Here is a 57,671-nt window from a genome sequence, read left to right as displayed (position 1 = left end):
GACGAATTCGAGCTCACCATGGTGGGTCTGGTTCGCTCCACCGTCGACGGCGCCCTCGAATCGTGGACCACCTACTATCGGAACTCGCTGAACGAACTACTCGACGGCAGTGCCGATTTTGCACCGATCCACGAGAAGGCGCAGGAATTGGTCCGGGGCAGCGTTCTCGATCTCGGATCTTGCTTCGGCTTCTTCCCGTTGCGGCTCGCGAAAGCCGGAATGAACGTGACTGCCACCGACATTCACCCCGGAACCATGGTTCTGCTCGACGCAGTAGCCCCCGAACTCGGCATCGACATCACGACCCTGATCTGCGACGCCGGCGAGGTGCCGGCCCCGGACAAGAGCGTCGATACCGTCACTGCAATCCACCTTCTCGAACATGTGGACAACGAGGTGGGTGAAAAGGTGATCGCACAGGCGTTGCGAATCGCCCGGCAACGCGTCGTGATCGCTGTGCCGTTCGAGGACGAGGCCACTGCCTGCCACGGTCACATTCGAACCTTTGATCTCGAATCACTGAGATCGGTGGGCGAGAAGACCGGCGTTCCGTTCGAGGTATTCGAGCACCACGGCGGCTGGCTGGTACTCGACGCACAGTAGGTGCGAAACTCTTACGCGTCTTCCTTCAAAGTATGCGCAACAAGCGCATTCGCATGACCGTGCCCCATACTGTGTTCCGACTTCAGCCAGTTCACCAACTCCAGGTGCTTGGTCAGTTCGGAACTGCGAATCATGGCCTGCCACTCACTGATCGGCCGACCGTACTTCTTCTCGATCGACGGGAAATACGACGCTGGGCCTTTCACCGATTCAGTCATGTCGAGAATCTACCGCGATCCCACTCTGCGCCGAACAGGAATGCCTCAGGGGTGAGTGAGATGCGTTGTCATCGTGTAATCCTTGCTCGGACCTGACACCGTCCAGACGACGGACCATCCTGAATCCGACGCTGACGCAATGTCGATACGGCCTCGATAAGTATCTGCTCCGCAGAGGTGCTCGACATCCTGTCCGGGATTCCACTCGTGAAACTCTCGGCCGTCCTCGAACGTCACGGCCCAATCACCATCGTGTTGCTCGATGAACAGCGTCCGAAACACCGGCAGTTCGAGATCGCCGTCGAACAACGTGCCGCTTTCGTACCAACGGAATCGGCCGTCGACTGCTTCTTCGATGATGGTCTGCCCGACGACGCGCTTCGTAGCTCCTGCCACTCGATCGTCGATTGTTCGATCGAAGTTCCACTCCCCGACCAGCGCCTTGGGATCGACGCGCTCGCTATTGACCATCCTGCAATTCTAAGTGCGAACAGTCGCCTCGAGTGCCCGGAGTATGTTGCGAGTACACCGCCACACCCCGCAGGAGACTGACAGATCATGAACGATTCGGCCGCGCCTCACCATCGAACCGTCTACGCCGAGGACCTCCGGATCGGTCAAACTATGGCGCTGGGTTCGTACACGGTTTCCGAGGAGGAGATCCTCGACTTTGCAACACAGTGGGATCCACAGTGGTTTCACACCGACAAGGACGCAGCCGAATCCGGCGTCGTCGGTGGGCTCATCGGCAGCGGAGTTCACACCTTGGCGATCTGCCAGAAACTAGTGGTCGCAAGTCTCTACGACCAGTGGAATGTCATCGCCGGCAAGAGCATGCGCGACATACGGTTTCTGCGCCCGCTTCGCCCCGGCGACACGTTGACGGGTGAGCTCACCGTCGACAACGTCGTACTCGACAATCGCTCACGCGGATTGGTCACCACGACAGCCCAATTGGTCGACTCGCACGGCAATCGCATGTTCGAGGTCGTCACCGACGCTTATCTTCACTGCCGACAGACTCCGTGACCCCCAGAATCGGGTGGGCGGTACAGCGCGAAGCTGAGCCCGCCGTCTGGCTCGCTCCCTATCGATATCCCGACGCCAGTCCACAGGCGAACTGGCTCGCAGATCGATACCCACACATAGTTCAGATAACGCACCCACCCGAACCTGACGGATTGCCCGAGATGGGCTCGCTCCCGGAGGGCCTCCTCGACCCGCTGTTCGAGCACCTCCACGACGCGTATGCCGGACTGTTCTGGGCCGGATGGGGCGGATTTCTCGATGCAGATTTACTCGGCGCTGCTGCAGTTCACGACACAAATGACTGGAGATACTGCGTTGTCTCGGCGGTCCGGTCTCCCGGCCCGTCTGCTGTTCGCGAACGGTCTCCCAACTTCTGGTGGCCGCGAGATCATTCGTGGTGCACAGCAACCGGAATTGACGAAAATCGAACCCTTGTCGCGTCGGCCGACCGTGACCGACTCCGAGCCATCCACGAGGACCCTCGCTTCAACTCTGAGGTTTTCAGCCGTTGAGCAATGCCGGACCATCAACCATGAGTCGGATGCAATCGACACCGAATGTGATCGGCATCTCTTCTGCTTCCGACTGTGGACCGGCCGACAGTCTGCGCATAGACTTTGCTGCGATTACCGCCTGGATACCGCGGTCGGACCACCTTTTCGGGCAGGTGGCCACCACTTCGGGCCACCTGGACACCGGTTCTACGTCGGCCAGGTTCCCGCTGATCGGGAACGTATTGCCTGACCGCTAGGATCCCCAGTAGCTTTTCATCACTGCTACCATTGAACTAGAACACGTTCTAGATGTAGCACTTCACTGACCTGCGCTTTACCCAGCTTCACGAGAGGACTTGCTTCGCGATGACGACAGTCGAGGTACCGCACAGCTCGCGATCGGCGGTACTCACCGTGTCCGGAGTCGTCGAAGAGACTTCAGACGCCCGGTCGCTGGTGTTCGAGATTCCCGCAGATCTGAAGGGCAAGTTCGACTACAAGCCCGGACAGTTCCTGACGCTCCGCATCCCGAGCGACCAGACCGGTTCGGTCGCACGGTGCTACTCCCTAGCCAGCTCACCGTTCACAGACGATGCACCCAAGGTGACCGTCAAGCGAACCGTCGACGGCTACGGCTCCAACTGGCTGTGCGACAAGGTCCAGGTCGGCGACACCATCGAGGTCCTGCCTCCGTCCGGTGTCTTCACCCCCAAGTCGCTTGATCACGACTTCCTGCTCTTCGGCGCAGGCAGCGGAATCACGCCCGTGATCTCGATCCTCAAGTCCGCTCTCACCCAGGGCAGCGGCAACGTCGTCCTCGTGTACGCGAACCGCGACGAGAAGTCCGTCATCTTCGGCGCTGAGCTCCGTGAACTCGCAGCGCAGCATGCCGGCCGACTGACCATCGTCCACTGGATCGAATCGGTACAGGGCCTGCCCGCTGTCTCCCAGCTGGCTACCCTCGCGAAGCCGTTTGTCGCCTACGAAGCATTCATGTGCGGCCCCGGCCCCTTCATGGACGCCGTGCACAAGGCACTCGCCGAAGCCGGAATGCCCCGCGGCCAGGTCCACGCCGAGGTCTTCAACTCCCTCGCCGGCGACCCGTTCAAGGACGTCGAGCTTGCCGAGGTCACAGACGAAGAAGCAGCTGATGCTGCCACTGTCGAGGTCGAACTCGACGGCGAAACCCACACCCTCGTGTGGCCCCGCAAGCAGACCCTCGTCGACATCATGCTCGCCAAGGGCCTCGACGTGCCGTACTCCTGCCAGGAAGGCGAATGCGGGTCTTGCGCCTGCACCGTCATCCAAGGCGAAGTGACGATGGACAACTGCGACGTCCTCGACGCCGAAGACATCGCCAACGGCTACATCCTCGGATGCCAGGCCAAGCCTGTCACCGACACCCTCAAGATCGAGTTCTGACCGAAGATTCTTCGGCACAGTTCGGCCCCTGATTCCCCACGGAATCGGGGGCCGAACTGTTTCGGGGCCGCGTTCCGGGTTGCATGCGCAACAGCACGACTATCGCCGCCACGCTGACGACGATGAACCCCTCCCGGAGGATCACGCCGATCGGGAACAGTAGCGGCGAACCTTCCATCAACTGCGCCCCCATACTCGGGCCGCAGTAGATCACCGCAAGCGCCGCAACAAATGCCGCGACGCCCCGACGCGACCGAATCCTGAACAAGATCGTGATCGCCGCCGGAATCAGGTACACCCAGTGGTGAATCCAGCTGATCGGGGACAGTATCGGCGCACTCAACCCGATCACCAAGGCTGCGTCGACGAGCCGGCCCTCGAGATAAATTCGCCGCGCGATCCACAGCGCCAGCACACCCACAATTGCAATGATCGGCATGACCAATGGGTCCGTCCACGAACCCATTGCCGCCAGAGTTCCTTGAAGTGAACCGTTACCCGAACTGGCGATCGCTTCGCCGGTCAGGTCCACCCGATCACTGAGATTCCACACGACGTCAGTCCAAAATGTTCGGCTCAATGTCGGATCAACCAGCGCAGCAGCAAGGGTGACCGCGGCCGCCCCCACCGAACTCCAGATCGCCAGACGCCATTGTTTCGTCACGAGAAAATAGACGATGAACAGTCCGGGCGTCAGCTTGACGGCGGTCGCAATGCCGATCAGAAGGCCACGCGGAAAGTGCCGGCCGAGCCACGAATTTTCGCGTCGGGTGATGTCTACCAACACCAGCGCCATCAACAGCAGATTGACCTGACCGAACGAAATATGTGCGCTGACAGTCGGTGTCACCGATACACCGAGCAGAATCAATGCCATCACCAACGGCCGCAACCTGATCGACTTCGGAGTGAACCGCCACACCGTCCACGCCACCACCAGAATGCACACCAGCGACCACAGTAGGTACGCCGTCCACCAGCCGAAAAGCACTGTGGGCCATAACAACAGCACCGCAAATGGAGTGTAGGTGAAAGGCATCCCCTCCGGTGCGATCATCGGACCGAACAGGTTTCCCGCGTACACATCGCCGCCGCTCGCAAACAAATCTGCGGCGTATCGGTAGACGAGAAAATCAACCGGCTCGACTGCTCGAACGACGTACACCAGATACGCCAAGGCCAGGAAACTTGCCGCAAGCAACGACACGATCGTGGTGACAGTCGTCAATCGAGCAGAAGAAGCGGGCATCGATCGATAGTGTCACAGTCCGTCACGGCAAAAGTTCACTCAGGTCGGAGCGTCCGAAAATGAGCTCGCTCGACTGCGCTCAGATGCTCACACGCATAACTCAAGGCAGTGCGACCCATCTGGGCGGCATTGAGCTCCAGAAACCCGGTCAGCAAATCCCGGTCGACGCGTTTGCCTACCTCACGCAGCATCCAACCCATCGCCTTCTGCGTCAGATCGCGTCGATCGCCGAGAACTGATTCTGCGAGTTCGAGCGTCGTCGTGGCGTCGCCTCTCGTGATGAATCCGTACGTGCTGAGCAGTGCCACGCGGCGACGCCACAGGTCACCTGATGCCGAGAGCTCGAATATCGGACTCCGATCACGATCGAACAACCATCCGCCCAGGATCTGACCGGCCGACGAATCCACCAGGTCCCAATTGTTCACCCGGCCACGTTCCACGGCGTCGAGGTAGAAGTCAGCGATCTTCCGTCGGGTCGCGTCGTCGAAGGTTCGCGGTTTGCTCGCCTTTTCGAACTGCGTCACGAGAATCAACAGGCCGGCCAATCGGTGCTCATGGACCTCACTGCCAAGCAACAGACGAACTTCCGGCAACTCAAGATCGGCAAAATTCTTCACGACAGTCCGCGTCTTGGGCACCCGAACGCCGATAAATACATCGCCCGCGCCGTACTCCCCCGGCCCGGTTTTGAAGAACCGCTGGAGGTGGACTGCGTCATCACTGTTCGCAAGTTCAGCCAACGCGTCACAGACATCGCGCGCACCCGGATCACCCATGCCGACACCATCTCACAATTCACAGCGGCGCCACTGTTGCACGGCTTAATCGACGCTCGCGCACATGGTCACAAATCTTGATACAAAAGCGCCCGGCAGACGGACAACTGCAACCCGAATGCAATTGGCGCAGAGTTGAACTCGGACTCAGACAAGCGTGTACTCGAGAGTGACACAATCTTCGTTCGAGGAGGTTTCGCCATGAAGTCGTGGAATCGAATGCAGGATGCCGTAGCCGTCGCACTCGGTGTCTTTGCCGCACTGTCACCCCTGTGGCTCGTCACCACCGACAAGGCAATGTGGTCACTGGTCGTCCTGGGTGTACTCGTAGCACTCGCCGGCCTGGCACACATGGCACGACCGGACATGGCCGTAGCCGACTACGCGATGGGTGTCTTCGGGCTACTGATGTTCATCTCCCCCTGGGTCATGAACTTCCACGCCCTCGGAGGCGCATCCTGGACTGCCTGGATCGTTGGTGTGCTGACCGTCGTGGTGGCGGCGAGCGCGATGCCAGTAATGAGCGCGAGAATGCACCACGGCGATCACGGAGTGGCCGCCCACTAGAAAACTGGAGAGTCAGGCTCTGATCGCGCCCAGAATCCGTCCAGCGTCGAAAGCTTCGGCGCTGGGCGGAAGGCTGCCCGGCCGGCCGCTCACCAACACCTCGACCTTGCCTGAGCCTGCAGGAATTTCGATCTCGAGAGCATCGATACGACGCAGTGTCTGCCGCGCGACGGCCTCCGCGCTGTCGAACAACTGCACTCCGGCCGGCAGAGCCGCAACGATCTCATCCCTCAGTAACGGATAGTGAGTGCATCCCAGCACAACCCCTTGCACGGCATCCGGCGTACGCGCAGCGGCCGACGCGATTGCCGCCAAGGCAGCCGCCCGGTCACCACGGTCTATGGCGTCGGCCAAGCCGTGACATGCCACCCCGACCACGTCGCTGCCGTCGGCGAATTGGGCGATCAGATCTGCCTGGTACCGACTGGCCGTCGTCGCAGCAGTAGCCCAGATCGCCACCGAATCACACGCAGCCGCGGCAGGCTTGATGGCCGGGACGGTACCGATAACCGGAATGCCCGGCCCGACGAGCTCACGGACATGGTCCAGCGCCGTCACACTTGCCGTATTGCACGGCAGGACGATGACCTGCGCACCTCGATCCAGGCTTCGCTGCGTGGTGCCCAGAACTCGCTCGATCACCCACTCCGCCGGCTTGGGTCCCCACGGCGCACCGTCGGGATCCAAGGAAAGCACGAGATCCAGTTCGGGACGCAGGCGTCGTAGCCAGGCAGAAGTCGGGAGCAGACCAAGTCCCGAGTCGATGAGCGCAACGATCACCGAACAAATCTAGCGTCCCGAACCGGACCGAGCCTCATCAGCTCACGCCGGTGTGGACTCCAACACGTCGGCGATGGGTGTACCCGCGGCGATCTTCATCCGCATCTTCATCACGGCCCCGGCGCTGCCACAACCGACCACGGCTGCCAGCAGTCCGTCGCGCTCGTAGTAGGCGACGAACTTCTTCCCGTCATCCTTGATGATGTGAACCTGATCGGTAGGGGCCACCGTCCCCAGCGCCTGAATCTTCACGTCGTACTGATCGCTCCAGAAGTACGGAACCTGCGCGGCCGCATTCGGGTCACCGGTCCCGGTCAACGCACCGGCGAGGACCTTCGCCTGATCGCCCGCATTGCTCCAGTGCTCAACGCGCTTACGCCGCTCCCCGATGGTCCAAGCCGCCACGTCGCCTACTGCCCACACGTGATCGGCGCTCGTGCGGCCAACCGCGTCACAGAGGACTCCGTTGTCGAGTTCGATACCCGAATCGACAAGCCAATCCGTCACCGGCAGCGAACCCACCCCGATGGCCACCACGTCGACGGCAATCTCGGAACCGTCTGCAAGAACAGCAGTGTCGACGGCTCCGTCACCGGAGAGCGTCTTCAGACCGACGCCGACTCGAACATCAATTCCTTCGGCTCGATGCAGGCGCTCGACGAGAGCGCCCACCGTTGTACCCAGCACCGACGCGAGCGGAGTGGGCTGCGGCTCGAGCAGTGTCACCTCGACGCCGTGCGACTTCATGCTCGACGCCAATTCGCAACCGATGAACCCGGCGCCGACGATCAACGCACGCTTGCCCGGCGCAAGATCAGCGCGCAACGCCAACGCTTCCTCGATCGAGCGGAGTACGTGGACACCCGACAAGTCAGGCAGACCGCTGATCCGACGAGGTGTCAGCCCGGTCGCGATGACCAACTCGTCGTACGGGAGTTCGGACCCGTCGGCAAAGGCAACCGTCTTCGCTGCCGTGTTCACGGACAGAGCCGGCGAACCCAACTTCAAGTCGATCTTGTTCTCCGTGAAGAACTCTGCCGGACGCAATGTGGTCTCGTCCTTGTCCCCACGAATCACTTCCTTGGACAGCGGCGGCCGGTCGTACGGAAGATGAGTCTCACCCCCGGCCAGCACGATCTCGCCGTCAAAACCTGCGCGGCGTAGCTCCTCCGCGGTCCGAAGCCCCGACAAACCCGCGCCCACGATCACAATCCGAGCCACCACACACCAACCTGTCTGTCCTACGTCACTTCCGACGCACACTATGAGCGTCGACACTTGATACTCAAGACTCTGTCATACCAAATACGGACGTAGGCGTGGTGCACCGCGCGTCGATAACAGAAGTCACTACAGTTGACAGGAGACGAGACGCACACACTGAAACTCGAACAGGGAGCCCCGTATGACCAGCGATTCCAGTGAAAAGAACAGCGTCCAATTCGGCGCCCAGGGGCCTGCCGATCTCCACAGCACTCAAGGCAAGACGATCATCGCCGACGCCGTCGTCGCAAAAATTGCCGGCATCGCCACCCGTGAAATCAACGGCGTCTACGACGTCGGTGGCGGTACCGCCCGGGCCGTCGGCGCACTTCGCGACCGAATCCCGGGAGCCCGGGTCAACCACGCCCAGGGTGTAGCCGTCGAGGTCGGCGAGAAGCAGGCCGCCATCGACATCGGGATCGTCGCCGAGTACGGAGTCGCCCTGCACGAGTTGGCGCTCGGTATCCGTCGCAACGTCATCGCAGCAGTAGAACGGATGACCGGTCTCGAAGTCACCGAAGTCAACATCACCGTCTTCGACGTCATGCTCTTCGGTGAATCCGAGAACCCGACCATCGAGCCGGAAGCCAAGCCGAGGGTTCAATGACCGATACCGGCCCTGCCTCCACAGATGGTGCTGCCCAGACTGTCGCCGACACCGCGCTCTCCGTTCCCGGTGTCGCCGAACTGCACGGTGGCCAGTTCGGCGAAGTCGGAACCTACCTACCGGGCAAACGCATCACCGGTGTCGTACTGGACGAAACATCCTGTGCCGTACACATTTCCGTGAAATACCCCGCCAACGTACTGACTGTCGCCGAGCAGGTCAGACAGGCGGTCGGGCAGGTAGTCGACGTACCGATCACCATCACTGTCGGCGACGTCGTCGTCGATGGTGATGGTGATGGTGATGGTGATTCTGCTGAAATTTTCGAAGAAAGGAACTGACGTGAACAGCACTACAGTCGGACTGCTGGTCGGTCTGCTCCTCGCACTCGCCGGCATTCTGGGCGGATTCAGTGGATTCGTCTTCGCTGTACTCCTCGGCGCTGCGGGCATGGCCATCGGCGCACACCGCGACGGACACCTCGACCTGGGTGCCATCCTCCGAAGCCGTGGCCGTGGCTGAGCGCTCGAATTCGAGTACGGCACAACCGGATCCCGGCGAACGCGGCTCGCTTGTCATCAAGGACCGCGCGATGTCCAAGATCGCGACAGCAGCAGCGGTCAACGTTCCCGGCGTAGTTCGCCAAACCGGTGGACTCACCAGGCTGACCGGACGGGACCTCCCCCGAGCCGATATCGCAATGGGCGCCGACGCCATAGCCGTCAACCTCTTCATTGCCGTCACCTGGCCGTGCTCCGTTGTAGATCTGACCGGACGCGTCCGCGACGAAGTCGGCCGCAGCGTCGAATCCCTCACCGGGTACCCACTGACGGACATGAACGTCATGATCGCGGCTACCTGCCCGCCGGAAGAATCAACACCGGTAAGCACCGAAGATGCTGATACCGAACAGGTTTCACAGTGGATTCCGCCTCGTGTGCCATCCGCCGCACCGGCCGCAGCGATATCGGCAGTTGTTGTCGCCTTCGGCCTACTCGCCCTTGCTTTCGTCGTCTCCCGTGAATGGTTCATCAACCGAGGCACTTTCGAATCCGCGCCCTGGATCCAGAATTCTGTCGAATGGGCATCACGACTGCACTGGGAACCGTGGCTGCTGCCCACGGCGATCGCTGCCGTGGTCGCCGGGGTCGTCCTGGTCGTCACCGCCGTCAAACCTCGCGCGAAAACCCATGTAGCACTGGGCAACCCGGCAGCATCGACGGTATGGATGCGTCCCACCGACATCGCCCGCCTCTGTAGCGGGCACGCTGCCTCGGTCCCCGGAGTTCTACGCGCCCGCACCACCGTCGACCGCAAGCACGCAAAGATCCACGTCGATACCGCCGGCGGCGATCACGACGCGCTGATCACCGCCGTCGAAGCCGCTGTTCAACCGCACCTCGACATCCTGCAACGGCCGGTGCAACTGACTGTTCTCGCCCGGGCTGTGCTCACCCGAGAAATGGTCGCTACCCCGAAGGTCGAATCGTGAACCGCTACATAGCAGGACTCGATCGAATAATCGTGCTCGTCATCGGCGTGGCACTCCTCGCAGCAGGCGGCTACATCATTGCCTGGGATGCCGGCGTGAAATTGATCCGTACGTGGGTCTCGCGTCTGGACCGGCCCAGACTCCTCGGAATTCCCGAAGAGGACTGGTGGCATTGGGTCCTCACCGGAACATTTGTCGTCTGCGTTGTTGTCGGACTCGGACTGCTGTCCCTGAATCTTGGGCGACGCCGCACCCGCGCCGTAGAACTCCAGCACGCCGAATCCGGCACCGACGTCAGTGTTGATCTCGGGCCCGTCGCATCCGGAGTTGCCTCCGAACTCGGACAACTACCCGGCGTTCGGAACACCAAGAGTCGAGCCACCGTCGACCGTGGACTCCCGACGCTGTCCATCGTCGTCACCGCGGATCCTGGCATCGACGTCGTGGACTTCACCGCCCGCGCCGAGCACATCGCGGCTTCGGCACGCCGCAATCTCGACGGTTCGGACATTGCCGTGCAGGTTCTTCTCCACCTCGATCGCGTCGACGCTGTGCAGTAGTGACGCTGTGCGGATTGATCTTCCGCTAGGTCTCCGACACACAAGAAAGGCGCTCACTCCCCGAAGGGAATGAGCGCCTTTCTTTGCAGCTATGAATCAACTAGCAAGACAAGAGTCTCACTTGATGATCTTGGCAACCTTGCCGGCGCCGACCGTACGGCCGCCTTCGCGAATTGCGAAGCGCAGGCCCTCGTCCATGGCGACAGGCTGGATGAGCTTGACGGACATCTCGGTGTTGTCACCGGGCATGACCATCTCGGTGCCCTCAGGCAGCGTCACGACGCCCGTAACGTCCGTGGTACGGAAGTAGAACTGCGGGCGGTAGTTGTTGAAGAACGGGGTGTGGCGGCCGCCCTCGTCCTTCGACAGGATGTATGCCTGGCCTTCGAACTCCGTGTGGGGAGTCGTGGTGCCCGGCTTGACAACAACCTGTCCACGCTCGACATCTTCGCGCTTGATGCCACGAACGAGCAGTCCGACGTTGTCGCCGGCCTGGCCCGAGTCGAGCAGCTTGCGGAACATTTCGATGCCCGTGACGGTGGTCTTGGTGGAGGTCTCCTTGATGCCGACGATCTCCACCTCCTCGTTCACGTTGACAACGCCACGCTCGATACGACCGGTGACAACGGTGCCACGGCCGGTGATCGTGAAGACATCCTCGACAGGCATGAGGAAGGGCTTCTCGGTCTCACGAACCGGAGTCGGGATGGACTCGTCGACAGCAGCCATGAGGTCGAGGATGGACTGGGTCCACTTCGGGTCGCCCTCGAGTGCCTTGAGTGCCGAGATCGGGATGACCGGGGCGTCCTCGTCGAATTCCTGAGCGGCCAGCAGTTCGCGGACCTCCATCTCGACGAGCTCGAGGATCTCTTCGTCGTCAACCATGTCGGCCTTGTTCAGGGCGACGAGGATGTACGGAACGCCAACCTGGCGAGCGAGCAGGACATGCTCGCGCGTCTGGGGCATCGGGCCATCGGTAGCTGCGACGACGAGGATAGCGCCGTCCATCTGAGCTGCGCCGGTGATCATGTTCTTGATGTAGTCGGCGTGACCCGGTGCATCGACGTGCGCGTAGTGGCGCTTTTCCGTCTGGTACTCAACATGCGAGATGTTGATCGTGATGCCACGAGCCTTTTCCTCGGGTGCCTTATCGATCTGATCGAAGGCCGAAGCCTCGTTCAGGTCGGGGAAAGCATCCGCAAGCACCTTGGTGATGGCCGCCGTCGTCGTGGTCTTGCCGTGGTCGACGTGACCGATGGTGCCGATGTTCACGTGCGGCTTCGTCCGCTCGAACTTCGCCTTCGCCACTTTGTGTCCTCCTGGACTGATAATTGCTTGCCGTATGCAGCAGTGCGGTTGGTTATTACTTGGTCGTGCTTCGTGCCGGAAGAAACCGAGGTTACTTACCGGCGCGGGCTGGGGAGCTCGCAGTACTTACTACTTACTCGCCCGTCGCCTTGGCGATGATTTCCTTCGAGACGTTCGCGGGAACCTCTGCGTAGGAATCGAACACCATGGAGAAGTTCGCACGGCCCTGAGTCCTGGAACGCAGGTCACCGATGTAGCCGAACATCTCCGAGAGCGGAACCAGCGCCTTCACGACACGGGCACCACTGCGTTCCTCCATGGCCTGAATCTGGCCACGGCGGGAGTTAATATCGCCGATCACGTCGCCCATGTACTCCTCGGGCGTTGTGACCTCGACAGCCATGAGGGGCTCGAGAATGACGGGGCCGGCCTTGCGGGCGGCTTCCTTCAGTGCCTGCGAACCGGCAACCTTGAACGCCATTTCCGAGGAGTCGACGTCGTGGTAAGCACCATCGAGCAGCGACATCTTCAGGTTCACGAGCGGGTAGCCGGCGAGAACACCGTACTGCATCGCGTCCTGTGCGCCTGCATCCACCGAGGGGATGTACTCGCGCGGGATACGTCCGCCGGAGACCTTGTTCTCGAACGCGTAGGTAGCACCGTCTTCGCCCACGAAAGGCTCCAGGGCGATGATGACCTTAGCGAACTGGCCCGACCCACCCGTCTGCTTCTTGTGGGTGTAGTCGTGCTTCTCGACCTTCTTGGTGATGGTCTCACGGTAGGCGACCTGCGGCTTGCCCACGTTGGCCTCGACCTTGAACTCGCGACGCATACGGTCGACGAGGATGTCGAGGTGGAGCTCGCCCATGCCGCCGATGACGGTCTGACCGGTCTCGTCGTCGAGTTCGACCGAGAAGGTCGGATCCTCTTCGGCGAGCTTCTGGATCGCGATGCCCAGCTTTTCCTGGTCGGACTTGGTCTTGGGCTCGATGGAGACCTGGATGACCGGCGCCGGGAACGACATCGACTCGAGGACGATGGGGTTGGCCTGGTCGCACAAGGTGTCACCGGTGGTGGTGTCCTTGAGACCGATCATCGCGTAGATGTGGCCGGCGACGGCCTCGTCTACGGGGTTCTCCTTGTTGGCGTGCATCTGGAAGAGCTTTCCGATGCGCTCCTTCTTACCCTTGGTCGCGTTCAGGACCTGCTGGCCCGGATCGAGACGACCGGAGTAAACGCGAACGAAGGTCAGCTTGCCGAAGAACGGGTGCGACGCAATCTTGAAGGCGAGAGCCGAGAACGGCTCTTCCTTGCTCGGCTTGCGAGTGACCTCGACCTCTTCGTCGCCCAACTTGTGGCCGACAACCTCGCCGATGTCCAGCGGATTCGGGAGGTAATCGATGACAGCGTCGAGCATGGGCTGAACGCCCTTGTTCTTGAACGCGGAGCCACAGATGACCGGGTAGAGCTCGGAAGCGACCGTCATCTTGCGGATGGCGCCCTTGATTTCCTCGACCGTGAGCTCTTCGCCGCCGAAGTACTTCTCCATGAGAGCTTCGTCGGACTCGGCAACGGTTTCGAGCAGCTTCTCGCGGTACTCTGCAGCCTTCTCGACGAGGTCCGCGGGGATCTCTTCGATGGTCGGCAGTGCACCGGTCGGAACTACGCCACGCCAGGTGATGGCACGCATCTCGACGAGGTCGACGACGCCGTCGAAGTCGTCCTCAGCGCCGATGGGCAGCTGGAGAACGAGCGGCTTCGCGCCGAGACGGTCAATGATGGTCTGCACGGTGAAGTAGAAATCCGCGCCCATCTTGTCCATCTTGTTGACGAAGCAGATACGCGGGACGTCGTACTTGGCAGCCTGACGCCAAACCTGCTCGGACTGCGGCTCGACACCTTCTTTACCGTCGAACACAGCAACTGCGCCGTCGAGCACGCGCAGCGACCGCTCCACCTCGACCGTGAAGTCGACGTGGCCGGGGGTATCGATGATGTTGATCTGGTTGTTGTTCCAGAAGCAAGTCACGGCGGCAGACGTGATCGTGATGCCGCGTTCCTTCTCCTGCTCCATCCAGTCCGTCGTCGACGCACCGTCGTGCGTCTCACCGATCTTGTAATTGACACCGGTGTAGAACAGGATGCGCTCGGTGGTGGTGGTTTTGCCGGCATCGATGTGCGCCATGATGCCGATGTTGCGGACCTTGTTCAGGTCAGTCAGCACTTCCTGTGCCACAGGTTTCTTCCCCGCTCGTTGCTTGGTTTTTCGGGTGTCGGCCGTTTCCGGTGTGTTCCACCGTCAGGGCCATGGTCTTTCAATTATGTCTCTGCCGAGGCGAACCTGGCCACCTGTATTCGAGAAAACCCGTAACAGGTGATCAGGTCGCCAACGGCGACAGCGTCGGAGCACCCGCCCGATGGCAGTTGCTCCGACGCTTATATCACCAGCGGTAGTGGGCGAATGCCTTGTTGGCTTCGGCCATCTTGTGAGTGTCTTCGCGACGCTTCACAGCTGCACCGAGACCATTGCTGGCATCGAGGAGCTCGTTGGCGAGACGCTCGACCATGGTCTTCTCACGACGTGCACGCGAGAAGGTGACGAGCCAGCGGAGTGCCAGCGTGGTGGAACGACCGGGGCGAACCTCGACCGGCACCTGGTAGGTAGCGCCACCGACGCGGCGGCTACGAACCTCGAGTGCGGGCTTGACGTTGTCCAGGGCGCGCTTGAGCGTGACGACCGGATCGGTGCCGGTCTTCTCGCGTGCCTGCTCGAGAGCCTGGTACACGATGCGCTCTGCGGTGGACTTCTTGCCGTCCAGCAGGATCTTGTTGACGAGCTGCGTCACCAACGGGGAACCGTAAACCGGGTCGTTGATGAGGGGGCGCTTCGGAGCGGGGCCCTTACGTGGCATTAGCTCTTCTCCTTCTTGGCGCCGTAGCGGCTGCGTGCCTGCTTGCGACCCTTGACACCCTGGGTGTCGAGGGAGCCGCGGATGATCTTGTAACGGACACCCGGGAGGTCCTTCACACGACCGCCACGGACGAGCACCATGGAGTGCTCCTGAAGGTTGTGACCTTCACCGGGGATGTACGCGGTGACCTCGACCGAAGTCGTCAGGCGAACGCGAGCGACCTTACGGAGCGCGGAGTTCGGCTTCTTGGGAGTGGTGGTGTACACACGAGTGCACACGCCACGACGCTGCGGGCTGCCCTTAAGAGCTGCCGTCTTGACCTTGCGGGTCTTGTCGCGGCGACCCTTGCGGACCAGCTGGTTGATGGTTGGCATTTACCGGCTTTCTACGTCGGAACAGACTGCTCGAAGCAACCTTGGCTGTTCTGAAATTAGGGATCTAGCAGTTGGAGCAAGAGAGCTGCTGCTCCTCACCCCACCTCTGATTCTGCTGCGCAGCGCCGAAGCGCTTTGCACCGCACCCGAGGTCGGGCGTGTCGCATACCCCCACACAGGCAGCCGGATGCTCGTTCATAAGCAGAAACTGCTCGAACGTGCGCACGGCAATACCTCGCTAGGCACACAGGTCGGCCCGGGCATGCCGGACACGACCCATAACGATACCTGCCAGCTTGCTATGTGGTCAAAGTGAGACCGAAGTGATAATGCACTCACAGCAAGGCCGGCGACCGCCAGCCGACTCAAATGCTGATGTTGAGGGTCAATTCTCCAAGTTTGGTGGCGGCGGCACAGGCGTCGGTTCCACCCGCCGGCTCACGGACCCACCACCCGAACACCCCACCTGCCGGGGCGCCGGCCGTCAGCCCACAACTCTGCGGGTCGGCCGGCTGTCTGACGAGGTATGCGGCGCTACCCCTGACGCTGATTTTCTCGACCACGTATCCGAGGTGCTCGAAGGCTGCCAGCTCGTGATCGGTGGTTCCGGTCTCGAACCAGTTGAACGTGACCTTGACCGGACCGGCCGGGCTCACTCCGTCCCAACGGCAGATGGCGCCGAAGAAACCACGCTCGACGGCGTCAGCCCCCACTGCAGATGCAATCTGCGGGTCCGTGACGGCTTCGCACTCCTTCAGAATGTCGGCGAACTGCTGGCTCCCACTCCCCCCGTAGGCGCCTTCCGCTTGGGGTTTCCCCGTCACCACGGAACCGCAACCGGTGAGCAGTGCGAGTGAAGCAGCCAACGCCACTGCTACCCGCCCGCGCATCACTGCGCCCTCGAGACGGTGAGTTCCATCAGGTTTCGACCGACAGTGCACGGGTCGGTCGGAGGTGAGCCGAGACCGTAGTTGACCGACCAGTGAACAAAATCGCCGCCGAAGGAAATGCCCAACTCACACAGAACACCTTCTCTCGACGCGATGAAGCCCGGATGACCGTCGATAGCGAGGTCGGCTGCGGGTCGCCCGATCAAATCGGAACCGGCGCGCTCACGTCCGATGGGACTGCCGCGGTACCAGGAGAAGCTGACGCTCGGCCCCAGCGGACCTGCAACCGTCCACTCGCAACCGACACCGTTTCTCGTGACATCGGTAAACGCACCGACGCCGAACGCTGCAACTACCTCTTCATCCGTCACCGATCCGCACTGCGCGAACATCGGGCCGGGATCTGTGGGGCTCAGAACGGCTGAAAAGCCGGCATCAGCCGACTCGTCCGAGTTACCTTCGGTGCCACAGCCACTGACGAGCGCAAGCACTGCAGCTGACATCACCACCGAAGACCTGATCGCGAACACACGTGGCCGGAAGATCGCTCGCGAACTCACTGTGCGTGTAACCATCGCTCGCGGACTCACTTTGCGGGTCACCATGGAGGTGACTGTACGTCGCTATCCGATTCCGGGCGCTACGTCCGTGGTCAGCGGCACCGGGACGAGTGTGGAGTCGAGTTGCGCCGCCCACGCCTTCACCACCTCGGAGCGTCGACGCGAATCGTCGGTCAGCACATCGGCCAATCCCATACCTCGGGCGAGGTCCAGAGTTGCCTGTACGAGCCGGTGCGTCGTCGGATCCGAGTCGTCGACACCGAGACTCGCCACAGCCATGCGATGCGCGATGCGGCCGAACCGTTCCTCGAGCGGCAATACCCGCGCTTTCAACTCCGGGTCCGACGCGGCCGCTGTCCATACCTGCAGCGCGGCTTTGAACAGCGTACCGGTGTAGTACTCGACCAACCTGACGATGACAGCCTCGGTTCGGCCGGCACCGGACGGAAGATCGGTAGATTCCTTGCGCGCCTGGTCCATTCGAGCGTCGAACATCATTTCCAGTGCTGCGGTGATCAGGTCCTCACGCGTGGGAAAGTGGTGTTGCATGGCACCACGGGACACGCCGGCCCGTTGCGCAACGACGCTCATCGTCGTTGCGCCCCAGCCGAGTTCGGCCAGGCAATCGACGGTCACTGCGAGCAGATGGGAGCGCGTGAACCGACTGCGATCCTGCTTGGGTTCTCGGGTCATCACGCCACCGCATCCTTTCTCCGAAGAAGCTACTTCTACTCGTGCGCCCACGCCGGTGGACGTTTCTGTAAGAACGCCATCATGCCCTCACGTGCCTCGTCGGAGGAAAACAGCCGAGCCGACTGAGCCACCATTTCTTCGCCGTCGCGGTCGAATCCGGCCAGCATCGATCGCGTCGTAATCCACTTGGATTCCGCCAATCCTTGCGGTGAGCAGTGACGCAACGACTCGAGCAGTTCTACGACGGTGTCCCCCGGATCCTGCGAGGCAATAGTGACGAGGCCGATAGTTTCAGCTTCGCGGGGTCCGAACTTCTCGCCTGTCAACAGGTATCTACTCGCGCTGCGCTGATCGAGTCGAGGCAAGAGGGTGACGGAGATGATCGACGCCGCCAACCCCAATCGCGATTCCGTCACCGCAAAGGTGCTGTCCGGCCCGGCAACCACGATGTCGCAGGCACCGATCAGGCCCATTCCGCCGGCGCGGACATGGCCGCCGATCAGTCCGATGACCGGCTTGGGAAGTTCGAGGATGCTGCGCATCAGCATCAGCATTCCTCGGCCACGTTCCTTGACCGACTCTTCGGGCGAGGACGCAGATCCCGAGGCCTCACTGAGATCTGCACCAGCGCAGAAGGTTCCACCACTGTGCGTCAACACCACTGCCCGGACGGCGGGGTCTTCCGCGGCAGCATTGAGACCGGCCTGCAGTTCCGTGACCAACCGCGTGGAGATGGCGTTGCGGTTGTGCGGGGAGTCGAGCGTTAACGTAGCTGCTCCGCCTGATACTTCGTATCGAACGTAAGGCTTTGTCATGAAAGCACCATCCCTAGTACGACCGGGGCAGGCCCAGCGAATGCTGAGAGACGAAGTTGAGGACCATCTCCCGGCTCACCGGCGCAACGCGTGCGATCCGAGCCGCGCCGAGCATGGCGGCCAAACCGTATTCCTTGGTCAGGCCCGCACCGCCGTGAGTTTGGATAGCCTGATCGAGCGCCTTGATACTTGCTTCTGCCGCAGCATACTTGGCCATGTTGGCAGCCTCGGCGGCACCGAAGTCGTCACCGCTGTCATACAGGAATGCAGCCTTCTGCATCATCAACTTCGCCAGCTCGAGTTCGATCTTGACCTGCGCGAGTGGATGCGAAATACCCTGGTGTGCACCGATCGGCGTCTTCCACACTTTGCGCTCGTTTGCATACTTGACCGCTGCGTTCAGCGCGTAGCGGCCCATGCCGATGGCCATCGCCGAACCCAGAATGCGCTCGGGATTCAGGCCGGCAAACAGCTGCATCAACGCAGCATCGGCCTCACCGACCAGCGCCTCGGCAGGCAGGCGCACGTCGTCGAGGAACAACATGAACTGGTGATCCGGTTCGATGATGTCCATCTCCATCGCAGTCTTCTCGAATCCCGGAGAATCGGTGGGAACGATGAACAGTGCAGGCTTGAGCTTGCCGGTCTTGGAGTCTTCGGTGCGCGCGACGATCAGCACGGCATCGGCCTGGTCGACACCCGAGATGAAGATCTTGTTGCCACGCAGAATCCAGTCGGCGCCGTCCCGACGCGCAGTGGTCGTGATCTGGTGCGAGTTGGAACCGGCGTCGGCTTCGGTGATGCCGAAAGCCATGATCTTGGAGCCGTCGGCCAAAGCCGGTAGCCACGTCTGCTTCTGCTCCGCGGTGCCGTATTTGCCGATGATGGTTCCGCAAATGGCCGGCGAGACAACAACTAGCAGCAGACCCGCTCCGTGAGCGGCCATTTCTTCCTGAACCAAAGCCAATTCGTAGATTCCGGCACCGCCGCCGCCGTACTCCTCGGGAAGGTTGACGCCGAGAAATCCGAGTTTGCCTGCCTCGTTCCACAATTCGGTGAGCGGCTCGCCTTTACGCGCCTTGGGCAGCACGTAGTCGACGTAGTTGAATCGCTCCCCCAACTTGGCAACAGAAGCCCGCAGTTCCTTCTGCTCGTCGGTTTCGATGAAACTCATGACTCGACCTCTTCCGTAGCTTCGGGTACTTCTACACGTGCGAGTACCGATCCGACCTCGACCTGCTGACCGAGAACAACCGGAAGTTCAACCAGAACACCAGCAGTGGGCGCGGTGACCGTATGTTCCATCTTCATTGCTTCGAGCCACAGAATCGGCTGACCGGCCGTGACCGTATCGCCCTCGGCCGCTCCGATCCGGATTACCGAGCCAGGCATCGGAGCGAGCAGGGATCCTGCCGCAACCTCGGTGGAGGGGTCGACGAACCTCGGCGTCACTGCCAACGACACGGGCCCGAGTGAGGAGTCTACGAAGACCTCACTGCCGTAGGCGGCGACATCGAAAGTACGTCGTATGTCGCCCTGGTCGAAGACCACCCGATCCGAGCTCGCGGATACCAGACTCACTGCACCGAAGCCCTCTGCACTGAGAATGCCACTGCGACTGAGAAAATAGCGGACATCGTACTCGCCCGATGCGGTGGTGTAGCTCTTGCTCTGAGGTTGCGAAGGCAAGTTGCGCCAGCCGCTGGGCAGGCGGCCGATGACCTTCGCCGACGCCCTGTTGTGAGCGGCATCCGCAAGTGCCGCCGCCAGTGCCGAGAGCTTCTCGACATCGGTGTCGGCCAACGGTGTGGACAGCACAGCAAGGTCGTGGGTCTCGAAGAACGCCGTATCGGTCTCTCCGGCAATGAATGCCGGATGTCGCAGGACGTTGACGAGCAAGTCGCGATTGGTCCGGAGACCGTGAATCTTGGTGCGAGCCAAGGTCGATGCCAGCAACCGCGCGGCCGCGGTGCGGGTCGGTGCGTAGGAAATGACCTTGGCCAGCATCGGGTCGTAGTGAACGCCGACAACGCTCCCATCGACTACACCGGAATCGAGGCGCACACCCTGCTCGCGCAGAACACTGAATTCTTCCGTGTCGCCGGGCAGTTCGATGTGATGCACCGTTCCGCTCTGCGGCTGCCAGCCCTTCGCCGGATCCTCGGCGTACAGCCGCACTTCGATGGAGTGTCCACGAATCTCCGGCTGCTGATCGGGCAAGGCCTCACCCGCAGCGACCTGCAACTGCAGTTCCACCAGATCGAGTCCCGTGGTGCACTCGGTGACGGGATGCTCCACCTGCAGACGAGTATTCATCTCGAGGAAGAAAAACTCTCCGTTTTCGTCGGCGAGGAATTCGACCGTGCCGGCTCCCTCGTACCCGATCGCATTCGTCGCGAGACGCGACGCGTCGAAAAGCTTCTCCCGCATGGCCGGTATGCGTTGCACGAGCGGTGACGGCGCTTCTTCCACAACCTTCTGGTGTCGACGCTGGATGGAGCACTCACGCTCCCCCACTGCCCAGACGCCGCCGTCGCGGTCCGCCATGACCTGAACTTCGATGTGGCGGCCCGTCTCGAGATACCGCTCGCAGAACACCATCGGGTCACCGAAAGCTGACAGTGCCTCACGGCGTGCAGCCTCCAGTTCTCCTTCGAGCGCGGACAATTCACGGACAATGCGCATTCCGCGTCCACCGCCGCCGGCTGATGCCTTGATCAGAACCGGGAGGTGCGCTTCGGTGACAGCCGTGGGATCGAGCTCCGCCAACACTGGAACGCCGGCAGCGTCCATGATCTTCTTGGACTCGACCTTGGAACCCATCAGTTCGATGGATTTCACGGGCGGACCGATCCAGGTCAGACCGGCGTCGATGACGGCACGGGCGAATTCCGCGTTCTCGGAGAGGAATCCGTAGCCAGGGTGAATGGCGTCGGCCCCGGCGGCCTTCGCTGCAGCGATGATCAACTCGCCCCGCAAATACGTCTCAGCGGGAGTGTTTCCCGGCAGACGAACAGCCACATCCGCCTCGGCGACGTGCGGGCTGTTGGCATCTGCGTCGGAAAAGACTGCAACGGTTCCGATTCCGTTTCGGCGACAGGTAGCGAAGACACGGCGTGCAATTTCGCCGCGGTTGGCGACTAGGACTGAAGTAATCACGGCGTGCCTCACATACGGAAGACGCCGAAGTTCTCGGTGCCTTCGATCGGGGCGGTGGCAATGGCCGACAGGCACATTCCCACCACGGTGCGGGTGTCTCGGGGGTCGATGACGCCGTCGTCATAGAGGCGCCCGGACAAGAACATCGGGAGCGATTCTGCTTCGATCTGGTTCTCGATCATTGCGCGGATGCCGGCGTCGGCCTCAGCGTCGAAGGCCTGCCCGCGGGCTTCCGCAGACGCGCGACCGACGATCGAAATGACGCCGGCCAGTTGAGCACCGCCCATGACGGCGGACTTGGAACTGGGCCACGCGAACAGAAAGCGTGGATCGAATGCCCGACCGCACATGCCGTAGTGACCGGCGCCGTACGACGCTCCGAGCAGAATCGAAATGTGCGGAACCTTGGAGTTGGCAACCGCATTGATCATCATCGAGCCGTGTTTGATCATGCCGCCCTCCTCGTATTCCTTCCCCACCATGTATCCGGTGGTGTTGTGCAGGAACAGCAACGGCGTGTTGGAACGATTGGCGAGCTGGATGAACTGGGTGGCCTTCTGGGATTCCTCACTGAAGAGAACTCCGCGGGCATTGGCCAGGATGCCGATCGGGTAGCCGTTCAACTCCGCCCACCCGGTCACGAGTGACGAACCGTAGAGCGGCTTGAACTCGTCGAAGTCGGATCCGTCGACGATGCGGGCAATGACCTCGCGAGGATCAAAGGGGATCTTGAGGTCGGCGGGAACGATGCCGAGCAACTCTTCGGGGTCTTCGAGCGGCTCGATAACCTCAGCGCGCGGAGCCGGACCCTTCTTGGTCCAGTTGAGGCGCTTGACGATCGATCGTCCGATACGAATCGCATCCTGCTCGTCGGCAGCGAAGTAGTCGGCCAGACCGGACTTGCGGGCGTGCATCTCGGCACCTCCCAGAGCCTCGTCGTCGGACTCCTCCCCCGTGGCCATCTTGACCAGCGGCGGGCCGGCGAGGAACACCTTGGAGCGTTCCTTGATCATCACGACATGATCGGACATGCCGGGGATGTACGCGCCGCCGGCTGTGGAATTTCCGAATACCAGAGCAATAGTGGGGATTCCGGCTGCGGACAGCTGAGTGAGATCGCGGAACATGCGACCGCCCGGGATGAACACTTCCTTTTGAGTCGGCAGATCGGCACCGCCGGATTCGACCAGGGAAATCACCGGTAGGCGATTCTGCATCGCGATATCGTTGGCGCGGAATCCCTTACGCAGGGTCCACGGATTGCTGGTGCCGCCGCGGACGGTGGGATCGTTGGCGACAATGAGACATTCGACGCCTTCAACAACGCCGATACCGACAACTGTGCTGGCACCTACGGGGAAATCACTCCCCCAGGCGGCAAGAGGGCACAGTTCGAGGAACGGCGAATCCTGATCGAGTAGCAACTCGATCCGCTCACGTGCCAAGAGCTTTCCCCGCTTGTGGTGACGCTCGGTGTACTTTTCACCGCCGCCGGCCAGAGCCTTGGCGTGCTCGACCTCGATCTCCGCAAGCTTGGTGTTCATGGTCTCGACCGCGGTGTTGTAGACCTCGGAGTTTGTGTCCAGCGTGGACCGGATGACACTCATGACTGATACCCCAATCGCTTGGCCGCGAGGCCTGTGAGGATTTCGGTGGTACCGCCACCGATTCCCAGAATTCGCATGTCGCGGTACTGCCTCTCCACTTCGCTTTCCTGCATGTACCCGAGGCCACCGAACAGTTGGACAGCCTGGTTCGCTACCCACTCACCCGTCTCGACGGCGGTGTTCTTGGCAAAGCACACCTCGGCAATCAGATCGCCGTCGCCGGCCATGTGCCGCTCGATCACCGAGTGCGTGTACACCTTGGCCACGTCGATCTTGCGGGCCATCTCGGTCACCGTATTCTGGACTGCCTGCCTACTGATAAGTGGACGACCGAAAGTCTCACGGGCACGGCACCATTCGAGGGTAAGCTCCAAACACCGCTCTGCGCTTGCATAGGCCTGCGCGGCAAGGGCTACACGCTCGGAGACAAATGCCTGTGCAATTTGCGCGAAACCACTGCTCTCTTCACCGACCAGATTTTCGACCGGAACTCGGGCGTCGACAAATGACAGTTCCGCAGTATCCGATGCTCGCCAGCCCATCTTCTCGAGTTTGCGTGACACCGTGAATCCCGGTGTGCCCTTCTCGATCACGAGTAGCGAGACGCCGCCGGCACCCGGCCCGCCGGTACGCACTGCGGTGACTACGTAGTCGGCCCGACAACCCGAGGTGATGAACGTCTTGGAACCGTTGACTATGTACTGGTCACCGTCGAGCTTTGCCGTCGTCTGCAGGTGGCCGACGTCGCTGCCGCCGCCAGGCTCCGTGATGGCCAGTGAACCGATCTTGTCGCCGCGCAATGTCGGCTTGACCCACCGGTCGATCTGCTCTTGGTTTCCGGCCGCAATGAGATGCGGGACTGCAATGCCGCAGGTGAACAGCGAAGCAAACAGCCCACCCGAAGCGCCGGCCTGATGCATCTCCTCACAAATCACGATGGAGTCGATGGCGTCGCCACCCTCACCACCGGCCGATTCAGGCGCGCTGGCACCGAGCAATCCCAGAGCGCCTGCCTTGCGGTGCAGTTCGCGCGGAATTTCCCCGTCACGTTCCCACTGAGTCAGATGCGGCAGGATCTCCTGGTTCACGAATCCGCGAACGGTTTCACGCAGGGCGCGCCGCTCCGGAGTGGTCCACACATTCACCGTGAATCCTCTTTCTGATCAGTTGTGGGGAGGAGCGAAATCGGGATGTCGATGTGACGTGAGCGCAGCCATTCACCAATTCCCTTGGCCTGCGGATCGAATCGTGCCTGCGACGCCACACCCTGGCCGAGGATTCCCTCGATCACGAAGTTCACGGCCCACAGGTGAGGTAGCAGGTGACGGGTCACGGTCAGCCCCGACGCCTCCGGGAGCAGTTCCTTGACCTTCGAGACAGTGAGAGTATTCGCCAGCCACCGCCACTCGTCCTCGCTGCGGACCCAGACGCCGACATTGGCGTTACCGCCCTTGTCGCCGCTACGCGCACCGGCAATGGCACCCAATGCAACTCGAGTGACCGGCCCCGCGGGTAGAGGCGTCGGAAGTTCCGGCTCGTCGACGGGTTCCAACTCCTGCGTCACCGCCGACGGCGCTATGTCGACGCGCGTGCCGTCAGGCAAAACTGCAATGTGAGGCACCGATCCCACGTCGACGTAGCCGGGAGTGAAAACTCCGTACGGCTGACCGTTGCTCGGCGGGGCCGTCAAGGAGAAGCCCGGATAACTGGCCAGCGCCATCTCGACCGCAACAGACGAGAAGGAGCGTCCGATCACCTTGGGGTCCGAATCACGAACCACGCAGCGTAGCAAAGCACTTGCAGTTTCCTCGGTATCGGAATCCGGATGATCCGTCCGCGCCAATGTCCAGACGAGCTCGGCAGGCTTCTTGCTCAACCAGGCCTCGAGCTGGTTCTTCGCCAGCTCGGCCTTGGCCTCGATATCAAGACCGGTGAGTATGAACGTGGCCTCGTTCCGAAAGCCAGCCAGAGTATTGAGCGAAACCTTGTACTGCGGCGGCGGAGCCTCCCCGGTGACGCCGCTGATCAGAACCCGATCGGGGCCCTCCGGCGTCAGCACTGCCGTATCGACCCTCGTCGTCACATCCGGACCCGCATAGCGACCGCCTGTGATCTCGTACAGCAACTGCGCCGTCACAGTTCCGACACTTACCTCACCGTCGGTACCGGCATGCTTCGTGATGACAGACGAACCATCGGCGTTGATCTCGGCGATCGGGAAACCGGGGCGGCCGAGGTTGGGGATCTCCGTAAAGAATGCGTAGTTCCCGCCGGTGGCCTGCGTTCCGCATTCGATGACGTGACCCGCCGCGACGGCACCGGCCAGCTGATCGAAATCGTCTCGCTTCCAACCGAAATGATGAGCCGCCGGGCCCACGATTACCGACGCGTCGGTAACCCTGCCGGTGACCACGACATCGGCGTCGGCAGCCAGGGCTTCGACAATCCCCCAGGCGCCGAGGTAAGCGTTTGCTGTCAACGGCGAGCCTAGACCCAGTTCACCGGCGCGAGAGACCACATCATCACCCTCGACATGTGCGATCTTGGCATTCAAACCCAGCTTGGTATTGACTTCCCGCAGTGCGGCGGCCAGCCCGGCGGGATTGAGACCGCCCGCGTTGGCGACGATCTTCACTCCCTTGTCGAGGGCGAGTCCGAGCGTGTCCTCGACCTGCCTCAGGAATGTCTTTGCATAGCCCAGGGATTGGTCTTTCATCCGATCCCGGCCCAGGATCAGCATCGTCAGTTCCGCGAGATAATCACCCGTCAGGTAGTCCAGTTCACCACCCTCCAGCATCTCCCGCATCGCCGAGACACGGTCACCGTAGAAGCCGGAACAGTTGCCGATCCGTACCGAACTCATTTGTCCGCCTCCGCTTCGCGACCGCTCCCACTGGGTCCGGCAAAGGCCTGTGCAAACCCCAACCACTCCTCGACGTCTGCGCCCACCGCTACGAGGTCGAGATCGGCCCGGTTTGCTCGCTGAGTCACCAGCAGACAGAAATCCAAGGCAAGCCCGGTAACCTTCTGCGCCGCATCTTCGGGACCCCAGATCCAGAGGGACCCGTCGGGCGCGGTCAGTTCCACGCGAAATTCTTCGGCGGGCGGAGTCTTCTCGTTGACCGAGTACGCAAAGTTCCGTGTCCGAACACCCAGATGCGCAATGTTCTTGATGCGCGCGGTAGGTGCCCGCTCGACACCCAGGGCGTCGGCGACGTCCTGCCCATGTGCCCAGGTCTCCATCAACCGAGCGGTTGCCATGGAAACTGCACCCATCGGGGGTCCGTACCACGGGAACTTCGCGCCGGCGGGGGCAGCGGCAAGTGCGTCGACCAATGCGGTTCGGCCGGCGCGCCAATCTGCCAGCAACTCCGCTGGTGGTCGCACAGCCTGCTCCGCCGCGCCGTCGTCGACGAATCCCGCCGGATTCAGGAAAGCCACCTTTAGTTGCTCAGCGAACCCGTCGGGGTCGGTGATTGCCAACAATGCAGCAGCATCGGTCCAATGCAGGTGCCCGATCTGATGCGAGATTGTCCACCCTGCGGCGGGCGTCATTGTCGCCCACTTCTCGGCGGGTAGATCCCTAACCAGTGCCTCGAGGCTGTCGCCCTCGGCCCGCAAGTCATCGATGAACGTCTGAAGTTCGGCCATGCGACCAGCATCACACTCACACATAAAAAAATCAAGCACGAATGATTGTTATTTCCCAAATCGAGTGGTGAGAGACTGAGCGCAACAATCATCGCCCGCAGAGGAGCACCTATGAGCGACGCCGTCCTGATCACCCGCACCGACGACGTGGTCACCTGGACCCTCAACCGGCCGGACACGCGCAACGCCATCTCCGAGATCGACATGATCGAAGCACTCGAAGACGCCGTCACCGCGGTCAATCGCGATCAGAGCGTCCGGGCTGTCATCCTGACCGGAGCCGGATCAGCTTTCTCGTCCGGCGGGAATGTCAAGCACATGCGCGACAAGGAAGGCATGTTCGGCGGCGCACCCGGCGAGATCCGCCAGGGGTACCGACACGGAATCCAGCGCATCCCGCTCGCGCTCTACACGTGTGAAGTTCCGACCATCGCAGCCGTCAACGGTCCCGCTATCGGAGCCGGATGCGATCTCTCACTCATGTGCGATCTGCGCATTGCGTCGAGCGCCGCAATCTTCGCCGAAAGTTTTGTCAAGGTCGGACTCATCCCGGGCGACGGTGGCGCCTGGCTCCTCCCCCGCGCGATCGGCAATGCCCGCGCCGCCGAGATGGCGTTCACCGGAGAACCGATCGATGCTGCCAAGGCCCTCGACTGGGGACTGATCTCCCAGATCACCGAGCCCGACGAATTACTCCCCGCAGCACACGCTTTGGCGGCGCGAGTCGCCGCCAATCCGCCGCAGGTGCTCCGCATGACCAAGAAACTCCTCCGCGAGGGTCAGCACCAAAGCCTCGAGAGCCTGCTCGAACTTTCAGCAGCGATGCAGGCCCTGGCCCACCACACCCGCGATCATCACGAGGCCGTCGCCGCGATGCTGGAGCGTCGAAACCCGGATTTCACCGGCGAGTGAACACGTCAGCACACGCGCCCGGTCGGCAGTTTCTGCCGGTCGGCGCGGTTCTCACTTCGATATTTTCACTGCAATTCGGCGCAGCCTTCGCGACAACACTGTTTTCGCAGATCGGGCCGGCCGGCGCCACGACGCTCCGTCTGACCATCGCCGCGGTAATCCTGGGCGTCATCGTCCGCCCACGGTGGAGTAGATGGTCGAACCGGCAACGCAAAGGCATTCTCGCGCTCGGCGTTTCCCTTGCCGTGATGAACGGCGCGTTCTACGAAGCCCTCGATACCATTCCGATCGGCACTGCCGTCACCATCGAGTTCCTGGGCCCGCTCACCCTGGCCGCAGTACTGTCACGGCGCTGGGCCGACGGCGCCTGGGTGCTCCTGGCTTTCGGCGGGGTGCTGTTACTCGGCTTGGGCGATCATGGGGAGTCCGGACTGGACCCCGTCGGAGTGGCGTTCGCACTCATCGCAGCAGCCGCATGGGCCGGTTACATCATCACCGGATCGCACATCGCCGCAACACTTCCCAGCGCCGACGGTCTGGCTGGGGCCTGTATCGTCGCAGCGGTCCTGACGCTTCCTTTCGGTGTCGTCTCCGGAGGAACCGAACTGTTGGATCCGAAGATTCTTCTGGCGGGCGCTGCAGTCGCAATCCTGTCATCCGTGATCCCGTACAGCCTGGAGATGTGGGCTCTACGGTCATTGGCGAAAAAGGTTTTTGCCGTCCTGATTGCACTCGAACCAGCAGCTGCGGCATTGGCCGGCCTGGTCATCATCGGACAAGCCCTCGACTCGATCACGCTTCTGGCGATCGGACTGGTCGTGAGCGCCGGAGTCGGTACCGTCGCCATGAACCGGCAGCCGTCCCCGAAATAGTCACGGGTACCGTCAGATAACTTCACCCAACGTAGGAGAACCATGACCACGCCGATCATTGCCTCTGTTCTCGGACGCACTCCCCAGATCGACGAGAGCGCCTTCATTGCACCCAATGCCACAGTCGTCGGCGCAGTGACCATCGCTGCCGGCGCAAGCGTCTGGTACGGCGCGGTGCTGCGCGGTGACGCCGAGACAATCACCATCGGCGCCGACACCAATATTCAGGACAACTGCACAGTGCATGCAGACCCCACGTTCCCAGCCGTCCTCGGTGAGCGAATCTCGGTGGGCCACAACGCAGTACTGCACGGTTGTACCGTCGAAGACGACGTACTGGTGGGCATGGGAGCGGTAGTCCTCAACGGTGCGCACATCGGATCGGGTTCACTGATCGCAGCGGGCGCCGTGGTGTCGCAAGGAATGCAGATTCCGCCCGGGTCGTTGGTCGCCGGCGTACCGGCCAAGGTCAAACGTGAACTCTCCGACAACGAAAAAGCCGGGATCAGCGCCAACGGAGCGGGTTACATGATGCTGGCGAAGGCGCACAAGGACATCTGATTCTGAAGGATTTCACTCGCTGAGCGAGTGAAATCCTTCACGATCGGCGCTAGCCTCGCGGCTTCAAAGTGCTGTTCGGCAACTCCGGCGCCGGCAGTGCGGGACCGTCGTAACCCGGCACGACGCCGAAACGCTGACCGGTGACACTTCCGTCGAAGCCTGATGCGAGTTCCGCCTGCCACTTCTGGCGATACTCGACGATCTCCGCATGACTGCGCCCCATGAAGTTCCACCACATGATGACCTGCTCGCCCAACGGTTTCCCGCCGAGGAGCAACACGCGAGCAGGTTCGGTGCCCGGGTTTCGCAACGTCAGTTTCCCGAAGCCCGGTGCCTGGTACCCCAGTTCCGCCCACCTGATCGTGGTGCCGCGAAGCACCACCGAGCCCTGATCGACAATGACACCGTGCTCGTGATCCCGGTCCACATCCAGCGCAATCTCGGCGCCCGGTTCGAGAACGATCTCAGCACCGAGCAATTCGGTAAACGTCTCGACCGGAGACTGCTCGCCGGCCAATGACCCGAGGAAAACGCTGACAGTAGCGTCTCCCACGCGCACCGACTGCGGGCGATAGTGGACAAACGCCGGCGCCGTCTCGCGTGCTGCGTCCGGAAGCGCAACCCACAACTGCATGCCGTGCAAGATCTTCGTACCGGGCGTGGACACCTCCGAATGTGCAATCCCGCTCCCGGCCGTCATCAAATTCAGTTCACCCGGCCGGACCATCGCATGCGAGCCGATACTGTCGCGATGCTCGATCTCCCCGGTAAACAGCCAACTGACTGTTTGTAATCCGGTATGCGGATGCGGCGGCACGTGCATACCGGACCCACTACCGACGTCATCAGGTCCGTAATGATCGGCAAAACACCACGCCCCGATCAACGAACGCTCACGCTGCGGCAAAGTGCGTCGCACCCGCATGGCTCGCGGCCCACCGAGCGGCACGTCCCGCGGCGTAAGAATCTGAATCTCGCTCTCGGCCGGGTGGCCCTCGCATTCCTGCTCGAGGGGCTGCGTTTCGAGGTTGCTCATCTCTTCATCCTGCCTCGGGTCGGTCCGGAATGCCTGCTCGACTAAGCCGAGATGCTCGCGTCGCGGGCCGCCTTCATCGACGCATGCGTCGGCGGGTTGTCCGGAACGTGCGCCGGACGACGCGCCGCGAACTCACGACGCAGCACCGGCACAACTTCTTCGCCGAGGAGATCGAGCTGCTCGAGAACCGTCTTGAGCGGAAGACCTGCATGGTCCATCAAGAACAACTGGCGTTGATAGTCCCCGAAGAAATCGGCGAAAGCCAGAGTCTTCTCGATGACCTGCTCGGGCGAGCCGACCGTCAGAGGCGTCTGCTCGGTGAACTCTTCGAGCGATGGTCCATGACCGTAAACGGGTGCATTGTCGAAGTACGGGCGGAATTCCTTGACTGCGTCCTGACTGTTCTTACGCAGGAACACCTGACCGCCGAGTCCGACGATCGCCTGATCCGCGGAGCCGTGCCCGTAATGCTCGTAACGCTGACGGTAAAGATTGATCAACTCGACGTAGTGCTCCTTGGGCCAGAAGATGTTGTTCGCGAAGAAACCGTCACCGTGATAGGCCGCAATCTCTGCGATCTCCGGGCTACGAATCGAGCCGTGCCACACGAACGGCGCAATGCCGTCCAGCGGGCGAGGCGTGGAAGTGAAGCCCTGCAGCGGAGTGCGGTACTCCCCTTGCCAATTCACCACTTCTTCGTCCCACAACCGGCGCAGAAGCTGGTAGTTCTCGAGAGCCAACGGGATGCCGGCGCGGATGTCCTTGCCGAACCACGGATATACCGGCGCAGTGTTGCCGCGGCCCATCATGAGGTCGACGCGGCCCTCGGCGAGGTGCTGCAGCATCGCATAGTCCTCGGCGATCTTCACCGGATCATTGGTGGTGATGAGCGTCGTGGACGTGGAGAGAGTGATCTTCTCGGTCTGGGCTGCGATGTAGCCGAGCATGGTAGTGGGAGATGACGGCACAAACGGCTTGTTGTGATGCTCACCGGTCGCGAAGACGTCGAGTCCGACCTCCTCGGCATGCTTGGCGATGGTCGTCATGGCCTTGATGCGCTCGTGCTCTGTCGGAGTGACCCCGGTTGTGGGGTCAGTCGTGACATCGCCGACCGTGAAGATTCCGAACTGCATGGTTACTCCTCGCGAGAATCCTGATCCATGCTTCTGCATGTAGTTAGTTCAACATTCAATCATTTATTGCTATTCCGCGCCACAAACGCCGAGGGCGGCAAGCACAGTGTGTGCTTGCCGCCCTCGATCGTTGAGAAAGTATGTCAGTGCATCATCATCGGCGCCGGGGTGTCACCCTCGGCCACGGTCTTCGTGATCTTCTTGCGAGGCAGGAAGTATGCCGGAATGAAGGTCAAGGCGATCAGCACGGTTGCCACCACGAATGTATTGCCGAACGAATCAGCCAACTGCGAGAATCCGTACGAGAGGACCTCGGGCGGAGTCTGTTCCGTGATCATCGCAGCTTCCGGGGTTGTGCCCCGCGAAGCAGCGGCCAACCCTGCGCCCTCGTGATTGAGAATCTGATTGGTCAGAACCACGGACATGACGGCGGTACCGATGGAACCGGCCGTCTGCTGAACAATGTTCATGAGCGACGAACCGCGGGCGATCTGATCATTGGACAGCGTCACGATTGCTGCGGTCATCAGCGGCATCATCGTGCAGCCCATACCCATACCCATGACGAAGAGCGCAGCCATCAGCATCCAGGTCGGCGAATCGGCTGCCACCTGCGTGAAGACACCCATACCGATCAGGATCAGCGGAAGGCCTGTGAGAACGATCTTGCCGGGGCCGATCTTGTCCACAAGACGTCCCGCAATCGGCATCGTCAACATTGCGCCGAATCCCTGAGGCGCCATCAACAGTCCGGCAGCAAGGGTTGTGGACCCGGTCACCTGGATGAAATAACTCGGGAAGAGTAGACCAGCGCCCATGAACGCCACGATGAACAACGACGTCGTGATGACAGCAACGGTCAACTGCCGGTTCTTGAACAACCGCAAGTCGATCAGGGGATGGTCTTTGTTGAGTGCGTGGAACACGAATCCGATGATCAGGGCCAAACCGATGCCCGCGGTGACCAGAACCCTGGCCGACGCCACAGTTCCCACCTCCGGGATCGAAGACACACCGAAGAGGAACAGAGCAAGACCGGGCGAGAGCAGAAGCATCCCGAGGAAGTCGAACGACTGCGACGGCTGCGGGTTATCGGACGGCAGAAGCTTGAAAGCTGCAGCGAGCGCGATAATTCCGACAGGCAAGTTGATCAAGAAGATCCAGTGCCAGCTCGCCACGTCGATCAGCCAGCCGCCGAGAATCGGGCCGCCGATGGGACCGAGCAGCATGGGGATACCGAGCACAGCCATGACGCGGCCGATGCGCTCCGGGCCCGCTGCCCTCGTCATGATCGTCATACCGAGCGGCATCAACATACCGCCGCCGAGTCCCTGCAGAACGCGGAAACCGATGAGCGACGTGATGTCCCAGGCCATCGCACAAGCCACTGAACCAAGCACGAACAGGACCAGCGCAGTCATGTACAGACGTTTGGTACCGAAACGGTCGGCTGCCCACCCCGTCACCGGGATAACAGTTGCCAGGGCCAGCGTGTACGCCGTCATTGTCCACGCGACAGTGGCGTAGGACGTCTGGAATTCGGCGGCAAATGTCGGCAGCGCAACACTCACCACGGTCACGTCAAGAATGGACATGATGGCGCCGAGCACCACCACGGACGCGATCTTGAGGACCGTCCCGTCAAGTTTGTCGGACGCCGCTGTCGGCGCGTTCGGCGAAGTCATCGCGAAGTCTCCTGGGTAAATGCTCGCAGATATTCACCCGCGAGAATGGGCTCGAGCGCCTCTACTAGTCGAAGCGCGTCCGGCGTGGGCACACACGAAGCGAACTCGCGAAGCTGACCACGCTTGCATTCGATGTGATTGGACGTGACCTTACGACCGGCCTCCGACAAGGAAACCCGCTTGACGCGTCGGTCACGTTCATCTTCACGCCGATCGATCAGACCCATGTTCACGAGCTGATCGATATTGCGCCCCGTCGCGGCCACCGAGAGCCGGAGCTCGTCTGCAACCTCGTTGATCGGGATCGGCGAGTCACGCTGTGTGAGCGCGAACAGCACGCGCACCTGTGAGAATGAGAGATCCAGCTCGACCAATGCATCGATCGACTCCGTATCGCTGATACTGATCAGGCGAGTGAAAAACTCGTCGAGTGCTCCGAACAGGTCATCAGAAGTCGAATCAATCACCTGGCGAATAGTAGTGCGGATGCAACTATTGCCCAAATGAAACTAAGGTGCAACCCAGATAACGGTGAGCACCATCACCTTTTCTTCGCTCATTCCTGCACCAAGATGGCCTTTCCGAGAACTTTGCCGGTTTCCAGATCGGTCAGCGCCAAGGCCGCATCCTCCAAAACGTACCGAGCCTTGACGAGGGGTCGCAACCCATTTCGGACATGCTCCACGAGCGACGCGTGCACCTCGGCTACCGCCTCCGGATTGGTCCGCGTGAACTCGCCCCACGCCGCCCCGACGATGCTGATGTTGCGGAACAGCACCCGGTTCACCTTCACCTGAGGAATACCGCCGCCGGCAAATCCGATCACGACCAGACGACCTTCGGGCGCCAGCACACGGACAGCGTCATCGAACGCGTCGCCGCCGACCGGATCCACGACGATCTGAGCGCCGACGCCGGCAGTGAGTTCGCGAACCTTCTCACCCCAACCCGGAGCCAAGGCGACAACCTCGTCGGCACCGAGTTCGCGGAGGAATTCCTCGACACCCGCACGCCGAACGACTGCGATGACCCGTGCACCGTGCGCCTTCGCCAACTGAATGGTCGCAGTTCCCACGCCACCCGCCGCACCGAGAACGACCACGGTTTCGCCGGCCAGAATCTTGGCGCGACGAGCCAGTGCGAATTCCATCGTCTGATAGTTGATGATCAGTGAGGCCGCTTCGTCGAAAGCCAATGCGTCGGGAATCCGATGAACCTGCGCCGGATTGACTGCAATGCGTTCCGCATATCCCCCGAGGTATGTCGCTGCGAGAACCCTCTCGCCGGGAGCAAATCCGGACCCCTCCGGCGCTGATACCACCACACCCGATATCTCCGCGCCCGGAATGAACGGCGGCTCAGGTCGGATCTGGTACTTGCCGTAGGTGATCAACAAGTCCGGGAAGCAGACACCGCTGGCTTTGACATCGATGAGAACCATGCCCTCGGCATTGGGTTCGGGGACTTGCTGAACGTCGATACTTTGCGGGCCGGACAATTCCGTAACCACCATTGCGCGCACAGAAACTCCTCTTCGAGATGCCTGATGCCTTGACCGTAAATCGGATGTTTCGACCCTAACCCGGCCACGTCGTCAGGTCACCGCAAGCATGCCCGCCTCTTGCAGTACGAGGTCGCATCCGTACACATACAGAGGCGAAAAGTCTTGTGCAGCAAGGCACATCGTTTCCGAAGGTTTCGAGGATCTGAAGGTACTCACGCAGATGATCGACGCGGATGCCATCACTCCGCTGAAAAGCCTGACAGAATCGGCTCACTCCAGCGAACAGGAACTCTACGTGAACCCAGATCTCACTCTCGCTGTTCAGCCGAGTCGAGGACCGATATTCGTCAAGTCCCGACCCGTCCGCACCGGCGATATCGATGCTGCCAAACAGATTCGGCTCGACGGCATCGCCCGGTACCTCCAGGACATCGGCAACGACAACATCGAAGCTGCCGACGCCATCGACACCCATCCGTTCTGGATCGTCCGTCGTACCGTCATCGATGTCATTCGCCCGGCGATCTGGCCTGAAGGCCTGACAATGACCCGCTGGTGCTCCGGATTCTCGACGCGATGGGCGAACATGCGCGTCCGCTTCGACGGGAGCAACGGCGCACTGATCGAGACCGAAGGCTTCTGGATCAACATCAGCCCCACATCCGGCATGCCCACTCGGATGAGCGACGACTTCATGAAACCCCTCGAAGAATCCACCGACGAACACCGCCTCAAATGGAAGCGTGTCATCGCCGACAACGCCCCGGACGCCGACGAACCGGATGTCCTCGACACACCCTTTACCCTGCGTGTGACCGATATCGACCCCTTCGATCACGTCAACAATGCTGTCTACTGGCAAGCCGTCGAGGAGATCATCAGCGCGCGTACCGAATTGCGATCAGTTCCGCACCGGGCACTGATCGAATATCTCTCGCCCATCGTCGCCGGCGACGAGGTCATCCTCCGAAGCCGCGTCGACAACGCCGGTCTCACCGTGTGGTTCCTGGTCGGCAACGCCTTACGTGCAGTTGCGCGAGTCAGCGCGCTCTAACGGAGCTTCCGGGTCACGACCGCCCCGACGCCGAAGATCACTGCAAGAAGGATTGCGGCCCAGAAACCGAAGAGCCACCACACAACTCCGAACACGACCACGGCGGGAGCAACGGTAATGAGCGCGATTGTGGGACTCTCGCGTACCACTTCGAGTGCGGTCCGAGCCTTGCTCCCATCAAGTCTGGTTCGATCAAGCTTCTTGCCGACCATCGGAGCCTCCTTCAAGGTCTGTTCTTCCAGACTAACCGGACTTCCCGTGCAACAGCGGATACCGTAAACCCATGGCCGACCACCGCACCCTCGTACTCATGCGACACGGAAAGTCCAGCTACCCCGAAGGCATTCGCGATCACGAACGTCCCCTCGCCGATCGCGGGCTCAGAGAAGCCCGAATTGGCGGAGAATGGCTCCGGGAAAACGTCCCACCCATCGAGGCGGTTCTGTGCTCCACATCGCGCCGAACCGTGGAAACTTTGGCGGCCACCGCCATCGAGGCGCCCACGGGGTTCGAGAAATCCATCTACGGCGGCTCACCCGCCGACGTGATCAATGCCGTCCGAACCACGTCCGAAAGCGTCAGAACCCTCCTCGTCGTCGGCCACGAACCCGGAGTCCCTTGGACTGCACTCGATCTGGCATCCAACGAGAATTCCGAAGCAGCTGGGCGCATCAAGGACAAATTTCCGACATCAGCGATCGCGGTATTGTCCGTGCCCGTGCCATGGGCAGAACTCGACGATGCCGTCGCAACGCTGCTCGAATTTCACGTTCCACGCTGAATACAAGCTGAGCACAAAGCAGAAACCCCCTACCTCGTACGAGGTAGGGGGTTTCTTTTAACGGCTAACCGCTAGCGGTAGTCGTTGCTGAAGCCGTAGTCGTCCAGCGGAACTGCAGCGCCGGTGTTCTGGCCGAAGCCGTCCGGGCTGTAGTACTGGTCGTCGTACGCGGGCACTGCGTAAGCAGCGGCGCGAGCTTCTTCGGTGGGCTGAACCTGGATGTTGCGGTAACGGTTGATACCGGTACCGGCAGGGATCAGCTTTCCGATGATGACATTTTCCTTCAGACCGATCAGCTTGTCCGAGCGGCAGTTGATTGCCGCATCGGTCAAGACGCGAGTGGTCTCCTGGAACGATGCCGCGGACAGCCACGAATCCGTCGCGAGCGACGCCTTCGTGATACCCATGAGCACCGGACGGCCTGCTGCGGGCTCGCGGCCCTCAGCGACAACGCGGCGGTTGGCCGATTCGAACTCGGCGCGCTCAGTGAGCGAGCCGGGCAGGAACTCGGTGGCACCGGAATCGATGATCGTCACGCGACGAAGCATCTGGCGCACGATGACCTCGATGTGCTTGTCGTGGATCGACACACCCTGGCTCCGGTACACCTCCTGGACCTCGTTGACCAAGTGGATCTGAACCTGACGCGGACCCATGACTCGCAGGACCTCGTGGGGATCGGCAGCACCTTCCATGAGCTGCTGTCCAACCTCGACGTGGTCACCGTCTGTCAGAAGGCGGTCTTCGCCGTCGGCGTGCTTGAAGACACGCAGACGCTGACGCTTGCTGAGCTTGTCGTAGACAACCTCTTCGCCGCCGTCGTCCGGCACGATCGTGATCTTGTAGAAACGATCGCCGTCTTCGAGCTGTACCCGACCGGTGACGTCCGCGATCGGAGCCTTGCCCTTCGGCACACGTGCCTCGAACAGCTCCTGGACACGCGGCAGACCACCGGTGATGTCGGCTCCTGCCACACCACCCTGGTGGAAAGTACGCATGGTCAGCTGGGTACCGGGCTCACCGATCGACTGTGCGGCAACAATACCGACAGCCTCACCGATGTCGACCAGCTTGCCGGTGGCCATGGAACGGCCGTAGCAAGTGGCGCAAACGCCGGTGCCGGTGGTGCAGGTAAGGACCGAACGGACCTTGACCTGCGTGATGCCGGCCTCGAGCAGAGCGTCGATCGCGGGGTCACCGAGATCGTGTCCACGCTCGACGATGACGTTGCCGTTCTCGTCGATCGCGTCGGCAGCCAACGTACGTGCGTACGTGCTGGTCTCGACGTGAGCATCGCGGATCATCGAGCCATTGGCCTGCTTCTCCGAGATGGTCGTGACAATGCCGCGCTCGGTGCCACAGTCGGTCTCGCGAACGATGACGTCCTGCGACACGTCCACCAGACGACGGGTCAGGTAACCCGAGTCGGCGGTACGCAGAGCGGTATCGGCCAGACCCTTACGAGCACCGTGAGTGTTAATGAAGTACTCGAGAACGGTCAGGCCTTCCTTGAAGGAAGACTTGATCGGACGCGGGATGAACTCACCCTTCGGGTTTGTCACCAGGCCCTTCATACCGGCGAGCGAACGAACCTGAGTCATGTTGCCGGCTGCGCCGGACTTCACGATCATCGGGATCGGGTTGTCGTCGGGGAAGTGAGCCTCCATGGCCTTGCCGACCTTTTCGGTCGCTTCCTGCCAAATGGTGACCAGAGCGCTGTTGCGCTCCTTCTTGTCCAAAGCACCGCGCTGGTACTGCTTCTCGATCTTGTCGGCCTGAGCCTCGAAGTCCTCGATGATGGCAGGCTTCTCCGGCGGAACGAGAACGTCCGAGATGGAGATGGTGACACCGGAACGCGTGGCCCAGTAGAAGCCGACGTCCTTGAGCTTGTCGACGGTCTGAGCAACGACGATCATCGGGTAACGCTCGGCGAGATCGTTGATGATCGTTGCCTGACGCTTCTTCGGCATCTGCTCGTTGACGAACGGGTAGTCCGCCGGAAGCAGCTCGTTGAAGAGCACGCGACCCAAAGTGGTGACTGCAGTCCAGCTTTCGCCGTACTTCCAGCCCTCGGGGAACACTTCGTTCTCCTGCTCACGCGACGGACGCTGGGTGGTCAGACGCACCTTGATGAGCGACTGAACCGTCAGCGCGCCACGATCGACGGCCATCTGTGCCTCGGCGGGGCTGGAGTACACGCCCTGCTCGGCACTGTCGTGACTCGGCGCAACGAGCTCGCCCACAACACCCTCGTCGAGACGAGTGAGGTGGAACAGACCCGTGACCATGTCCAGACGCGGCATGGCGAGCGGACGACCCGAAGCGGGCGACAGGATGTTGTTCGAGGACAGCATCAAGATGCGAGCCTCGGCCTGCGCCTCCGCTGACAGCGGAAGGTGCACAGCCATCTGGTCACCGTCGAAGTCGGCGTTGAAGGCCTCACACACCAGCGGGTGGAGCTGAATGGCCTTGCCCTCGACCAGCTGCGGCTCAAATGCCTGGATACCCAGACGGTGCAGCGTAGGTGCACGGTTGAGCAGCACGGGATGCTCGGCGATGACCTCTTCGAGGACATCCCACACCTGGACGCGCTTGCGCTCGACCATGCGCTTGGCCGACTTGATGTTCTGCGCGTGGTTCAGATCAACCAGACGCTTCATCACGAACGGCTTGAAGAGCTCCAGCGCCATCAGCTTGGGCAGACCACACTGGTGCAGCTTCAGCTGAGGACCGACGACGATAACCGAACGACCCGAGTAGTCGACACGCTTACCGAGGAGGTTCTGACGGAAACGACCCTGCTTGCCCTTGAGCAGATCGCTCAGGGACTTCAGCGGGCGGTTACCGGGTCCGGTGACCGGACGTCCACGACGACCGTTGTCGAACAGTGCGTCGACCGACTCCTGCAGCATCCGCTTCTCGTTGTTGACGATGATCTCGGGAGCACCGAGATCGATCAGTCGCTTGAGGCGGTTGTTGCGGTTGATGACACGGCGGTACAGATCGTTGAGGTCGGACGTCGCGAAACGTCCACCGTCGAGCTGAACCATCGGGCGAAGCTCCGGCGGGATCACCGGAACAGCGTTGAGGACCATGCCCATCGGCGAGTTGCCGTTGGTCTGGAAAGCCGCAACCACCTTGAGGCGCTTGAGAGCACGCAGCTTCTTCTGGCCCTTGCCGCTGCGGATGGTCTCGCGAAGAGACTCTGCCTCGGCGTCGAGGTCGAAGTTCTGCATCAGGATCTGGATGGACTCTGCGCCCATCGCACCCGTGAAGTACTCGCCGTAACGGTCGACAAGCTCGCGGTACAGGAGCTCGTCGATGATGAGCTGCTTGACGCTCAGCTTGGTGAAAGTGGTCCAGATCTCGTCGAGACGATCCAGCTCACGCTGTGCGCGGTCACGGAGCTGACGCATTTCGCGCTCGCCGCCGTCCTTGACCTTGCGGCGGACATCGGACTTGGCGCCCTCTGCCTCGAGCTCGGCGATATCTGCTTCGAGCTTCTGTGCGCGTGCCTCGAGATCGGCGTCGCGCTGATCTGCGACAGCCTTCTTCTCGACCTGCATCTCGGCTTCGAGGGTGGACAGCTCGTTGTGACGGAGCTCCTCGTCGACACCGACGATGACGTAGGCAGCGAAGTAGATGATCTTTTCGAGATCCTTCGGAGCCAGGTCGAGCAGGTAACCGAGGCGGCTCGGCACACCCTTGAAGTACCAGATGTGCGTGACCGGTGCGGCCAGTTCGATGTGACCCATGCGCTCACGACGAACCTTGGCGCGAGTTACCTCGACGCCACAACGCTCACAGATGATGCCCTTGAAGCGGACACGCTTGTACTTACCGCAGTAGCACTCCCAGTCCCTGGTGGGGCCGAAGATCTTCTCGCAGAAGAGTCCGTCCTTCTCAGGCTTGAGCGTTCGGTAGTTGATGGTCTCCGGCTTCTTGACCTCGCCGTAGGACCAATTGCGGATGTCCTCTGCGCTGGCCAAGCCAATGCGGAGTTCATCGAAGAAGTTGACGTCGAGCACGTAACTTCCTTTCCCCGTTGGGGTTACGGTTGCCGGTTACCCGGCAACCTGACTGCCAATTCAAATGTGAACTACGCCCCCGGGCTGCTCTTGAAAGAGCAACCCGGGGACCGAAACCTAGTTCGCGAGGTCGTCGACCGTCGCTGCTTCGTTCCTGGACAGGTTGATGCCCAAGTTCGCTGCAGCTCGCTCCAAGTCCTCGTCGTCGCCGTCTGCCATCGTGATGGCAGCACCGTCCGAGGACAGCACCTCCACGTTGAGGCAGAGCGACTGGAGCTCCTTGAGGAGCACCTTGAACGACTCGGGGATGCCGGGTTCCGGGATGTTCTCGCCCTTGACGATGGCTTCGTACACCTTGACTCGACCGACCACGTCGTCCGACTTGATGGTCAGCAGTTCCTGCAGCGTGTAAGCCGCGCCGTAGGCCTGCATCGCCCAGCACTCCATCTCACCGAAGCGCTGGCCACCGAACTGGGCCTTACCACCGAGAGGCTGCTGCGTGATCATCGAGTACGGACCGGTCGAACGAGCGTGGATCTTGTCGTCGACCAAGTGGTGCAGCTTGATGATGTACATGTAACCGACCGAGACCGGGTACGGGAACGGCTCGCCGGAGCGGCCGTCGAACAAGGTGGCCTTTCCGTCGGGTCCGACCATCTGCTCGCCGTCACGGTTCGGGATTGTGGAGGCAAGAAGACCAGTGAGCTCGTCTTCCTTCGCGCCGTCGAACACCGGGGTGGCGATGTTCGAGTCGGCGGGAGCGGACAGCATCTCTTCCGGCAGGGTCGCAGCCCAGTCCGGACGGGTGCCGTCAGCCGCAATCTGAATATTCCAGCCGGTCTTGCCGATCCACCCGAGGTGGGTCTCCAGGACCTGACCGATATTCATACGACGCGGGACGCCGTGCGTGTTCAGGATGATGTCGACAGGCGTGCCGTCCGAGAGGAACGGCATGTCTTCCTGCGGCAGGATCTTGCCGATGACGCCCTTGTTACCGTGGCGGCCGGCGAGCTTGTCGCCGTCCTGGATCTTGCGCTTCTGTGCCACGTACACGCGGACGAGCTCGTTGACACCGGGAGGCAGATCGTCGTCGTCATCACGCGAGAAGACGCGGATGCCGATGACCTTGCCGGTCTCACCGTGAGGAACCTTGAGGGACGTGTCACGAACCTCGCGAGCCTTCTCACCGAAGATGGCGCGAAGGAGGCGCTCTTCGGGGGTCAGCTCGGTCTCGCCCTTCGGCGTGACCTTTCCGACCAGCACGTCGCCGTCACGAACCTCGGCACCGATACGGATGATGCCGCGCTCGTCGAGGTCAGCGAGGACCTCGTCGGAGACGTTCGGGATGTCGCGAGTGATTTCCTCGGCACCGAGCTTGGTGTCGCGGGCATCGATCTCATGCTCCTCGATGTGAATCGAGGTCAGGACGTCCTCTTCCACGAGGCGCTGCGACAGAATGATCGCGTCCTCGTAGTTGTGGCCTTCCCACGGCATGATCGCGACGAGCAAGTTCTTGCCCAGCGCCATCTCGCCGTTCTCCGTGCAAGGACCGTCGGCCAGAACCTGGCCGGCTTCGACGCGCTGTCCCTCGTCCACGATCGGACGCTGGTTGGCGCAGGTGCCCTGGTTGGAGCGAGCAAACTTACGCATCCGGTACGTCTTGCGACTTCCGTCGTCAGCCATAACCGTGACGAAGTCAGCGGAGATTTCCTCCACCACACCCGTCTTCTCGGTGATGATGACGTCGCCGGCATCCACAGCTGCACGCAGCTCCATACCGGTACCCACGAGAGGAGCCTCGCTGCGTACCAGCGGGACAGCCTGACGCTGCATGTTCGCGCCCATCAGGGCACGGTTTGCATCGTCGTGCTCGAGGAACGGAATCATCGCGGTAGCGACGGACACCATCTGGCGCGGCGAAACGTCCATGTAGTCGATGTCGGTGGACGAGACGAACTCGACCTCGCCACCCTTACGACGGACAAGGATCTTCGCGTCGGTGAAGCGGCCTTCACGGTCGATGGCCGAGTTGGCCTGAGCGACGACGTGACGGTCCTCTTCGTCGGCGGTCAGGTAATCGACGATGTCGGTGACCTGTCCGTCGACAACCTGGCGGTACGGCGTTTCGATGAAGCCGAACGGGTTGACGCGTGCGTAGACCGACAGTGAACCGATCAGGCCGATGTTCGGGCCTTCTGGGGTCTCGATCGGGCACATGCGGCCGTAGTGCGACGGGTGAACGTCGCGAACCTCGAGGCCGGCGCGCTCACGGGACAGACCACCCGGGCCGAGGGCGGACAGACGACGCTTGTGCGTCAGCCCCGACAGCGGGTTGTTCTGGTCCATGAACTGCGACAGCTGGGACGTTCCGAAGAACTCCTTGATCGCAGCGACGACCGGGCGGATGTTGATCAGTGTCTGAGGCGTGATTGCCTCGACGTCCTGCGTTGTCATGCGCTCACGAACCACGCGTTCCATGCGGGACAGGCCCACGCGGATCTGGTTCTGAATGAGCTCGCCGACGGTACGCAGACGACGGTTGCCGAAGTGGTCGATGTCATCGACCTCGACGGGAACCTCGACGCCGTCCGGAGCCGTCATCGACAGGTCACCAGCGTGCAAACGCACGAGGTACTCAACTGTCGCGACGATGTCTTCTTCGGTAAGCGTCGATGCAACGATCGGCTGGCCGGCGTTCAGGCCGAGCTTCTTGTTGATCTTGTAACGACCCACACGAGCGAGGTCGTAACGCTTGTCCTTGAAGAACAAGTTCTCCAGCAGCGTCTGCGCGCTCTCCTTGGTGGGGGGCTCGCCCGGACGCAGCTTGCGGTAGATATCGAGCAACGCCTCATCTGTGCCGGCGGTGTTGTCCTTCTCCAGCGTGGCCATGAGGATCTCGGAGAAGCCGAAGCGCTCCGTGATCTGCTCCGTGGTCCAGCCGAGTGCCTTGAGCAGGACGGTAACGGGCTGACGACGCTTACGGTCGATACGGACACCAACGGTGTCACGCTTGTCGACGTCGAATTCGAGCCATGCTCCACGACCCGGGATCACCTTGACGCTGTGCAGATCCTTCTCGGTGCTCTTGTCGACGCTCACGTCGAAGTACACACCGGGAGAACGCACGAGCTGCGAGACGACCACGCGCTCCGTGCCGTTGATGATGAAAGTGCCCTTAGGGGTCATCATCGGGAAATCACCCATGAAGACCGTCTGGCTCTTGATCTCACCAGTGTTGTTGTTGATGAACTCCGCGGTGACGAACAAAGGCGCCGCGTAGGTCATGTCCTTGTCTTTGCACTCGTCCGTCGAGGCCTTGACCTCGTCGAATCGAGGATCAGAGAAGGAGAGTGACATAGAGCCGGAGAAATCCTCGATCGGAGAAAGCTCCGCGAGGATGTCTTCGAGACCGCCGGACACTGCATTGTCGCCGAGAGCTGCTGCTCGTTCGCGCCAACTCTGCGCGCCGATCAACCACTCGAACGAATCGGTTTGAACATCAAGAAGCCCGGGAACATCGAGGGGTTCGCGAACTTTCGCGAACGAAACCCTCTTCGGGGCTCCGGGGATTCCGGAAACTGCCTTGGTCTGGCTAGAGACTGCCAAGATGCGTCCTTCCAGCACCTCACGCGGGCCGCTCCGTACTGTTGCGACCGCCGCTGTATCTGCTTCGAATTTCGCTGGTTACAACCCGAACGAAACCCGTCGCAGAAAGCAAGAAGTTCTTGACTTCGCAGCGGTTGAGACGAGGGGTGGACAGGAGGCAGCCAGCGCAACGTCCAAAAGTACACCCTTACTCAGGAAATGTCGAGTCGGGTGTACGGAGGGGTCAGATTCAGGTACTGGCGTAGGCCGTAGATTCAGGGTCTGCGCGTGTTCACCGATCAGACTGGACCTTGCGGCCCGTTGCGTCAAGAGCGCCAGGGCGTGTCGCGGCATTCGAACATCAGATTAGCGAGGATTCGAACACTTCCGGGACATTGTACCGAGACCTTAGCCCGGAAATGAAAAATCTGGACCGGAATTTCCACTCCGGTCCAGATTCTCGAACATTGCCAGGACCCTAGCGATCCGCGATCTCCGAGATCAGCCAGTTCCCGTCCTGCTTCTCCAAGCTGACGACAACCATCCCGGACCGCGAGCCGGCGGCCACTCCACTCTGCGTCGAACTCACATTCAACTGGGCGAGCAACTGCGCCCGGTCCTTTTCGAGCCGCGTAATGCCGATCTCCGTGACGTCCGCTGTAGTCGCCGTCTGCGTCTGTTCGACGCCGGCCTTCTGCGTGTCCTTGTATTGAGTCAACTGGTCGCGCATGGCTTGATTGAGCCCCTGTACGCCCTTGTCGAAATCAGCGTCGAAGGTATCGGGAGCAAATGTGAACACAGCTTCCAGCGCCGGAGGCGTAATCCGGAGCACTTCCGCCGTTGCACCCTCATCCACCCAAGCGACGTCGTCCATTTGTACGCCCACTTTGAAGAACGCGAGGCCGGCGACCACTGCGACCACCACTGCGGCCGCCCCGACTCCCGCGACGAGACCCCACTGGGTTCGACCCGAATGCTCGGCGCCGGAAGATTCAGTGGTTTCTGCTGCCGTCTCCCCCACCTCGGGCTCGGACGGAGCCTCCGCCGACCCCTCGGCCGGTGTGGATTCAGCCGGCTGAGGCGCCTGGCGCTTCTTCAGACTTGTTTTCGGAACATCGGCGGCCGGTGTTGCCTCGACGGCCGGCGTCTCGACTGAGGGTGAAGTTATCTCGACTGCCTCAGGCTCGACGGGTTCGGTACCCGGCGTCCCCGCGGGGACGTTCAACGAGCGGGCTGATCCGGCGATCTTCGGTCGTCGGTTCGGATTGACCGGTGGCATCCCGGCTTTGCGCTTGGGTGGCATTACGCGCTTCTCCTTCGAAGGACTGGACAGATCCGGGTCGGGTTACTACTGACCACCGGTATCGCCGCCTTCACTCGGTGCTGGTGCTGGCGCTGGGGTCACGGCACCAGGGACTGCCGGTGCATCAGAAGCCGGTCCGGAACCATCAGCCGGTGCGGAACCATCAGTGCCCGGCAGCGTGCCCGAATCCAGATCCACCCGGTTGCCGATCGGTTCAGCCGACTGCGCCTTCCAAACACCGTCGACCTCGACCATGCCCAGCCTCATGCCGAGCTGATTCTTCACATACTGGTTGCCCTGGGTAGTGGTCACCTTCACGACAACAAGCGCCGTTGCAGTCCGGTCGTCCGTATTGAGTTCGGAGAGCGCGGCCTGCACGACCTCCGTGTCCGCCTTGGATCCGGAGTTCCGCAATTCATCCGTGATGGAGTCCTGAACGGTCTGCAGATACGTTGTCATCTCGTCTCCGGTTACCGATGACCGCATGTTCGCGATCGAGGCATCGAGATTGGCGGCGTCGGCATTGTTGAGATTGATCGCAACTTGCTGAGCCCCCACCAATGCCTCGTTGCGAATCTCGGCAACGTTGCGTGCCTTGAAATACCCGACACCGAACACACCGAGCGCAACAAGTGCCACCAGGAGGAGAACACCGACCGCAACAAGCGGTGCTGTCGACCCCTTCGAACTGCTTTTCTGAATCACGTCACTACCCTACTTAACTGTATTGCTCAGACTATGGCCACGAACTCTCAACTGCCACAACTGAAGTTGCCTGAGCTGCACAGACTCCGATACCTCACGCGCAGATTACTTGGGCGTGACTCCGACCAACGGCGCCAACTGAGTGGCGATCGGATTGAGGTTCAGCTTGTCCGGGTCTACCTTCGGCTTGAAATCCCACGGCTGGATCGTGTCCGGATCGGCGTAGATCACCCGGTTTGCACTTCGGACACCGGTCTCGCTACCCAACGGAACTTCACAGGACGCTGCCGTATTGAGCGGGAAATCCTGCTGCGTGTCGTCGAAGTTCGGATCCTTGCGCTTCATGTCGTTGATGATTGCCATCGTGCCTTCGTATCCGACGGTGCACGAGAGCGGATTATTGGTCTCCAGCACCAATCCCTGGTGCACAGTTCCGTCACCCGGAGCCACTGTCGGGGCCGCAGCTGCCAAGCCCGGCAGGAAGATCAGGAACGGTTGCAATGCAATTGCGCGTGGGGCCAAGGTCTTGGTGGTCGCCGCAAGATTGGTGAGGTCGGTGGTCAGCGACGGACCGCCCTCGTTGATGAGCGCCCCGATCTGATCGCTCGCGGGGATGCCGTTGTCGATCAAACGCCTGATGTCGGGGTCGCTCGTACGGAGTTGCGCGGCAACAACATCGAGATCAGCACTGAACTGCTTGATCGCTGACGACTGATCCGACTGCGTCGTGAGCACAGTCTCACTGTCTCGGATCAGTCCGAGAGTCTGTGGCAGCGTGTCCAATCCGGACTGAGAGAGACCGGACAGCGAATCTGCGAGGACCTGGATGTCTTCACCCTTACCGTTGAACGCTGCGCCCAACTCGACAGCGACGGTATGGAGTGCGTCGACCGGTACGGAATGCACCAACCCGTTGGCGCTGCCCAGCACCTCTTCCACCGGAATCGGCGTCGTCGTGTCACCCACCGCGATCACCGATCCGTCCTGAAGGAACGGACCCTGATCGGTGTCAGGAATCAAATCCACGAACTGCTCGCCGATAGCCGAGCGGTTGGCCACCACGGCCTTTGTCGACGCCGGGATTTGCGGGGCACTGCTGTCGATCATCAGATCGACCTCGATACCGTTGGACGTCAACGACATATCACCGACGCGTCCCACCGGCACACCGCGGTACGTAACCTCGGCGTTGGTGAAGATTCCGCCCGACGTCGCCAATTCAGTCTTGACCGTGTACTGACCGAAACCCATGAGATTGTCGAGACGTACGTACTTGGCACCCACATAGACGAGCCCGAGAAGCGCAACCAGCACGAAGCCGACGAGTTGCCATTTGACCAGAGCTGATCTCATTGTCCACCACCGATTCCGAACTGATCCAGCATTCCCTGGATGGGGTTGAGCGGGCCGTTCGCGGCCGGAGCAACAGCATCACCTGTCGGCGCCACCGGCAACGCGGCGACCACCGGCAACTGCGGCAGAATCGGCGCGATCGGGAGGAGTGAAACCGTCGGCCAACCTGGCCGTGGACCATTCCCGTTGTAGTACGGGTTGGACGGATCGACCACCGGCTTGGGGTCGCCGAACTTCGGCTGGCGATATTCGGGATCTCCCTGTCCGACACCGAGTCCGGAGAGTGTGTTACCGATCTGCAAGTCGACCACCAAGAAGAGGTTCACGGATCCACCCTGAGTGATCTTCTCGACGCCGTCGGGGAACGGGAAGGTCGGCAGGAACGGAAGTGCGCCTACAAAATCGTCACCAGAATCCGCCAAGGCCTGCAGCGTCGGCCGCAGCGCCTGCAAGTCCGCGATCAAGTCGTTCTTCGACTGTGTGAGGACATCGGTGCCTACGGTTCCGAGGCGATCGACCTGGGTGAGCATCTGCGTCAACTGCGGACGCTGCTCGTTGAGAACCTGTGTCGCAACGGGCAATTCCTCGAGGATCTTGCCGATCTTCTCGGTCTGATCGTTGACGCGAGTGGACAGAACATCGAGTCCGTCCAGGGCACGAGTAATGTCGTCGCGCTGTTCGTTCAATCCACCGATCAGCGTGTTTGCCTGTTCCAGAAGACTTCTCGTCTTTCCTTCACGGCCGTCGAAGGCTGCGCCGAGTTCCTGCACGATTGGCTGCAATTGGCCGACACCGCCGCCGTTGAGCAGCAGTGACAATGCACCGAGCACCTGTTCGATCTCGGTGGCATGACGCGTCCGATCCAGCGGAATCAGGTCGCCATCGGCCAATTTTGCCGTGGTGTCCGATCCACTCGGCGGAGCCGAAAGCTGAATGAACTTCTCGCCGAGCAGATTGGTCTGTTCTACTGCCGCAACGGCATTGGCCGGCAGGTCAACCGACGAATCCAAGATGATTCCCACGTCGGCAGTCCAACCGTCCGGACCGACCGTCACCTTCTCGACCCGGCCGACCGGAACACCGTCCACCTTGACGGCAGACTGCGGAACGAGATCCAGGACGTCGTCAAATTGGATAGTCAGGTTCATCGGATCCGATCCGACATCCGGTCCACCCGGAAGCGGAACGGCGTAGATGCCTTCCGACGAGCATGCCGTGGCGCCGAGCAATACCGCGCAGAGTCCTGCGCCCACGATCAATGTGCGCTTCACTCGCCCTCCCCACTGGTCAGTCGCGGTGACACAACACCGGGCACTGTGCCCGGCACTACCTGGGTTTGACGCTCCGGACCGGCCAGAATCCCGAAGGGAAGATTCAGGTTCTTCGCCTTCTCGGCCGCATCCGACATCGCTGCAACGCCCGCGCACTGATCGATAGCCGGCTGCATCTGTCGTCCCAACTGCTCGAATCGCGGATCGCCGGGAAGCAACTTGCCGACATCCATCAACTTGCACAACACAGCGGCCGGATTCTCCAGGTCGGGGAATGCCAAACGTGAAGCAAGAACACCAGCTTCGGCGTCGTACGAGTTCACGAGGTTGGAGATCGCAAGCGGCAACATGGTCAAGGTGTTTGCGAGCCCCTCCTTGTTGTCCGCCAACGTCTGAGTCGGTGCAACCAAACCGTCTACGGTCGTCACCAACTGATCGCGGTTGTCTGCCACGAACTTCGCGACGTCCCCGAGTGCCAACGACAACTGATTCAGAGCGGCACCCAGATCATCACGCTCGCCGGCCAGAAAACCCGTGAGGTCTGACAACTGCGTATTGAACTGGCGCACTTGCTGGTCGTTGGTTGCCAACGCCCCGACAAAAGTATTGAGGTTCTTGATCGTGATCGAGATGTTGTCTCGCGAGTCGTTCAAGGTGCGGGCCGCGTCGGACAGCTGGGTAATGCTCTCCCCCAATGCAAGTCCGTTCCCGTCCAGGTTGGCTGCGCCGGTCTCCACGAACTTCGAGAGCGCACCGTCCTTGTTCGCACCTTCGGGGCCGAGCGCCGCCGAGAGGTCGTTGATACTGGCATACAGCTGGTCGACCTCGACCGGAGTAGCAGTTCGGTCGATCGGGATCTCCGAACCGCTGGCCATCTTCTCGCCGCCGGTGAAGACGGGGCTGAGCTGAATGTAACGGTCGGCAACCACCGACGGCGTGATCTGTGCCGCGTTGGCATCCACCGGGATATCGATCCCACGATCGACTCGCATTTCGACCTTGACTTGGTCGCCCTGCGGTTCGACCGACGTGACGCTGCCGACCTTGACGCCGAGAATTCGAATGTCGGAGCCGTCGTAGATTCCGATCGACTTGTCGAAGTAGGCCGTGATCGTGGTTGTGCCGGCGCGGGTCAACACCCACCACAGGCCCCCGACGATAACCAGCACACCGATCAACCCCGCAGCGACAATCGCAAGAGTTCGCTTCTTGGAGCCCCTGCCGGCTTCTGCAGTGTCAGCCATCAGTTGCCTCCCAACGTACGCATCGGTTCGCGGTAACCCGGAATGTCCGGCAGACCCGGCGGAAGAAGGTTGACGACGACCTGATCGAACCAACGACCGTTACCGACCACGTTGGCGTACAAGCGGATAAAGGGTTCGTAGAGCTTCAGAGCCTTGTCCAAGTTCTCGTTGTTGGCTTCCAGAATGTCGATGACACCGTTGAGCTGCGTCAGCGCTGGTCCGATCGCCGCCTCATTGTCACGGACAAGACCGGTGAGCTGCTGCGACACTCGCTGAGTTCCGGTGAGCAGTTGCGAAATCGACTGCTGGCGATTGTTCAACTCCTGCACCAGCAATCCGCCGTCCCTGATCAGCTGAGTGAATTCTACGTTCCGGTCAGCCAGGATCTGCGAAGTCTTTCCTGTTGCGTCGAATAGCTTCTGCAAGTCCTGATCGCGGCTCGCGATCGTCTGCGACAACCGACTCACGCCGTCGAGCGAGGCCCGGACATCATCCGGGGTCTCGGAGAATGCCTCGGACAGCGTCTCCATGCTCTTGGCCAACTGGTCGGTGTCGATCTCACCGACCGTGTCGGACGCCGCCGAGAAGGCCTGCACGACGTCGTACGGAGACGTGGTGCGTGCCAGCGGAATCCGTTCCTTGGGATCGAGGTTCTCGGTGCCGCGCGGATCGAGAGCAAGATACTTCTGACCCAAAATCGTTTTGATCTGGATGGACGCCGATGTCTGGTCCCCCACCCACGCGTCCTTCACCTTGAAGTCCACCAGCACACGATCCCTATCGAGGTCGACGGACGTTACCTTGCCGACCTTCACACCGGCGATACGAACCTCGTTGCCGGGCTTGAGGCCCGCAGCTTCTGAGAATTCGGCAGCGTACGAAGAACCTGCGCCGACGAATGGGAGTGAATCGAGGAAGAACGCGGACAAAGTTGCCAGTAGCACCACGAAGATGCCGATGGCGCCGGCCATTGCCGGACTGCGACGTTTTTTCATCGGCCCTGCAACTCCTTGATTCCGTCTTGAGTGCATCGGGTGGCCGCGTTGGTGTAGATCGGCTGGTTGACCGTAGGCAGCCCGGTCGGCAAGTTCAGCGACGCTGACTGCCCGGGACCGGCGACGATGTCGATTCCGCACAGATAGAACTGGAACCACGAGCCGTAACTGGCCACGCGCGCCAACTTCTCGAGCTTGACCGGCAACGTCGACAGCACCGAATTCACGTCGTCACTACGACGATTCAGAGTTGTCGCCAGCGTGTTGAGCGCCGTGATCGACCCCTGAATCGAGGGACGCGTCGGCTCCAACAGATCGGCGGTCGCGTCGGTCAGACCGGCGAGTGAGGTGACTGCGGAACCGACAACACCCCGCTCGTTGGCCAATCCGGTGACCAGTTGTTGAGTGTTGATGATGAGCGAATCCAGGTTCTTGTCATTCGCATTCACGGTCGCGAGTACATCGTTGAGATTCTTGATGACCGCCCCGATGACTACGTCCTTGTCTGCCACCGTATTGGTGAGACTCGCTGTGTTTCGGACTAGTTCACCGATCGTTCCCGACTCACCCTGGAAAACCTGGATGATCTGGTACGAAAGCTTGTTCACATCCTCAGCACTGAGTGTGGTGAACAGCGGCTTGAAGCCGTTGAACAGCGTCGTGAGATTGACGGCAGGACGAGTCTGATCGAGTGGAAGTGTGTCGCCCGCGTTCAGCTTCTTACCCTGACTCCCCTCCCCCTGCGCCAGAGAAATGTATCGCTGACCGACAAGGTTGCGAAAGCGGATCGTGGCAATGGAACTGGCCGGCAACCAGTCTCGATCGGAAACCGAGAACTGAACTTCGGCTTGGTTATCGTTGACGATCGCGATCTTCTCGACCTGACCGACACGAACGCCGGCGATACGAACCTCATCGCCTTCGTTCAACGACGTGACATCGGAGAACACCGCATTGAACTTGGTTCCGCCGCCTCCTCCGAGGTTCGCGATACTCGCTGCAAGCAAGCCCGTAGCCAAGATGGTCACGACGATGAAGATGATGAGTTTTGTCAGCGGAGCTGCAAGGCCTCTCATTGGAAGCTCACCTCCGCGCCGGCGAAGGCCGGAGCGCTGACCATGGTTGTCCACGACGGAACATCATCCGGCGCAACACCATTAGCCTGTCCGTAAATCACCTTCAACGTATCCTCTTCGAGTTTCGAGCCGGCGTACCCGGCCTGCTGCACGGGACCGCTGTTGTTGGTCGAGAACATCTGGGGTCCGGAGCCTTCCGGCGCCGGCAGGAACTCCATGGTTTCCGGCCCACCGTTTCGCGAAGGAACCTGGTAGGAACCGTCACCGTACGAACCACCGGGGTACTGCGGGAAAGGCATGCCGGGTTCGGTCACGTTGTCGTAGCACACCGGTCCACGGTTATCCACGAGCCGAGGTTCGTCCTGGTTAGGCAGGTAGCGCCCCTTCGGATTCACGATCTGAATGTTTGCACGGACACCGGGATTGGGTGCGTCTACGGAAAGAATCTGCGCTGCATCGGGTGCCGCGTCCGAGAATCCCTTGAAGGTGCACCCAAATGTCGGTGAGTACTGTGCCAACAACTGCAGTGCTTCCGTGGAGTCGGCGGCCAAGGTGATGATCGACGACGCGTTGGTTTCGAGGAAGGCGGCGGTGTTCGAGGACGTTGCAGTCAACGATGCCAGCAGAGTGTTTACCTGATCCTTCTTCTCGACCACCGTTGTTCCGGTAGTCCGAAGACTATCGAGAGCATTCACCAGATCGGGCGCGGCGTCGGAGTACGTCTGCGAGAAGTCTGCGAACTTGCGCAAATCTTCTTGGACTGCAGGCAGTTCGGTGTTGACCTCTCGGAAGATCTCTTCGAGTCGATCGACGGTGAATCCGAGTTCAGTGCCACGACCCGAAAGACCTTGTGCAAGTGAACCGAGCGTGTTCGCGAGATCCTGGGGCGGAATTGCCTGCAGCAGGGGAAGCAAACCGTCGAGGACTTCACCCACCTCGACAGCGTTGCCGCTCTTGTCCTGGTGAAGCACAGTTCCCGCCGAAATCGGTGGTGCCGTAGTCCCCTCCGGGATGATCAACGACACGTAGCGCTCGCCGAACAGCGTCTTCGGAAGTAGACGCGCAGTCACATTGGACGGGATCTGATCCGCTTTATCCGGGTCGATCGCAAGAACGGAAGTTACCTGGCCGTCTGTGGTCGATGCCGAACGCACCTCACCCACCAACAACCCGCGGACCTTCACGTCGGCATTGGGTGGCAAGGCATTTCCCACGGAGTCCGTGACGAGGTCGACTTTCACGACCTCCTTGAACGCCTTGTTGAATGTTCCGATCGTGAAGACGAGAAACAGTGCCAGCACAACGAAGAACACAAGTCCCAGCACACGACGGCGCAGTACTGACGGAGCCTCGATCATCCGGCCACCCTCACTGTCGTCGTGGTTCCCCAGATTGCGAGGCTGAGGAAGAAGTCCAGTACCGCGATGGTCACGATGGCGGCGCGAACCGCGCGACCGACAGCCACGCCCACCCCCGCGGGACCGCCCGACGCGTGGAACCCGTAGTAGCAGTGGATCAGAATCAGCACGAACGCGAAGACCAGGACCTTCGCAAACGAGTACAACACGTCTTGCGGTGGCAGGAACAAGTTGAAGTAGTGGTCGTACGAGCCCGTCGACTGTCCGTTGAACACGGTGCTGATCACACGCGAAGCGAGATACGCGGCGAGCAGGCCCACGATGTACAGCGGAATCACGGCAACAAAGCCGGCGATCATGCGCGTCGTGACCAGGAACGGTACCGACGGAACTGCCATGACTTCGAGGGCGTCGATCTCCTCCGAGATTCGCATCGCGCCCAGTTGTGCGGTGAAGCCACAACCCACGGTCGCCGAAAGTGCCAGCGCAGCAACGATCGGCGCAATCTCACGGGTATTGACGTACGCCGACAGGAAGCCCGTCAGAACCGAGCTACCCAACTGTTCGAGTGCGGCAAATCCCTGCAAGCCGACAACGACGCCGGTGAATCCCGACATCATCGCAATGACGCCGATGGTTCCGCCGATGACAGCCAAAGCGCCACTGCCGAAGGTAACTTCGGCCAACAGACGAAGCGTTTCCTTGCGGTAGCGGTGCAGTGTGCGCGGAGTCCAGGCAATGGCACGCGCATAGAACGACATTTGTTCGCCCGCGCGGTCGAGCACATTGAGTGGCATTCGGGCGAGCTTGCGACTTCTCAGTAGAAACTGGTCGCCGCGGCCTCGTGCGATGGTCATTTAGGTCAAGATCCCTTCGCCGGCACGATCTGGAGGTACACCATCGTCAGAATCAGATTGGCGAAGAACAGCAACAAGAACGTGATGACCACGGCCTGGTTGACCGCTTCACCGACGCCCTTGGGCCCACCTGACGGATGAAGTCCCTTGTACGACGAGATAACGCCCGCGATGACCCCGAACACCGCGGCTTTGATCTCGCCGCTCCACAGGTCGGGCAGCTGCGCAAAGGCCGAGAACGACGAGATGTACGCGCCCGGATTGCCGCCCTGCAGAATCACATTGAAGAAGTAGCCACCCGCAATACCGACGACGGACACAAGTCCGTTCAGCAACACTGCGATAAGGATCATCGCGAGAACACGTGGAACCACAAGTCGCTGAATGGGATTGATGCCCAGCACTTCCATGGCATCGATCTCTTCGCGAATAGTTCGCGATCCGAGGTCGGCGGTCACCGCCGAGCCGGCCGCACCGGCGACCAGCAGTGCTGTCACAAGCGGACTGCCCTGCTGAATCACCGCCAAGACGCTGGCGGCGCCGGTGAACGACTCAGCACCGAGTTGCTTGATCAGTGAGCCTGTCTGCAGTGAGACGACGGCGCCGAACGGAATAGCGACCAATGCAGTCGGCAAGATCGTCACGCTGGCGATGAACCACGCCTGCTCGATGAACTCGCGAAACTGAAATGGGCGTCTGAACGTGTTCTTGACGACCTCGACAAACAGCTCGACGATATTTCCGGCCTGAGTTAGCGCTCCGTTGACCGGACTCAGAACCGAATTGCGGGTGACACCCATCCGATATGCCTACCCTTGCCCGTGGGTCGTGTTTCCGTATGGATCGCCCTCGTATGCAGGGATCACCTGCGTGTCCTGCGAATTTCCGTCCCACTCGCCCGCGTAACCGCTTGCGTCGGCGTATTGCGGATCGTACTGGCCACCCACGCCCGCTTCGTTCAGGCTGTCCGCAATTGCGGCCTGCGCGTTTGCCGGAAGGGTGTGCATGATCTGACGGACACGTTCCTGACGGCGTCCGACGGCCTGACGCTCCGGGTTACCGGGCGTTGCCTTCATCTGCGGAACGATGCCCTCGACATCCTCGACGCCACCAGCGTGGTGACCGGCATCAACGAGCGCCTGCTCGTGAGCCATCTGTGCTTCGTCCTTCTCCTCCGACATACCGATCGGACCGATCATGGTGCCGTTGAGGAACTGCTTGACGACGGGCTCGTCCGACGTCAGGAGCACCTCACGCGGGCCGAACATGACGAGTTGGCGACGGAAAAGCATGCCGATGTTGTCCGGCACGGTCCGAGCGAGGTTGATGTTGTGCGACACGATCAGAATCGTGGCGTCGCTCTGCGCGTTGATGTCGATGAGCGTCTGGCTGATGTAGGTGGTGCGCACCGGGTCGAGACCGGAGTCCGGCTCGTCGACGAGGATGATTTCGGGATCGAGAACGAGCGCCCGAGCCAGACCTGCACGTTTACGCATACCGCCGGAGATCTCACCCGGGAGCTTGTCCTCGGCGCCGACGAGACCCGTCAGATCGAGCTTCTCCATCACGATCTTGCGGATGTCGGACTCGGACTTCTTAGTGTGCTCACGCAACGGGAATGCGATGTTGTCGTACAAGTTCATGGAACCGAACAGTGCGCCGTCCTGAAAGAGCACACCGAACAACTTGCGGATCTCGTAGAGCTCCTTGGAGGAGCACTGGAGAATGTCCGTTCCGTCGATCACGATCGAACCCTGTTCAGGGCGGAGCAGGCCGATCAGGGACTTCAAAAATACCGACTTACCGGTGCCCGACGGTCCCAGAAGAGCACTGACCTCACCGGCAGGGAGCGTCAACGACACATCCTGCCAAATCCTTTGCGACCCGAAAGACTTTGTCAGCCCTTGTACCGCTACCTCGACTCCCACCATTACCTCCGCGATGTCCGATGCATGCACCCCATGTGGGTTGGGTCACTCTATCGCATGTATGTGTTACCCGTGACCGCGAATACTACTAACCGGTAGGGAAGGAACACAATTCACCAGGCAGGGCCGGTCGCGCACAGTCTCCGACCTGCATCTATTCGGACAAATCTCGCGCGAAAAATTGATCAGAAAAGATCAAAAAAGAGGGCCACTTCCCGTTGGAAGTGACCCTCTTCTACCACTCGTGAGAGCAGCGGGGAAAACCGTCTTACTTGATGACGATCTTCGCGCCGGCGCCTTCGAGCTTTTCCTTTGCAGCTTCTGCTGCGTCCTTCGAAACCTTCTCGAGGATTGCCTTCGGAGCGCTCTCGACGAGATCCTTGGCTTCCTTCAGGCCGAGGCCGGAAACGACCTCACGGACGACCTTGATGACCTGGATCTTCTTGTCGCCAGCCGACTCGAGGACGACGTCGAACTCGTCCTGCTCTTCAGCAGCCTCGGCAGCCGGTGCGCCTGCAACGGCGACGGCGACGGGAGCAGCAGCGGTGACCTCGAAGGTCTCCTCGAATGCCTTAACGAACTCCGAGAGCTCGAGGAGGGTGAGCTCCTTGAACTGGTCCAACAATTCTTCGGTGCTGAGCTTCGCCATTGTGGCGGTCCTTCCGGTAAGTCCCATGTCGCTGATCCGCGACCGGGCGGGGTTATAGCAGTGATGCGCGGGTGCGGATCAGCTTTCGGCTTCGGCCTCGGCCGGAGCCTCGGTAGCAGCCTCTTCGGCAGCTTCGACGGGAGCCGAAGCTCCGCCTTCTGCGGCCAGCTTCTCCTGCAGTGCAGCAGCCAAACGGGCCATCTGCGAAGCGGGAGCATTGAACAGGCCTGCGGCCTTTGCCAAGTTGCCCTTCATCGCGCCGGCAAGCTTAGCCAACAGGATTTCGCGGGATTCGAGATCCGCGATCTTGTTGACCTCGTCCACGGACAGCGCAGCGCCGTCCATGTAGCCGCCCTTGATGATGAGCGCCTTGTTGTCCTTTGCGAAGTTTTTCAGTGCCTTCGCAGCGTCGACCGGTTCGCCCTTGATGAATGCAATGGCGGTCGGTCCGACGAACAGGTCATCAAGGCCCTCGATGCCAGCCTCTTTGGCGGCACGCTTAACCAGGGTGTTCTTGGCGACGGAGTAGGTGGCACCTTCTCCGAGAGCGCGTCGCAGTGTCGTGATGTTGCCCACTGACAGACCACGGTATTCCGTGACCACAGCAGCGGTCGAACCCTTGAACTGCTCGGTGATTTCTGCAACTGCAGAAATCTTCTCAGGCTTTGCCATACTTCGCCTCCTCTCGTGACAGTCGTTATCCCACTTCGGAACCGCTGCGCCTCGCCGGGAAACCCGACTCGACACAA

General features: G+C 61.1%; 56 protein-coding genes (1 of these 56 only partly in view). 15 read left to right on the top strand and 41 right to left on the bottom strand.

Annotated features, from left to right (window positions below; all coding sequences use genetic code 11):
* A protein-coding gene (gene mftM, locus MTX36_RS11045; RefSeq protein ID WP_243619786.1) for a mycofactocin oligosaccharide methyltransferase MftM crosses the window boundary here: on the top strand, positions 1 to 603 show its 3' portion. It extends 246 nt beyond the left edge of the window; only the last 603 of its 849 coding nucleotides appear in the window; the start codon falls outside the window, past its left edge; the stop codon is at positions 601 to 603.
* 11 nt (positions 604 to 614) lie between these two features.
* Here mftM and MTX36_RS11040 read toward each other — a convergent pair whose 3' ends face one another.
* Both MTX36_RS11040 and MTX36_RS11035 read right to left on the bottom strand, forming a co-directional pair.
* Complete coding sequence (locus MTX36_RS11040; RefSeq protein ID WP_243619785.1) at positions 615 to 821, bottom strand: DUF4287 domain-containing protein; 207 nt, start codon at positions 819 to 821, stop codon at positions 615 to 617.
* Positions 822 to 866: 45 nt separating this feature from the next.
* Positions 867 to 1,292: a DUF6314 family protein gene (locus MTX36_RS11035; RefSeq protein ID WP_243619784.1), complete on the bottom strand. Its 426-nt coding sequence runs from the start codon at positions 1,290 to 1,292 to the stop codon at positions 867 to 869.
* Between the two features lie 87 nt (positions 1,293 to 1,379).
* Between MTX36_RS11035 and MTX36_RS11030 the strand changes: the two genes are divergently transcribed.
* From MTX36_RS11030 to MTX36_RS11020, 3 genes are all read left to right on the top strand, one after another.
* Complete coding sequence (locus MTX36_RS11030) at positions 1,380 to 1,850, top strand: MaoC/PaaZ C-terminal domain-containing protein (RefSeq protein WP_243619783.1); 471 nt, start codon at positions 1,380 to 1,382, stop codon at positions 1,848 to 1,850.
* On the top strand, positions 1,847 to 2,362 hold the full coding sequence (locus tag MTX36_RS11025) for a hypothetical protein (protein WP_243619782.1): 516 nt from the start codon (positions 1,847 to 1,849) through the stop codon (positions 2,360 to 2,362). The genes MTX36_RS11030 and MTX36_RS11025 overlap by 4 nt, the downstream gene beginning before the upstream one ends.
* 348 nt (positions 2,363 to 2,710) lie before the next feature.
* A complete protein-coding gene (locus MTX36_RS11020; RefSeq protein ID WP_243619781.1) occupies positions 2,711 to 3,766 on the top strand; it encodes a ferredoxin--NADP reductase in 1,056 nt (351 codons plus the stop codon).
* Here the strand turns inward: MTX36_RS11020 and MTX36_RS11015 are convergent.
* The gene (locus MTX36_RS11015; protein WP_243619780.1) at positions 3,750 to 5,015 is read right to left on the bottom strand and encodes a glycosyltransferase family 87 protein; all 1,266 of its coding nucleotides are present in this window, start codon (positions 5,013 to 5,015) and stop codon (positions 3,750 to 3,752) included. The two genes, MTX36_RS11020 and MTX36_RS11015, sit on opposite strands and share 17 nt — an antisense overlap.
* A gap of 35 nt (positions 5,016 to 5,050) precedes the next feature.
* Positions 5,051 to 5,794 (bottom strand): DNA alkylation repair protein, encoded by a 744-nt coding sequence (locus tag MTX36_RS11010; RefSeq protein ID WP_243619779.1) that lies wholly within the window; start codon positions 5,792 to 5,794, stop codon positions 5,051 to 5,053.
* Positions 5,795 to 5,995: 201 nt separating this feature from the next.
* Here MTX36_RS11010 and MTX36_RS11005 point away from each other — a divergent pair, with 201 nt between their 5' ends.
* Positions 5,996 to 6,361 (top strand): SPW repeat protein, encoded by a 366-nt coding sequence (locus MTX36_RS11005; RefSeq protein WP_243619778.1) that lies wholly within the window; start codon positions 5,996 to 5,998, stop codon positions 6,359 to 6,361.
* A 12-nt stretch (positions 6,362 to 6,373) separates the two neighbouring features.
* Here MTX36_RS11005 and MTX36_RS11000 read toward each other — a convergent pair whose 3' ends face one another.
* Both MTX36_RS11000 and MTX36_RS10995 read right to left on the bottom strand, forming a co-directional pair.
* A complete protein-coding gene (locus MTX36_RS11000) occupies positions 6,374 to 7,141 on the bottom strand; it encodes a glutamate racemase (protein ID WP_243619777.1) in 768 nt (255 codons plus the stop codon).
* 42 nt (positions 7,142 to 7,183) lie between these two features.
* Positions 7,184 to 8,362: an FAD-dependent oxidoreductase gene (locus tag MTX36_RS10995; RefSeq protein ID WP_243619776.1), complete on the bottom strand. Its 1,179-nt coding sequence runs from the start codon at positions 8,360 to 8,362 to the stop codon at positions 7,184 to 7,186.
* A gap of 184 nt (positions 8,363 to 8,546) precedes the next feature.
* On the opposite strand from MTX36_RS10995, the gene MTX36_RS10990 reads away from it, so the two are divergent.
* Genes MTX36_RS10990 through MTX36_RS10970 form a run of 5 tightly spaced genes read left to right on the top strand, consistent with a single transcriptional unit; the run spans position 8,547 to position 11,063 of the window.
* Positions 8,547 to 9,011 carry an Asp23/Gls24 family envelope stress response protein gene (locus MTX36_RS10990; RefSeq protein ID WP_243619775.1) on the top strand — a complete coding sequence of 155 codons (465 nt, stop codon included), beginning with the start codon at positions 8,547 to 8,549 and terminating at the stop codon, positions 9,009 to 9,011.
* Positions 9,008 to 9,352 carry an Asp23/Gls24 family envelope stress response protein gene (locus MTX36_RS10985; RefSeq protein WP_243619774.1) on the top strand — a complete coding sequence of 115 codons (345 nt, stop codon included), beginning with the start codon at positions 9,008 to 9,010 and terminating at the stop codon, positions 9,350 to 9,352. The genes MTX36_RS10990 and MTX36_RS10985 overlap by 4 nt, the downstream gene beginning before the upstream one ends.
* 1 nt (position 9,353) lies before the next feature.
* A complete protein-coding gene (locus MTX36_RS10980; protein WP_094271850.1) occupies positions 9,354 to 9,533 on the top strand; it encodes a DUF2273 domain-containing protein in 180 nt (59 codons plus the stop codon).
* Entirely contained in the window at positions 9,520 to 10,503 is a 984-nt protein-coding gene (locus MTX36_RS10975) for a DUF6286 domain-containing protein (RefSeq protein WP_243619773.1), read from the top strand. The genes MTX36_RS10980 and MTX36_RS10975 overlap by 14 nt, the downstream gene beginning before the upstream one ends.
* Positions 10,500 to 11,063, top strand: coding sequence for a hypothetical protein (locus tag MTX36_RS10970; protein WP_243619772.1), 564 nt, complete (start codon positions 10,500 to 10,502; stop codon positions 11,061 to 11,063). Before MTX36_RS10975 ends, MTX36_RS10970 begins: the two co-directional genes overlap by 4 nt.
* Positions 11,064 to 11,180: 117 nt before the next feature.
* Here the strand turns inward: MTX36_RS10970 and tuf are convergent, their stop codons facing one another.
* The 14 genes from tuf to MTX36_RS10900 all read right to left on the bottom strand — a co-directional run bounded on the left by tuf (position 11,181) and on the right by MTX36_RS10900 (position 27,032).
* Positions 11,181 to 12,371 (bottom strand): elongation factor Tu, encoded by a 1,191-nt coding sequence (gene tuf / locus MTX36_RS10965; protein WP_243619771.1) that lies wholly within the window; start codon positions 12,369 to 12,371, stop codon positions 11,181 to 11,183.
* 133 nt (positions 12,372 to 12,504) lie between these two features.
* On the bottom strand, positions 12,505 to 14,607 hold the full coding sequence (fusA, locus tag MTX36_RS10960; protein WP_243619770.1) for an elongation factor G: 2,103 nt from the start codon (positions 14,605 to 14,607) through the stop codon (positions 12,505 to 12,507).
* A 205-nt stretch (positions 14,608 to 14,812) separates the two neighbouring features.
* The gene (gene rpsG, locus MTX36_RS10955) at positions 14,813 to 15,283 is read right to left on the bottom strand and encodes a 30S ribosomal protein S7 (protein ID WP_003941856.1); all 471 of its coding nucleotides are present in this window, start codon (positions 15,281 to 15,283) and stop codon (positions 14,813 to 14,815) included.
* Complete coding sequence (gene rpsL / locus MTX36_RS10950; RefSeq protein WP_094271845.1) at positions 15,283 to 15,657, bottom strand: 30S ribosomal protein S12; 375 nt, start codon at positions 15,655 to 15,657, stop codon at positions 15,283 to 15,285. Before rpsL ends, rpsG begins: the two co-directional genes overlap by 1 nt.
* A 365-nt stretch (positions 15,658 to 16,022) precedes the next feature.
* The gene (locus tag MTX36_RS10945; protein WP_243619769.1) at positions 16,023 to 16,547 is read right to left on the bottom strand and encodes a DUF3558 domain-containing protein; all 525 of its coding nucleotides are present in this window, start codon (positions 16,545 to 16,547) and stop codon (positions 16,023 to 16,025) included.
* Entirely contained in the window at positions 16,547 to 17,050 is a 504-nt protein-coding gene (locus tag MTX36_RS10940; RefSeq protein WP_243619833.1) for a DUF3558 domain-containing protein, read from the bottom strand. Before MTX36_RS10940 ends, MTX36_RS10945 begins: the two co-directional genes overlap by 1 nt.
* A gap of 120 nt (positions 17,051 to 17,170) precedes the next feature.
* Positions 17,171 to 17,800: a TetR/AcrR family transcriptional regulator gene (locus MTX36_RS10935; RefSeq protein ID WP_243619832.1), complete on the bottom strand. Its 630-nt coding sequence runs from the start codon at positions 17,798 to 17,800 to the stop codon at positions 17,171 to 17,173.
* Between the two features lie 35 nt (positions 17,801 to 17,835).
* Entirely contained in the window at positions 17,836 to 18,615 is a 780-nt protein-coding gene (locus MTX36_RS10930; protein ID WP_243619768.1) for an enoyl-CoA hydratase family protein, read from the bottom strand.
* A gap of 13 nt (positions 18,616 to 18,628) precedes the next feature.
* Entirely contained in the window at positions 18,629 to 19,789 is a 1,161-nt protein-coding gene (locus MTX36_RS10925; RefSeq protein ID WP_243619767.1) for an acyl-CoA dehydrogenase family protein, read from the bottom strand.
* Complete coding sequence (locus tag MTX36_RS10920) at positions 19,786 to 21,774, bottom strand: biotin carboxylase N-terminal domain-containing protein (RefSeq protein ID WP_243619766.1); 1,989 nt, start codon at positions 21,772 to 21,774, stop codon at positions 19,786 to 19,788. Before MTX36_RS10920 ends, MTX36_RS10925 begins: the two co-directional genes overlap by 4 nt.
* A gap of 8 nt (positions 21,775 to 21,782) precedes the next feature.
* Positions 21,783 to 23,381 carry an acyl-CoA carboxylase subunit beta gene (locus MTX36_RS10915; RefSeq protein ID WP_243619765.1) on the bottom strand — a complete coding sequence of 533 codons (1,599 nt, stop codon included), beginning with the start codon at positions 23,379 to 23,381 and terminating at the stop codon, positions 21,783 to 21,785.
* Positions 23,378 to 24,526, bottom strand: a complete 1,149-nt coding sequence (locus MTX36_RS10910) for an acyl-CoA dehydrogenase family protein (protein WP_243619764.1) — start codon at positions 24,524 to 24,526, stop codon at positions 23,378 to 23,380. Before MTX36_RS10910 ends, MTX36_RS10915 begins: the two co-directional genes overlap by 4 nt.
* Positions 24,523 to 26,244, bottom strand: coding sequence for an acyclic terpene utilization AtuA family protein (locus MTX36_RS10905; protein ID WP_243619763.1), 1,722 nt, complete (start codon positions 26,242 to 26,244; stop codon positions 24,523 to 24,525). The genes MTX36_RS10910 and MTX36_RS10905 overlap by 4 nt, the downstream gene beginning before the upstream one ends.
* Positions 26,241 to 27,032: a TIGR03084 family metal-binding protein gene (locus MTX36_RS10900; RefSeq protein WP_243619762.1), complete on the bottom strand. Its 792-nt coding sequence runs from the start codon at positions 27,030 to 27,032 to the stop codon at positions 26,241 to 26,243. Before MTX36_RS10900 ends, MTX36_RS10905 begins: the two co-directional genes overlap by 4 nt.
* 111 nt (positions 27,033 to 27,143) lie before the next feature.
* Here MTX36_RS10900 and MTX36_RS10895 point away from each other — a divergent pair, with 111 nt between their 5' ends.
* Genes MTX36_RS10895 through MTX36_RS10885 form a run of 3 tightly spaced genes read left to right on the top strand, consistent with a single transcriptional unit; the run spans position 27,144 to position 29,377 of the window.
* The gene (locus MTX36_RS10895) at positions 27,144 to 27,944 is read left to right on the top strand and encodes a crotonase/enoyl-CoA hydratase family protein (RefSeq protein ID WP_243619761.1); all 801 of its coding nucleotides are present in this window, start codon (positions 27,144 to 27,146) and stop codon (positions 27,942 to 27,944) included.
* Positions 27,941 to 28,816, top strand: coding sequence for a DMT family transporter (locus MTX36_RS10890; protein ID WP_243619760.1), 876 nt, complete (start codon positions 27,941 to 27,943; stop codon positions 28,814 to 28,816). The genes MTX36_RS10895 and MTX36_RS10890 overlap by 4 nt, the downstream gene beginning before the upstream one ends.
* Before the next feature lie 42 nt (positions 28,817 to 28,858).
* Positions 28,859 to 29,377 (top strand): gamma carbonic anhydrase family protein, encoded by a 519-nt coding sequence (locus tag MTX36_RS10885; RefSeq protein ID WP_169632652.1) that lies wholly within the window; start codon positions 28,859 to 28,861, stop codon positions 29,375 to 29,377.
* 49 nt (positions 29,378 to 29,426) lie between these two features.
* Here MTX36_RS10885 and MTX36_RS10880 read toward each other — a convergent pair whose 3' ends face one another.
* From MTX36_RS10880 to MTX36_RS10860, 5 genes are all read right to left on the bottom strand, one after another.
* Positions 29,427 to 30,413 (bottom strand): pirin family protein, encoded by a 987-nt coding sequence (locus tag MTX36_RS10880; RefSeq protein WP_243619759.1) that lies wholly within the window; start codon positions 30,411 to 30,413, stop codon positions 29,427 to 29,429.
* Positions 30,414 to 30,454: 41 nt separating this feature from the next.
* Positions 30,455 to 31,546: an LLM class flavin-dependent oxidoreductase gene (locus MTX36_RS10875; protein ID WP_243619758.1), complete on the bottom strand. Its 1,092-nt coding sequence runs from the start codon at positions 31,544 to 31,546 to the stop codon at positions 30,455 to 30,457.
* Between the two features lie 143 nt (positions 31,547 to 31,689).
* Positions 31,690 to 33,231: a DHA2 family efflux MFS transporter permease subunit gene (locus tag MTX36_RS10870; protein ID WP_243619757.1), complete on the bottom strand. Its 1,542-nt coding sequence runs from the start codon at positions 33,229 to 33,231 to the stop codon at positions 31,690 to 31,692.
* Positions 33,228 to 33,698 carry a MarR family winged helix-turn-helix transcriptional regulator gene (locus tag MTX36_RS10865; RefSeq protein WP_243619756.1) on the bottom strand — a complete coding sequence of 157 codons (471 nt, stop codon included), beginning with the start codon at positions 33,696 to 33,698 and terminating at the stop codon, positions 33,228 to 33,230. The genes MTX36_RS10870 and MTX36_RS10865 overlap by 4 nt, the downstream gene beginning before the upstream one ends.
* Positions 33,699 to 33,787: 89 nt before the next feature.
* Positions 33,788 to 34,753 (bottom strand): NADPH:quinone oxidoreductase family protein, encoded by a 966-nt coding sequence (locus MTX36_RS10860; protein WP_243619755.1) that lies wholly within the window; start codon positions 34,751 to 34,753, stop codon positions 33,788 to 33,790.
* Positions 34,754 to 35,030: 277 nt separating this feature from the next.
* On the opposite strand from MTX36_RS10860, the gene MTX36_RS10855 reads away from it, so the two are divergent.
* Positions 35,031 to 35,789: an acyl-ACP thioesterase domain-containing protein gene (locus MTX36_RS10855; protein WP_308198217.1), complete on the top strand. Its 759-nt coding sequence runs from the start codon at positions 35,031 to 35,033 to the stop codon at positions 35,787 to 35,789.
* On the opposite strand, the gene MTX36_RS10850 is transcribed toward MTX36_RS10855, so the two are convergent.
* Entirely contained in the window at positions 35,786 to 36,001 is a 216-nt protein-coding gene (locus MTX36_RS10850; protein ID WP_243619753.1) for a hypothetical protein, read from the bottom strand. The two genes, MTX36_RS10855 and MTX36_RS10850, sit on opposite strands and share 4 nt — an antisense overlap.
* A 71-nt stretch (positions 36,002 to 36,072) precedes the next feature.
* On the opposite strand from MTX36_RS10850, the gene MTX36_RS10845 reads away from it, so the two are divergent.
* On the top strand, positions 36,073 to 36,570 hold the full coding sequence (locus MTX36_RS10845; RefSeq protein ID WP_243619752.1) for a histidine phosphatase family protein: 498 nt from the start codon (positions 36,073 to 36,075) through the stop codon (positions 36,568 to 36,570).
* A gap of 71 nt (positions 36,571 to 36,641) precedes the next feature.
* On the opposite strand, the gene MTX36_RS10840 is transcribed toward MTX36_RS10845, so the two are convergent.
* From MTX36_RS10840 to rplJ, 15 genes are all read right to left on the bottom strand, one after another.
* Positions 36,642 to 40,598 carry a DNA-directed RNA polymerase subunit beta' gene (locus MTX36_RS10840; protein WP_094271813.1) on the bottom strand — a complete coding sequence of 1,319 codons (3,957 nt, stop codon included), beginning with the start codon at positions 40,596 to 40,598 and terminating at the stop codon, positions 36,642 to 36,644.
* A 117-nt stretch (positions 40,599 to 40,715) separates the two neighbouring features.
* Entirely contained in the window at positions 40,716 to 44,222 is a 3,507-nt protein-coding gene (rpoB, locus tag MTX36_RS10835; protein ID WP_243619751.1) for a DNA-directed RNA polymerase subunit beta, read from the bottom strand.
* A 439-nt stretch (positions 44,223 to 44,661) separates the two neighbouring features.
* A complete protein-coding gene (locus MTX36_RS10830; protein ID WP_243619750.1) occupies positions 44,662 to 45,486 on the bottom strand; it encodes a hypothetical protein in 825 nt (274 codons plus the stop codon).
* A 45-nt stretch (positions 45,487 to 45,531) separates the two neighbouring features.
* Positions 45,532 to 46,191: a hypothetical protein gene (locus MTX36_RS10825; protein WP_243619749.1), complete on the bottom strand. Its 660-nt coding sequence runs from the start codon at positions 46,189 to 46,191 to the stop codon at positions 45,532 to 45,534.
* A 105-nt stretch (positions 46,192 to 46,296) separates the two neighbouring features.
* Entirely contained in the window at positions 46,297 to 47,544 is a 1,248-nt protein-coding gene (locus MTX36_RS10820) for an MCE family protein (protein ID WP_243619748.1), read from the bottom strand.
* On the bottom strand, positions 47,541 to 48,815 hold the full coding sequence (locus MTX36_RS10815; RefSeq protein ID WP_243619747.1) for an MCE family protein: 1,275 nt from the start codon (positions 48,813 to 48,815) through the stop codon (positions 47,541 to 47,543). The genes MTX36_RS10820 and MTX36_RS10815 overlap by 4 nt, the downstream gene beginning before the upstream one ends.
* Positions 48,812 to 50,059: an MCE family protein gene (locus MTX36_RS10810; RefSeq protein ID WP_243619746.1), complete on the bottom strand. Its 1,248-nt coding sequence runs from the start codon at positions 50,057 to 50,059 to the stop codon at positions 48,812 to 48,814. The genes MTX36_RS10815 and MTX36_RS10810 overlap by 4 nt, the downstream gene beginning before the upstream one ends.
* Entirely contained in the window at positions 50,059 to 51,054 is a 996-nt protein-coding gene (locus MTX36_RS10805) for an MCE family protein (protein ID WP_243619745.1), read from the bottom strand. The genes MTX36_RS10810 and MTX36_RS10805 overlap by 1 nt, the downstream gene beginning before the upstream one ends.
* On the bottom strand, positions 51,051 to 52,130 hold the full coding sequence (locus MTX36_RS10800) for an MCE family protein (RefSeq protein WP_243619744.1): 1,080 nt from the start codon (positions 52,128 to 52,130) through the stop codon (positions 51,051 to 51,053). The genes MTX36_RS10805 and MTX36_RS10800 overlap by 4 nt, the downstream gene beginning before the upstream one ends.
* Positions 52,127 to 53,488: an MCE family protein gene (locus MTX36_RS10795; protein WP_243619743.1), complete on the bottom strand. Its 1,362-nt coding sequence runs from the start codon at positions 53,486 to 53,488 to the stop codon at positions 52,127 to 52,129. The genes MTX36_RS10800 and MTX36_RS10795 overlap by 4 nt, the downstream gene beginning before the upstream one ends.
* Positions 53,485 to 54,345, bottom strand: a complete 861-nt coding sequence (locus MTX36_RS10790) for an ABC transporter permease (protein ID WP_094271803.1) — start codon at positions 54,343 to 54,345, stop codon at positions 53,485 to 53,487. The genes MTX36_RS10795 and MTX36_RS10790 overlap by 4 nt, the downstream gene beginning before the upstream one ends.
* A gap of 5 nt (positions 54,346 to 54,350) precedes the next feature.
* Positions 54,351 to 55,145, bottom strand: coding sequence for an ABC transporter permease (locus MTX36_RS10785; protein ID WP_094271802.1), 795 nt, complete (start codon positions 55,143 to 55,145; stop codon positions 54,351 to 54,353).
* A 9-nt stretch (positions 55,146 to 55,154) separates the two neighbouring features.
* Positions 55,155 to 56,276, bottom strand: a complete 1,122-nt coding sequence (locus tag MTX36_RS10780; protein ID WP_279394487.1) for an ABC transporter ATP-binding protein — start codon at positions 56,274 to 56,276, stop codon at positions 55,155 to 55,157.
* Between the two features lie 265 nt (positions 56,277 to 56,541).
* Complete coding sequence (gene rplL, locus MTX36_RS10775) at positions 56,542 to 56,922, bottom strand: 50S ribosomal protein L7/L12 (RefSeq protein ID WP_243619742.1); 381 nt, start codon at positions 56,920 to 56,922, stop codon at positions 56,542 to 56,544.
* A 78-nt stretch (positions 56,923 to 57,000) separates the two neighbouring features.
* Complete coding sequence (gene rplJ, locus MTX36_RS10770; protein WP_094271799.1) at positions 57,001 to 57,594, bottom strand: 50S ribosomal protein L10; 594 nt, start codon at positions 57,592 to 57,594, stop codon at positions 57,001 to 57,003.
* Positions 57,595 to 57,671 lie beyond the last annotated feature (77 nt).

The organism is Rhodococcus sp. ARC_M6 (assembly GCF_022810305.1).
Classification (GTDB): domain Bacteria; phylum Actinomycetota; class Actinomycetes; order Mycobacteriales; family Mycobacteriaceae; genus Rhodococcus_F.
The sequence above is the reverse complement of the archived record's forward strand: the minus strand, read 5'-3'. Positions and strand labels throughout refer to the sequence as shown.

Coding starts and splice junctions, on each gene's coding strand:
- MTX36_RS10845 (WP_243619752.1), top strand. CDS start 36,073: ATGGCCGACCACCGCACCCTCGTACTCATGCGACACGGAAAGTCCAGC.
- MTX36_RS10785 (WP_094271802.1), bottom strand. CDS start 55,145: ATGGGTGTCACCCGCAATTCGGTTCTGAGTCCGGTCAACGGAGCGCTA.
- MTX36_RS10810 (WP_243619746.1), bottom strand. CDS start 50,059: ATGGCTGACACTGCAGAAGCCGGCAGGGGCTCCAAGAAGCGAACTCTT.
- MTX36_RS10800 (WP_243619744.1), bottom strand. CDS start 52,130: ATGAGAGGCCTTGCAGCTCCGCTGACAAAACTCATCATCTTCATCGTC.
- MTX36_RS10790 (WP_094271803.1), bottom strand. CDS start 54,345: ATGACCATCGCACGAGGCCGCGGCGACCAGTTTCTACTGAGAAGTCGC.
- MTX36_RS10905 (WP_243619763.1), bottom strand. CDS start 26,244: ATGAGTTCGGTACGGATCGGCAACTGTTCCGGCTTCTACGGTGACCGT.
- MTX36_RS10940 (WP_243619833.1), bottom strand. CDS start 17,050: ATGTCAGCTGCAGTGCTTGCGCTCGTCAGTGGCTGTGGCACCGAAGGT.
- MTX36_RS11035 (WP_243619784.1), bottom strand. CDS start 1,292: ATGGTCAATAGCGAGCGCGTCGATCCCAAGGCGCTGGTCGGGGAGTGG.
- MTX36_RS10915 (WP_243619765.1), bottom strand. CDS start 23,381: ATGAGTGTCATCCGGTCCACGCTGGACACAAACTCCGAGGTCTACAAC.
- MTX36_RS10805 (WP_243619745.1), bottom strand. CDS start 51,054: ATGAAAAAACGTCGCAGTCCGGCAATGGCCGGCGCCATCGGCATCTTC.
- MTX36_RS10885 (WP_169632652.1), top strand. CDS start 28,859: ATGACCACGCCGATCATTGCCTCTGTTCTCGGACGCACTCCCCAGATC.
- MTX36_RS10850 (WP_243619753.1), bottom strand. CDS start 36,001: ATGGTCGGCAAGAAGCTTGATCGAACCAGACTTGATGGGAGCAAGGCT.
- MTX36_RS10830 (WP_243619750.1), bottom strand. CDS start 45,486: ATGCCACCCAAGCGCAAAGCCGGGATGCCACCGGTCAATCCGAACCGA.
- MTX36_RS10895 (WP_243619761.1), top strand. CDS start 27,144: ATGAGCGACGCCGTCCTGATCACCCGCACCGACGACGTGGTCACCTGG.
- MTX36_RS11010 (WP_243619779.1), bottom strand. CDS start 5,794: ATGGGTGATCCGGGTGCGCGCGATGTCTGTGACGCGTTGGCTGAACTT.
- MTX36_RS10795 (WP_243619743.1), bottom strand. CDS start 53,488: ATGATCGAGGCTCCGTCAGTACTGCGCCGTCGTGTGCTGGGACTTGTG.
- MTX36_RS11020 (WP_243619781.1), top strand. CDS start 2,711: ATGACGACAGTCGAGGTACCGCACAGCTCGCGATCGGCGGTACTCACC.
- MTX36_RS10780 (WP_279394487.1), bottom strand. CDS start 56,276: ATGGTGGGAGTCGAGGTAGCGGTACAAGGGCTGACAAAGTCTTTCGGG.
- MTX36_RS10925 (WP_243619767.1), bottom strand. CDS start 19,789: ATGAGTTTCATCGAAACCGACGAGCAGAAGGAACTGCGGGCTTCTGTT.
- rpsG (WP_003941856.1), bottom strand. CDS start 15,283: ATGCCACGTAAGGGCCCCGCTCCGAAGCGCCCCCTCATCAACGACCCG.
- MTX36_RS10985 (WP_243619774.1), top strand. CDS start 9,008: ATGACCGATACCGGCCCTGCCTCCACAGATGGTGCTGCCCAGACTGTC.
- MTX36_RS10990 (WP_243619775.1), top strand. CDS start 8,547: ATGACCAGCGATTCCAGTGAAAAGAACAGCGTCCAATTCGGCGCCCAG.
- MTX36_RS11015 (WP_243619780.1), bottom strand. CDS start 5,015: ATGCCCGCTTCTTCTGCTCGATTGACGACTGTCACCACGATCGTGTCG.
- MTX36_RS10930 (WP_243619768.1), bottom strand. CDS start 18,615: ATGACAAAGCCTTACGTTCGATACGAAGTATCAGGCGGAGCAGCTACG.
- MTX36_RS10820 (WP_243619748.1), bottom strand. CDS start 47,544: ATGAGATCAGCTCTGGTCAAATGGCAACTCGTCGGCTTCGTGCTGGTT.
- MTX36_RS10945 (WP_243619769.1), bottom strand. CDS start 16,547: ATGCGCGGGCGGGTAGCAGTGGCGTTGGCTGCTTCACTCGCACTGCTC.
- MTX36_RS10875 (WP_243619758.1), bottom strand. CDS start 31,546: ATGCAGTTCGGAATCTTCACGGTCGGCGATGTCACGACTGACCCCACA.
- MTX36_RS11005 (WP_243619778.1), top strand. CDS start 5,996: ATGAAGTCGTGGAATCGAATGCAGGATGCCGTAGCCGTCGCACTCGGT.
- MTX36_RS10880 (WP_243619759.1), bottom strand. CDS start 30,413: ATGAGCAACCTCGAAACGCAGCCCCTCGAGCAGGAATGCGAGGGCCAC.
- MTX36_RS11040 (WP_243619785.1), bottom strand. CDS start 821: ATGACTGAATCGGTGAAAGGCCCAGCGTCGTATTTCCCGTCGATCGAG.
- MTX36_RS10900 (WP_243619762.1), bottom strand. CDS start 27,032: ATGGCCGAACTTCAGACGTTCATCGATGACTTGCGGGCCGAGGGCGAC.
- MTX36_RS10935 (WP_243619832.1), bottom strand. CDS start 17,800: ATGACCCGAGAACCCAAGCAGGATCGCAGTCGGTTCACGCGCTCCCAT.
- rplL (WP_243619742.1), bottom strand. CDS start 56,922: ATGGCGAAGCTCAGCACCGAAGAATTGTTGGACCAGTTCAAGGAGCTC.
- MTX36_RS10870 (WP_243619757.1), bottom strand. CDS start 33,231: ATGACTTCGCCGAACGCGCCGACAGCGGCGTCCGACAAACTTGACGGG.
- MTX36_RS11030 (WP_243619783.1), top strand. CDS start 1,380: ATGAACGATTCGGCCGCGCCTCACCATCGAACCGTCTACGCCGAGGAC.
- rpsL (WP_094271845.1), bottom strand. CDS start 15,657: ATGCCAACCATCAACCAGCTGGTCCGCAAGGGTCGCCGCGACAAGACC.
- rplJ (WP_094271799.1), bottom strand. CDS start 57,594: ATGGCAAAGCCTGAGAAGATTTCTGCAGTTGCAGAAATCACCGAGCAG.